Origin of the sequence: Pseudomonas abietaniphila (assembly GCF_900100795.1) — a bacterium.
Lineage (GTDB): Bacteria > Pseudomonadota > Gammaproteobacteria > Pseudomonadales > Pseudomonadaceae > Aquipseudomonas > Aquipseudomonas abietaniphila.
Genome location: NZ_FNCO01000022.1, coordinates 1 through 56,640 on the forward strand (window position 1 = coordinate 1; position 56,640 = coordinate 56,640).

The window sequence follows — 56,640 nt, forward strand, 5'->3', positions numbered from 1 at the left end:
GTTGAGCAATTAGAAGCCGGGCTCGACGAGTACATCCATTACTACAACCACGAGCGGATCAGCATGAAGCTCAACGGCCTCAGTCCGGTACAATTTCGAAGCCAGATAATGAGTCTGTAGTTTGTCCAACTTTCGGGGGTCAGTTCAACCCTTGGTTACTTGGGGTCTTTTCAAGTAACCCGCCGAAGGCGGAACGTTTCTGCCGTTAGGCAGAACCAAACGTATAAGCGTCACCCCAAAAACGGATAAGACCCCAATCCCATCCCAATCCCATCCCAATCCCAATCCCAATCCCAATCCCGCATGCGGACCTCTGGCCAACCCGCTCAGGTCTGACCGATAAACGGCCCCCAAAAACCCTGAACACCCACCCCCGATTATTTTCAAACCCTTCATGACCCGCCCCAAAACCGCAGACAACCCCAAGGTGCGCCATGAAAAAGAACCTGATGGACCAACCCGGCTTACAGAACCCACTCTCCCAAAACCCCGGCACCGACTACGACGAACTCCTCGATCCTGTCTTCACCGACGGTGGAAAAGTCCTTGAAGGTGACGATGTCCGCACGCCAGGGGCCGATCCCAGCCGACCTGAAACATTGCCCAATGGACCCGACGTCATCGACGACACCCACCCCGACCCGAAAAAACGGGCATCTGACGCCGCAGCGACAAAAACCAGGGAACCTGCCTGTTTCCCAAGCTTCTTATCTCTTGTTCAAGGCAGTCGCGACACCGGTCGTGGCCCAGAGCACAGAGAGCACTTGCATGAGCGATATTCGTATCGGCATCTCGGGCTGGCGCTACGTGCCGTGGCGCGGTGATTTCTACCCGGAAGGTCTGGTTCAGAAAAACGAACTCAAATTCGCCTCCAGAGCGGTGAACAGCATTGAAATCAATGGCTCGTTCTACTCTCTGCAGTCGCCGGACCTCTATGCCCGCTGGTACGCCGACACGCCCAAAGGCTTTGTCTTCAGCCTGAAGGGGCCGCGCTATATCACCCACGTCAGACGCCTGAACGACATCGCTGAGCCCATCGCCAATTTCTTCGCCTCGGGCATCTTTCAGCTCCGGGAGAAACTGGGCCCGATCCTCTGGCAGTTTCCGCCCAGTTTCAAATTTGATGCCGAAAAATTCGAAGCGTTTTTGCTGTCGTTGCCGTTCGACGGCAAAGCCGCCAAGGCCTGCGCCAGGCAGTGCGCCGCACGCATGGAAAAGCCGGGTTATCTGGAGATCCCCGCGAAAGCCAAACTGCGCCACGCCGTGGAAATTCGTCATGAGAGTTTTGCCGTTCCGGCGTTCATCACCCTGCTGCGCAAGTACAACGTCGCGTTGGTGATCGCTGACACGGCGGGCAAGTGGCCGTATCTGGAAGACCTGACCAGCGACTTCGTCTACCTGCGCTTGCACGGCGACAAAGCGCTGTACGCCAGCGGTTACACGCCCAAGGCGCTCAAGCGCTGGGGCGATCGCATCGATTCGTGGCAGCAGGGCTCGCAGCCGAAGGACGCCCATCTCACTGCCCCTAAGTCACCTCGCGTGCGCAAGTCGCGGGACGTTTATTGCTATTTCGACAACGACATCAAGGTCAGGGCGCCTTATGACGCCCGCGCGTTGCTGGAGCGTTTTGACCTGACCGCCGACCTGGAAGTCGCCCCCGGCGATCTGCAAGGAGTGAAGTTTTGACCAGTGCCCTGACCCCCGAAGGCATCGCCAGCCGCCGACAGAACGCGTCCACCGACGTCACGCTCAACGTGCTGACGATGAACATGCACATGGGCTTCGGCTTCCTCAATCGACGTTTCATCCTGCCGGAGCTTCGCGATGCCGTACGCAGCGTGTCGGCGGACGTCGTGTTTCTGCAAGAGGTCCACGGTGAACAGCAAAATCACGCCCAGACGGTTAAGAACTGGCCGACCACCTCGCAGTATGAGTTTCTCGCCGACAGCATGTGGAACGACTTCGCCTACGGTCGCAATGCGGTGTACCCCCACGGCCATCACGGCAATGCGTTGCTGTCGAAATACCCGATCGTGCGGCACGAAAACCTCGACATCTCGATTCTCGGTACTGAAGAGCGAGGCTTGTTGCACTGCGTGTTGCAGGTCCCGGGTTTCGGTGAAGTCCACGCCATTTGCGTGCACCTTGGCCTCAAGGAGGTGCACCGTCAGCAGCAGCTGTCGTTGATGGCGGAACTGGTGTCGCGCTTGCCGCCAGAAGCGCCGGTGATCATTGCCGGAGACTTCAACGACTGGCGACAGAAGGCCGACGCGGCGTTGACGCCGACCGGCTTGCGCGAGGTATTCGTCGAATCATTCGGCGCCCCGGCCAAGAGTTTTCCGGCGCGCTTCCCGTTGCTGCGGCTGGACCGAATTTATGTTCGCAATGCCCGTCCCCGGGCGCCCAGGGTGTTGTCGAACCGACCCTGGTCGCATCTTTCCGATCATGCGCCATTGGCGGTAGAGGTCACACTATGAAGGCGTTCAATGATCAATGTGGCATCTGGCAAGACGGCAATTCCGTCGAGCTGCTGATCAATGGCGAGGATTTTTTCAGCAACGTTTTTGAACACATTCGCACGGCGCGGCGGGAGGTGTTGATCGAGACGTTCATCATTTTTGAAGATCGCATTGGTGAAGGCCTGCAGCAGGCGGTGATCGAGGCGGCCAGCCGTGGCGTGCGCGTGGTGATTACGGTGGATGACTACGGCACCAGCGACCTGAGTACGTCGTTCGTGCAGGAAATGGTCAGCGCCGGCGTGCAGATTCAATTGTTTGACCCGCGCCCGAAATTCATGGGCATGCGCACCAACCTGTTTCGTCGGCTGCACCGCAAGGTGGTGGTGATCGATGCCGAACTGGCGTTCATGGGTGGCATCAATTACAGCGTTGACCACATGTCCGACACGGGCGTGACCGCCAAACAGGACTACGCAGTGCTGGTGCGCGGCCCTATCGTGGCCGACATCTACCGGTCCACGCTGGGCATGCTCGGACCGGCGTTGCGCGGGTCCTTCGCGCCGCTCAAGGCGATGACACGCCAGGCAGGCAGCGCACGCATGCTGCTGGCCGAGCGAGACAATCGTCAGCACACCACCGACATCGAAGAGCAGTACCTGCTGGCGATGCGCGGCGCTACCCAGCGCATCACCATCGCCAACGCGTATTTTTTCCCGAGCTACCGGTTCTTGCGCGAGCTGCGCAATGCGGCCCGCCGCGGCGTGAAGGTCACGCTGATTCTGCAGGGTCAGCCAGACATGCCGTTCGTGCGCATGTGCTCACGCCTGACGTACACCTGGCTGCTGCGTGAGGGCGTGGTGATCCATGAATACAAACAGCGCGCGTTGCACGGCAAAGTCGCGCTGATCGACCATGAATGGTCGACGGTGGGCTCCAGCAACCTCGACCCCCTGAGTCTGGCGTTGAACCTGGAAGCCAACCTGTTCATCCGCGATCACGCGCTGAATCAACACCTGCATGAGCATCTCACGGAACTGGCCGCTGCCCACAGCAAACAGGCCAGCCTGAAAGGTCTGGCGAAAGGGCAGTGGTGGAGGGCGCCGATGATTTTCCTGAGCTTCCACTTCCTGCGGCATTTTCCAGCAATTGCCGGGTTGTTTCCGGTGCACGGGCCGCGTTTGAAGCCGGTGCGCTCGCCGGACGTGATTGCGCAAGCGAGCGAACTCAAGCGCGAGCTTTCGCCTGATCAGGAGAAGTCGCTATGAACGGGGTGTCGCAGGCGTCCACCGGGCAGGACAAATCCTCTGCCCCGGGCAAACACAAGGCTTGGCTGACCTGGGCCAAACGCGGTTTCACCGTATTTTTCTTCATCGCCGTCCCGGTCTTGCTGTTTATGCTGGTAAAGAACCTCGACTGGAACGAGGTGGTGCATGCGCTGGAGTCGTACAAGGCAAGCACGCTGGCGCTCGGTTTTCTCGTTGCGGTCGGCAGCTACCTGACCTACTGCGGATTCGACGTGCTGGCGCGGCGTTACACCGAACACAAACTGTCGGTGAAGCAGATCGTGCCGGTGACCTTCGTCTGCTACGCCTTCAATCTGAACCTGAGTTCGTGGGTCGGCGGCATCGCATTGCGGTATCGGTTGTATTCGCGCCTCGGTCTCGACGTGCCAACCATCACCCGGATTCTCAGCCTGAGCCTGATCACCAACTGGCTGGGTTACATGTTGCTGGCGGGGTTCGTGTTTGCCGGCGGTTTCATCGACCTGCCCGAGGGCTGGAAGATCGGCGACACCACCCTGCAACTGATCGGCTTCGTGTTGCTCGCCGTGTGCTTCGGGTATTTCCTGGCGTGTCGGTTTTCCAAACGCAGGACCTGGACCATTCGCAAGCAAAAACTGGTACTGCCGTCGCTCAATCAAGCACTGCGTCAGGCGTTTTTGGGGGCGCTGAACTGGGGCCTGATGGCGCTGTTGATCTTCATACTGCTCCCGGAAAAAGCGTTCTACCCGGCCGTCCTGGGGATTCTGCTCATCAGCAGCATCGCAGGCGTCATCGCGCACATTCCGGCGGGGTTGGGTGTGCTGGAAACGGTCTTCATCACCCTGATGCAGCATCAATTCAGCAAGGGCCAGTTGCTCGCGGCGCTGATTGGCTACCGCGTTATCTACTTCCTGATTCCGCTGATGTTGGCGGTGGTGGTGTACCTGGTGCTGGAGAAGCGCGCCAAATCCATGCGCAGTAAGAATGAAGCGCGCAATGCAGGCTGATCCCTTGCCGGCACCGGCTGCTGGCGAAAACTCCTTGTAGGAGCCAGCAAGCCGACCCCTAGAGGAGTGGAAGCCTCAATCCCTCCCGGCAAACATCCGCACCGCATCCACGGCCTCATTTGTGCCATTACTGATTTGCACAATCGCTGAGCCCGCCTGATCGGCGAGGTCCACGCCTTTGGCCGCGTTGTTGCGGGTGTTGTCCATGCTGAGGATCGCCTGACGGGTTTCGGTCTGGATCAACTGGATCATCTCGGAAATTTCCTGCGTCGAACGGCTGGTGCGGCCTGCCAGTTGCCGCACTTCATCCGCCACCACAGCAAACCCTCGGCCCTGATCACCGGCGCGCGCCGCTTCGATGGCTGCGTTAAGCGCCAGGAGGTTGGTCTGATCGGCGATGCCATGGATGGTGTTGACGATGGTGGTGATCTGTTCTGACCGCTCACCCAACTGACCAATGATGCGCGACGAATCGTCAATGTTGCGTGAGATCTGGCGCATTTCGCTGGCCGCTTGCTGAATCACCTGAGTGCCTTGCTCGGCGACTTTCTGCGTTTGCACGGAAATGTGATACGCCTGCGCGGCGCTGTGAGAATCCTGTTCGTGCTTCTCGATGCGCGCGGTCACGTCGGAGGCAAATTTGACCACCTTGAGCAGCTTGCCGCAGGCGCCGTACACCGGGTTATAAGACGCTTCGAGCCACAGCGTTTGGCCGTGCTTGCCGATGCGTTTGAACTGGCCGCTGAAAAACTCGCCTTTGTTGAGCTGGCGCCAGAAGTCCTGGTATTCCGGGCTGCTGGCGACTTCTGCCGGGCACAGCAGCTTGTGGTGCTTGCCCAGCAACTCCTGGCGGTTGTAACCGAGCAGGCGCAGAAAGTTGTCGTTGGCGGCGATGATGCGGCCGTCCAGATCGAACTCGATCACGGCCATGGCGCGGTCGATCGCCTGCAACTTGTTGCGGGTTTCGCTTTCGGATTGAAGCTTCTGGGTGACGTCCATCGCGAATTTGACGACTTTCACCACCTTGCCGTCGATATCCCTGATGGGGTTATAGCTCGCCTCCAGCCATACCGTGCTGCCGTCGCCCGCCACGCGCTGGAAGGTGGCCGAGACGAACTCGCCATTGCGCAGCCGAGACCACAACTGTGAGTACTCGGCGGTGCGGGCGTACTCAGCGGTGCAGAACATCCGGTGCTCCTTGCCGATCACCTGTTCCGGGCGGTAGCGCAGCGTTTTGAAGAAATTGTCGTTGGCACTGAGCACGACGCCATTGAGATCGAACTCAATGCTGGCCATCGAACGGTTGATGGCTTCCAGCAGGCTTGCCTGGTGAGCGACGGTCAGTTGCAGGTCTTGGATGGTTTTGTTCTTGGACGAGTTGAAAAACATGATGGCGGCTCAGGCAAGTGGAACGGCAGGGTTTTCCGTTCCATGGCCTGAAGAGCGAATGTCAATACTCAGCTGCGATTTCCGTCTGCAGTGCAAAGATCATCACAAAAGTGATATCAAAAAGCTACAAAATAGTTGTACAGCTCGTCGGTTTTTGTACAAGTTATTGGCCGAGGGTGGATGAATTCTCGCGCACGTCGACGTTCATGGCGTCGGCGATGTTTTCTTCGATTCTGGTGGTAGGCCGTAGCAACTGTCCTCCTCACGCTACGTGTACAGCCGCTTCTGGAGGCTTTGATTCTGCCCGCAGGGCGTAGGAGCGCGCTTGCTCTGGGCCGCAGTCGGACGATCTGGCGCGCAGCGGTAGTGAATCCTGCAAACAAGATCAGCCTGGCACACCGCGCTGGATGATTTCAGGACCGCTGCGCGCTCCATCGCGTCCGTCGTAACCTCCGAATGCTCCCACGCCCTCCGGGCAGAAGCGGGATTGCGGTCTGCCCCACGCCCTCCGGCCAGAAGCGGGATTGCGGTCTGCCCCACGCCCTCCGGGCAGAAGCGGGATTGCGGTCTGCCCCACGCCCTCCGGGCAGAAGCGGGATTGCGGTCTGCCTGCACGCCTTCTGGGCGGTAGCAACGTCGCAATAGGCGTGACGGTATGCGATTGGTTTTTTATTCTCGCCGCAGTCCGGAGCGCGTCAACAAAAGCGCTCAGTCTTCAAACCCGACCTGCTCCGACATCTCGTCCACCTTCAATTCCAGCCGGTACGCCACGGCGATGAACAGCGCCTGGCACAGGCACAGTGTGGCGCTGAGGGAACGGAAGGCGAACGAGCTGCCTTCATTGACCAACAACACCGAGTTGGCGCGCTTGGCCAGTGGCGAGAGGTTGCTGTCGGTAATGATCAACGTCTTGGCCTGATGGTGCTGAGCGATGCGCAGGCAATGTTGGGTTTCCTTGCCGTATGGGGTGAAGCTGATGGCGATGACCAGATCGTTGGCGCGCACGCTGCGCATCTGCTCGCGATAACTGCCGCCCAGGCCCGAGATCAGGTGGATGCGTTTGTTGGTGTGTTGCAGGTTGTAGACCAGGTAATCCGCCACGGCGAATGAGCGACGCACCCCGACCACGTAGATGTTGTCGGCATTGACCACCAGGTCCACGGCTTTCTCGAATGCTTCATCGTCCAGTTCCAGCGCCAGGCGTTCCAGCCCGGAAAGCGTGGCGTTCACGCATTCGCGGGCCAGATCGCCGCCGCTGGCTTTCTGCGACTTGTTGGCGATCATGCTGCGGATACGCTGCTGGTAGTTCTGCACCGGCGTGGCTTTGTGGGTGTAGGCCTCGCGGAACAGCGCCTGCATTTCACTGAAACCGCTGAAGCCGAAGCGCTGGGAAAAACGCACGATGGCAGAAGGGTGGACTTCACATTCGCGGGCGATGTCGCTGATGCGGTCGACCATGATGCGGTCGCTCTGCTGGCTCATGTAGCTGGCAATGCGTTTGAGCTGGCGCGGCAGGCTTTCGTATTCCGTGGTGATCAGCTTGAGCAGAGACTCCGCGGTTTCCGGCGCGGTGACCTGGGAGGACGCCGCGTCGGCGCCGGTATCGGACAAGGAGGGCTGATCGGTGCTGGACATACGGTTGAATTCCTCAAGCTTTCTTATGACGCGAAGTTTACAGCGCTTCGCGTTTGTATCCTGCCTGTTTAGCACGAACTGCCAGCCTTTGCGCAAAGTGGAAAAAATATTCCACATGAAAAAAATATAGAAAAAATCATTGATCCTTGCCCTTGAGCGTTCTAGTCTGCATCCACGAACAGCGCTTCGAGCAGACGCTGCTGAAGCCAGGCTTATAAAAATAACAGGAGCCAGCATGGGCCAGACTCGTTTTGCCAGTGGACGTCAGTTAGACGTTGTGTGCCTCGGACGTCTGGGCGTCGATCTCTACGCGCAACAGATCGGCGCGCGCCTGGAGGACGTCAGCAGTTTCGCCAAATACCTCGGTGGGTCCTCTGCCAACATCGCCTTCGGTACCGCCCGGTTGGGTGTGAAATCCGCCATGCTGACCCGCGTCGGTGACGATCACATGGGGCGGTTCCTGACCGAATCCCTGGCGCGCGAGGGCTGCGATGTCAGTGGGATCAAGGTCGATGCTGAACGCCTCACCGCCATGGTTCTGCTGGGCATCAAGGACCGTGAAACCTTCCCCCTGGTGTTCTACCGCGAAAACTGTGCCGACATGGCCCTGAACGCCGAAGACATCGACGAAGCGCAGATTGCCTCCAGCAAGGCGTTGTTGATCACCGGCACACATTTCTCCACCGATCAGGTGTTCAAGGCCAGCAGCCAGGCGCTGGACTATGCCGAGAAGCACAACGTCAAACGCGTGCTCGATATTGATTACCGGCCGGTGCTCTGGGGCCTGACTGGCAAGGCCGACGGCGAAACCCGCTTCGTCGCCAACCAGAACGTCAGCCAGCATGTACAGCGCATTCTGCCGCGCTTCGACCTGATCGTCGGCACCGAAGAAGAATTCCTGATTGCAGGCGGCGCCACCAACCTGATCGCCGCATTGCGCAACGTGCGTCAGCTGACCGCCGCCACGCTGGTGGTCAAACTGGGCCCGCAAGGTTGCACGGTTATCCACGGGGCAATTCCTGCCCGCCTGGAAGACGGTGCGATTTACCCGGGCGTGCGGGTTGAAGTGCTTAACGTGCTGGGCGCCGGCGACGCGTTCATGTCGGGTTTCCTCAAAGGTTGGCTGAACGACGAGAGCGATGAACGCTGCTGCCAACTGGCCAATGCCTGCGGTGGTCTGGTGGTGTCGCGGCATGCCTGCGCACCGGCCATGCCGACGCCGGTCGAACTTGAGTACCTGTTCAACAGCCCGGTGCCGATCACCCGGCCTGATCAGGATCTTATGCTGCAGCGCCTGCATCAGGTCAGTGTGCCGCGCAAAGAATGGAAGCAGCTGTTCATCTTTGCCTTCGACCATCGTGGCCAGCTGGTGGAGCTGGCGCAAAAAGCCGGTCGCGATCTGGCGTGCATAGGGCAGCTCAAGCAGTTGTTCATTCAGGCCGTGGAGCGGGTTGAGGCGGACCTCAAGAAGCGCGGGATCGAAGCGGACGTCGGCCTGCTGGCCGATCAACGCTTCGGGCAGGATTCGTTGAACACCGCCACCGGTCGTGACTGGTGGGTGGCTCGGCCGGTGGAAGTGCAGGGTTCGCGCCCGTTGGCGTTCGAACACGGCCGTTCCGTTGGCAGCAATCTGCTGGCCTGGCCGAAAGAGCAGATCATCAAGTGCCTGGTGCAATACCACCCCGATGACGAGCCGATGCTGCGCCTTGAGCAGGAGGCGCAGGTGATGGGCCTGTATCAAGCCTCCCAGGCCAGCGGTCATGAATTGTTGCTGGAAGTCATCCCGCCGAAGGATCATCCCTCGACGCACCCCGACGTGATTTACCGTTCGCTGAAGCGCCTCTACAACCTGGGCATTTTCCCGGCGTGGTGGAAGATTGAAACGCAACCCGCTGAGGTCTGGGAAAAACTCGACGCGCTGATTCAGGAACGCGATCCGTACTGCCGTGGCGTGGTCCTGCTCGGTCTTAATGCCCCGGCCGAAGCCTTGGCCGCAGGCTTTCGGGAAGCCAGCAACAGCACCTCATGCCGAGGCTTTGCCGTGGGCCGGACGATTTTCCATGAGCCGAGCCGTGCATGGCTGGAAGGTGAGATCGACGATGCGGGATTGATCAGCCGGGTGCAGAGCACCTTTGGTTTCCTGATCGAGTCCTGGCGCGACGCCCGAGCGTGAGCCTGCAAATCGAATCAGCCGTATGAACCCGTTAAAGCGAAGAAAACAATAAAGGTGCAGCCATGCCCGCTTCCGCAATCCGAATTGGCATCAACCCGATTTCCTGGAGCAACGACGACCTGCCGGCCCTGGGCGGCGAAACGCCGCTGAGTACCGCGCTCAGTGAAGGCAAGGAAATCGGTTATGAAGGGTTTGAGCTCAACGGGAAATTTCCCAAGGACGCCAAAGGCGTCGCCGATGTCTTGAAGCCTTACGAACTGGCGCTGGTGTCGGGTTGGTATTCCAGCCGTCTGGCCAGCCGTTCGGTGGCGGAAGAGATCGAGGCCATCGCCGGGCACGTCGACCTGCTCAAACACAACGGCGCCAACGTGCTGGTGTACGGCGAGGTCGCCGACTCGATTCAAGGCCAGCGTATTCGTTTGGTCGAGCGCCCGCGTTTTCACAGCGACAGCACCTGGCAGGCGTACGCTGACAAACTCACGGAGCTTGCGCGCTTCACCCTGTCGCAGGGTGTGCGGCTGGCGTACCACCATCACATGGGCGCTTACGTCGAATCCCCTGAAGACATCGACCAGTTGATGGCGCGAACCGGCAGTGAAGTCGGTCTGCTGTTCGATTCGGGCCATTGCTACATGGGCGGCGGCGAACCGTTGCAGGTACTGCGCAAACACATTGCTCGCGTGTGTCACGTCCATTTCAAGGACGTGCGCAAACCGGTGGTGCAATTGGCGCGTAACAACCTGTGGAGTTTCCCGGACTGCATCGTCAACGGCACGTTCACCGTGCCGGGCGATGGCGACATCGATTTCGCGGCCTTGCTGGACGTCTTGATCGAGGCCCGTTACGAAGGTTGGCTGGTGGTCGAGGCCGAGCAGGACCCGGCGGTTGCGCCCAGCTACGTCTACGCGAAGAAAGGCTATGAAACGCTGCGCAATCTGCTGGCAGCCGCTCAAGAAAACCACTTGGGTTTACATCAGCCTGCACAAAGGAGCCTGTGAGCATGAACCTCCTGGTCAAGAGCAAAGCCGAGGGCCGCGATGTGGTTGCGCTCGGTGAAGGCGTGCTGGAATACGTCGGTTTCGCTGCCCATCGTCTGACCGTCGGCGAACGTCTGCCGGTCACCGCAGGTGACAAGGAATTGTGCCTGGTGCTGCTCAGCGGTCGCGTCAGTGTCAGCGGCGAAGCGCCGGGGCAGGGCGCGTTCAATTGGGAAAACATCGGCGACCGGCAATCGGTGTTCGAAGACAAATCCCCGTTCGCGGTGTACCTGCCGCCCAACAGCCAGGCGCAGGTCACGGCGTTGAGCGCGGTACAGATCGCCGTGTGTGCCGCGCCGGGCGACCCGAGCAAGGACTTGCCCGCGCGGCTGATCACGCCTGACGCGATGAAGCGGAGCGTGCGCGGCAAGGCCGCCAACACCCGTTACGTGTGCGACATCCTGCCCGATTCCGAGCCCGCGCATTCGTTGCTGGTGGTCGAGGTGCGCACGCCGTCCGGTCATTCCTCCAGCTACCCGCCGCACAAGCACGACAAGGATGATCTGCCGCACGAGAGCTTCCTCGAGGAGACCTATTACCATCAGGTCAATCCGCCCCAGGGTTTTGTGTTCCAGCGTGTCTATACCGATGACCGCAGCATCGACCAGGCCATGGCCGTGGAAAACAACGATCTGGTCACCGTGCCCAAGGGCTATCACCCGGTCAGCGTGCCGTATGGCTACGAATCCTATTACCTGAACGTGATGGCCGGGCCGAAACGCGCCTGGCAATTCCACAACGATCCCAAGCATCAGTGGTTGCTGGATCTTTGAGTTCACCCCTGTTTTGAAGGAGCCCGCAATGAGCAATGCCCCGATTATCGGCCACTACATCAATGGCCAGATGCACGACGCGAGCGAGCGTTTCAGCGATGTATTCAACCCGGCGACCGGCGCCGTGCAGGCCCGTGTGGCCCTGGCCGAACTGAAGACCGTCGACGAGGCCGTCGCCGCTGCCCAAGCGGCGTTTCCCGCGTGGGCCGATCAGTCATCCTTGCGCCGCGCGCGGGTGATGTTCAAGTTCAAGGAATTGCTCGACCAGCACCATGACGAACTGGCGGAAATCATCTGCCGCGAACACGGCAAGGTGTTCTCCGATGCCAAGGGCGAAGTGGTGCGCGGCATCGAAATCGTCGAGTTTGCCTGTGGCGCGCCGACGCTGCTGAAAAGCGATTACAGCGACAACATCGGCGGCGGCATCGACAACTGGAACCTGCGCCAGCCACTGGGCGTATGCGCCGGTGTCACCCCGTTCAACTTCCCGGTGATGGTGCCGCTGTGGATGATTCCCATGGCACTGGTCACGGGTAATTGCTTCATCCTCAAGCCTTCCGAGCGTGACCCGTCCGCCAGCCTGTTGATGGCGCGACTGTTGAAGCAGGCCGGCCTGCCGGACGGCGTGTTCAACGTGGTGCAGGGCGACAAAGTAGCCGTGGATGCGTTGCTGCAACACAAGGGCATCGAGGCGATTTCTTTTGTTGGCTCGACGCCGATTGCCGAGTACATCCATCAGCAGGGCACCGCGCACGGCAAGCGCGTTCAAGCGTTGGGCGGTGCGAAGAACCACATGATCGTGATGCCCGATGCCGATCTGGATCAGGCCGCCGACGCGCTGATCGGCGCCGCGTACGGCTCGGCGGGTGAGCGCTGCATGGCGATTTCCGTGGCCGTGGTGGTGGGCGATGTCGGCCAGAAACTGATCGACAAACTGTTGCCGCGCATTGACGCACTCAAGGTCGGCAACGGCATGAACGCCGACTCCGACATGGGGCCGCTGGTGACGGCAGTGCACAAGGCCAAGGTCGAGGGCTACATCGATCAAGGCGTGAAAGAGGGCGCGAAACTGATCGTCGACGGGCGCAATTTCAAGGTGCCTGGCGCTGAAAACGGGTTTTTCGTCGGCGCTACGTTGTTCGATGACGTGACCCCGGAGATGACCATTTATAAGGAAGAGATTTTCGGGCCGGTGCTGGGCATCGTTCATGTGCCGGACTTCGCCGCAGCGGTCGAGTTGATCAACGCTCACGAGTTCGGCAATGGCGTGTCGTGCTTCACCAGCGACGGCGGCATTGCCCGTGCCTTTGCGCGAAACATCAAGGTGGGCATGGTCGGCATCAACGTGCCGATTCCGGTGCCGATGGCCTGGCACTCGTTCGGCGGCTGGAAGCGCTCGTTGTTCGGCGACCACCATGCCTACGGCGAAGAAGGCCTGCGATTTTACAGCCGCTACAAGAGCGTCATGCAGCGCTGGCCGGACAGCATCGCCAAAGGGGCGGAGTTCAGCATGCCGACGGCGAAATGATCGAGGTCTCCATTTGAAATGCGATTCTTTGTGGGAGCGAATTCATTCGCGAGAGGCCGGGAAATTCGACACAAAAATGGGTTGGCTGTCAGATCGCATCGCGAATGAATTCGCTCCCACAGAAGACCTCATCGCCCCGAACACCGCCTCCAATAACAACAAGGTGCAAGCATGACCACGACACGGTTGACCATGGCTCAGGCCCTGGTGAAATTTCTCGATAATCAGTACGTCGAAGTGGACGGCGTGCAGAGCAAGTTCGTTGCCGGGGTGTTCACGATATTCGGTCACGGCAATGTGCTGGGCCTGGGTCAGGCGCTGGAGCAGGACAGCGGCGAGCTGATCGTGCATCAAGGGCGCAACGAACAAGGTATGTGCCACGCGGCAATGGGTTTTGCCAAGCAGCACCTGCGGCGCAAGATCTATGCGTGCACCTCGTCGGTCGGACCGGGTGCGGCGAACATGATCACCGCGGCGGCGACTGCGTCGGCCAACCGCATTCCGCTGCTGTTGCTGCCGGGTGACGTCTACGCCAGTCGTCAGCCCGATCCGGTGTTGCAACAAATAGAACACTTCCACGACCTCAGCATCAGCACCAACGATGCGTTCAAGGCCGTCAGCAAATATTGGGACCGGATCAACCGGCCCGAGCAATTGATGAGCGCCGCGCTCAACGCCATGCGCGTACTGACAGACCCTGCCGACACCGGCGCCGTGACCCTCGCCTTGCCGCAAGACGTGCAGGGCGAGGCGTACGACTACCCCGACACCTTCCTGCAAAAGCGCGTGCACCGTATTGATCGTCGTCCGCCGACCCAGGCGATGCTTAAGGATGCGTTGGTGCTGCTCACGGGCAAGCGCAAGCCGTTGCTGATTTGCGGCGGCGGGGTGCGTTATTCCGGCGCGGCAGCCGAACTTCAGGCGTTTGCCGAGCGGTTCGACATTCCGTTCACAGAAACCCAGGCGGGTAAGAGCGCGATTGTCTCGGCTCACCCGCTGAACATGGGCGGCATCGGCGAAACCGGGTCGCTGGCAGCCAACACGCTGGCACGCGAGGCGGACCTGATCATCGGCGTCGGAACGCGTTACAGCGACTTCACCACCGGCTCGAAATCGCTGTTTCAGAACCCGGACGTGCAGTTTCTCAACCTCAACGTCGGTGCATTCGATGTTCAGAAACTTGACGGTGTGCAAGTGCTGGCCGACGCGCAATTGGCACTGCAATCGTTGAGCGATGCGCTGGGTGACTACACCGCCGGTTGGGGGGATGCGCCGAAGCAGGCCAGGGCGGCGCTGGATGCCGAGGTGGATCGGCTGTACGCCGTGGAGTATCAGACTCAGGACTTCGAACCCGAAGTTAGCGGGCACCTCGATCCCCAGGTGCTGCGCGATTTCATCGAAATGACCGGCTCATGCCTGACCCAGAGCCGTGTGCTCGGGATACTCAATCAGCAGTTGCCTGCCGATGCGGTGATCGTGGCGGCAGCGGGCAGTCTGCCAGGCGATCTGCAACGGGCCTGGCGCAGCACCAGTGTCGACAGTTACCACGTCGAATACGGGTATTCCTGCATGGGCTACGAAGTGAATGCAGCCCTCGGCGCGAAGATGGCTGCGCCCGAACGCGAGGTTTATGCACTGGTCGGCGATGGCTCCTACATGATGCTGCACTCGGAGCTGGCGACCTCGATTCAGGAGCGGCGCAAGATCAACGTGGTGCTGCTGGACAACATGGCGTTCGGTTGCATCAACAACCTGCAGATGGGCAATGGCATGGGCAGCTTCGGCACCGAGTTCCGCTTCCGCAATCCCGAAAGCGGGTTGCTCGATGGCGAGTTCGTGCCGGTGGATTTCGCCATGAGCGCCGCCGCGTATGGCTGCAAGACCTACACGGTGAAAACCGTCGAGGCGCTTGAGGCCGCCTTGATCGACGCGCGCAAACAAACCGTGTCGACGCTGATCGACATCAAGGTCCTGCCCAAGACCATGATCCATGGCTACCTGTCGTGGTGGCGGGTGGGCGTGGCCGAAGTGTCGACGACGGGCACCACCGCAGAGGCCTATGAACGGCAGAAAGCGATGCTGGCCAAGGCCCGTCAATATTGAATTAAGTAACCCCTGTAGGAGCGTGGCTTGTCCCGCGATCTGCCCGGGTTTGCGTCCGGCGCATCGGCAGTAAATCCATCGAGCGCGGTGTGTCAGGTTTATTCGGGTTGCAGGTTTCACGACCGGTTCCCGGCCGATCGCGGGACAAGCCACGCTCCTACAGGAAACGGAGAACACATTATGAAAATCGGACTCATCGGCTACGGCAAGGGCGGGCGCTTCTTTCATGCGCCGCTGCTGGCCAGCATGCCCGGCGCAACCTTTGCCGGTGTGGTGACGCGCTCACCTGAACGACGCCAGGCACTGAGCCAGGATTACCCCAAGGTCCCGGCCTTCGACAGCCTGGCCGACATGGTTGCGGCAGGCGTCGATGCCGTGGTGATCTCCACACCCTTGGCCTCACGGCGTGCGTTGATCCTGGAGGCAATCGAACTCGGTGTGCCCGTGGTCAGCGACAAACCTTTTGCGCCCGACGCCAAACAGGCGCAGGAACTGGTGGATGCCGCCGAACGCCGGGGCGTGTTGCTGGGCGTGTACCAGAACCGTCGTTGGGATTCGGATTACCTCACGGTGCGCAAGTTGATCGATCAAGGCGTACTGGGTGATGTCAGCCGCTTTGAGTCCCGCGTGGAGCGCTATTCACCTTCATCGGTGGGCAAGGAAAGCGGCGGCGGGATTCTGCGCGATCTGGGCAGTCACCTGGTGGATCAGGCGTTGCAACTGTTCGGGCCCGTTAAACGGGTGTACGCCGAACTCGAATTCGCAACGCCGGAACAAAAAGTCGATCACGGCTTCTTCGTTTCACTCATTCATGCCAGCGGCGTGACCTCGCATCTATGGGGCAACTGCCTGCAAAACGCTCAAGGCCCACGCTTTCGGGTCAATGGTTCGCAAGGCTGCTATACCGTTGATGGCCTCGACGGACAGGAGGCGGCGGCGCTGGCGGGCCTGTCCCCCAAATCCGAGGGCGAACGCTGGGGCGTCGAGGAGCATCGCCGCTGGGGCTGGTTCGAGCAGGGCGAACACCGCGAGCGCGTGCCTTCCGAGCGCGGCAGCTGGCCAGAGTTCTACCGGCAGTTGCAGGACGCCGTGATGAATCAAGGGCGTAACCCGGTGGACGCTCGGGATGCCGTCGCATCGGCGAAAGTGCTGGATGCCGCCAGGGTCAGCGCGCTGGAAGGGCGGGTGGTGGCGCTGTAACGGTTGCCAAAGGGTCAAAGGGTGGGACGAATTCATTCGCGAAGCACTGTGTCAGGCGATAGGGACGTGTGGAATGTGCCTGTCTCTCGCGAATGAATTCGCCACAGTAGGTGTGCATCAGCCGTCTTTCCGCAAGGTTGCATGCAGTGAAAATCAAAATAGAAATAAATTCTAAAACAGGTTGAAACAGAAATTATTTTCCAATAGAGTCATTTCCAGGTTGCCGACTATCGACGTCCGAACCTGCTGTCGGATGCTTGCGACGCCAGGCTGGACGAACGAACCAAAACAAGAAAGCCAAAAAGACAGGTACCGTCGATGAACATTTTCAAACATGCCGCCAGGGCTTGCCGATCAGTATCCCGCGCGCTTCTCGTTGCTCCCCGCGTCGTCCTGCACGCGAAACCCTTTGTGACCCCTGCCATTGAACGCGTCCTGGAAACCGTTGCCCGCGTGCTGTGCGTGGAGAGCCACGGCGTGATGGTGTGCGGCACCTCGGCGGCGTCGGTCGCGCACTTCACCAATCCGCACTTCTCGCATCAAAGCACCGTTCTCAATAAACCAGCAGTCCTCTGAACACCCAGCAGTCGTTAGCCAATTCACTACAACAACAAGAATTTGGAGAAAGACCGTTCATGATTACCAAAGCCCGTTTTACCTCTCTTGCACTGGCCCTGATGCTCAGCAGCGGTGCCGTCATGGCCGCCGACCTGAAGATTGGTGTCGCCATGTCGCAGTTCGACGACACGTACCTGACCTACATGCGCGAAGACATGGGCAAGAAAGCCAAGGAAATGGGCGGTGTCGACCTGCAGTTCGTCGACGGTCGCAACGACGTGAACAAGCAGCTTGACCAGGTGCAGGAGCTGATCGGCAAGAAGGTCGATGCGCTGATCGTCAACCCGGTGGATACCGCCGCCACCGGGCGCATCACCAAAGCCGCTACTGAAGCCAAGATCCCGCTGGTTTACGTCAACCGTCGTCCAGATGATCCCAAGTTGCCCGCAGGCGTCGCCTCCGTGACCTCTGACGACAAAGAGGCGGGTCGGATGCAGATGCAATACATCGCCGACAAACTCAACGGCAAAGGCAACGTGGTGATCCTGCTGGGCGAGTTGTCGAACAACTCCACCCGCGATCGCACCGAAGGCGTCAAAGAAGTCCTGAAAGAATACCCTGGCATCAAGATTACTGAAGAACAGGAAGGCGCTTGGGGACGCCAGAAAGGCATGGACATCACCAACAACTGGCTGACCCAGGGTCGTGATTTCCGTGCGGTGCTTTCCAACAACGATGAAATGGCCATTGGCGCGTCGATGGCCCTGAACCAGGCGGGGAAAAAGCAGGGCGATGTACTCGTGGCCGGTGTCGACGGCACGCCTGACGGTCTGGCGGCGGTCAAGAAAGGTCAATTGACCATCTCGGTGTTCCAGGACGCCAAAGGCCAGGGCGAAGGCTCCATCGACGCGGCCGTGAAGCTGGCGAAGAAGGAGGCCTTGCCGCAACAGGCCATCGTGATTCCGTTCAAGCTGATCACGCCGGAAAACGTCAGCACCTTCAAATAACGTTCACAACACAACAACTGACAGGACGCAGAGGTCGGCAGTGCCGCACCTCTGTCACCGATGTCACTTGAGGAGCCTGTGACCATGTTCGCTTCCGCTACTGCTTCGACCGCGGCCCCGACCGATGCAACGAGCGATGTCGCTGCAACCACCGCCGAGCATCCCTACCTGCTGGAAATCACCAACATCAGCAAGGGGTTTCCTGGCGTGGTGGCGCTGGACAACGTCGAACTGCGCGTGCGTCCGGGCAGTGTGCTGGCCTTGATGGGGGAAAACGGCGCGGGCAAGTCCACCCTGATGAAAATCATCGCCGGCATTTACCAGCCCGACACCGGTGAGATCCTGCTGCGGGGCAAGCCGGTGGTGTTTGAAACGCCGCTGGCAGCGCTGCAATCGGGCATCGCGATGATTCACCAGGAACTCAACCTGATGCCGCACATGAGCATCGCCGAGAACATCTGGATCGGCCGCGAGCAGCTCAACGGCCTGCACATGGTCGATCATCGCGCCATGCACCGCTGCACCGCCGAATTATTGGGGCGCTTGCGCATCAATCTTGATCCCGAGGAGCAGGTGGGCAACCTGAGCATCGCCGAGCGGCAGATGGTCGAGATTGCCAAGGCCGTGTCCTACGACTCTGATGTGTTGATCATGGACGAGCCCACTTCGGCCATCACCGAAACGGAAGTGGCGCACCTGTTTTCGATCATTGCCGACCTGCGTGCCCAGGGTAAGGGCATCATCTACATCACCCACAAAATGAACGAAGTATTCGCCATTGCCGACGAAGTCGCGGTGTTTCGCGACGGCGCTTACGTCGGCTTGCAACGCGCCGACAGCATGGACGGCGACAGCCTGATCTCCATGATGGTGGGCCGGGAATTGACGCAGTTGTTCCCTGAGCGGGACCAGCCCATCGGCAAGCTCATGCTGTCGGTGCGCGATTTGTCGCTTGAGGGCGTCTTCGAAGGTGTGTCGTTCGATCTGCATGCGGGCGAAGTCTTGGGTATCGCCGGGTTGATGGGGTCAGGGCGCACCAACGTGGCGGAAACCATTTTTGGCATCACACCCTGCACCCGTGGAGAAATCCACCTGGACGGTGCGCCCATCAAAGTCACCGATCCTCATTTCGCCATCGAGAAAGGCTTTGCGCTGCTCACCGAGGACCGCAAGCTCACTGGCCTGTTTCCCTGCCTGTCGGTACTGGAAAACATGGAGATGGCGGTCCTGCCACATTTCGTTGGCAACGGTTTTGTGCACCAGAAAGCCTTGCGAGCCCTGTGCGAAGACATGTGCAAGAAGCTGCGGGTGAAGACGCCGTCGCTGGAGCAGTGCATCGATACCCTGTCCGGTGGTAATCAACAGAAAGCCTTGCTCGCGCGCTGGCTGATGACCAATCCACGAGTGCTGATTCTCGACGAGCCCACGCGCGGTATCGACGTGGGCGCCAAGGCCGAAATCTATCGCCTGATCTCGCTGCTCGCCAGTGAAGGCATGGCTGTGATCATGATTTCCTCCGAGCTGCCGGAAGTCCTGGGCATGAGCGATCGGGTGATGGTCATGCACGAAGGCGAAATGATGGGCACCCTCGACCGCGCCGACGCGACTCAGGAGCGGGTCATGCATCTGGCGTCGGGCAATTCGATCCATTGACGGCCCGTTTGCCAACGACCCGTTGCGGGTCTGAACAAGAATAAGAGGCACGTATGAAGATGAACGCGATACTGGAAAACAAACCTGCTCTGGCACCAACCAAGCACAAGCGCCGCCTGCCCACTGAATTGAGCATCTTTCTGGTGCTGATCGGCATCGCCCTGATCTTCGAAGTGTTCGGCTGGGTCGTGCGCGATCAGAGCTTCCTGATGAATTCCCAGCGGCTGGTGCTGATGATTCTACAGGTGTCGATCATCGGCATGATCGCGATCGGGGTGACTCAGGTGATCATCACCACCGGGATCGACCTGTCCTCGGGCTCGGTGCTGGCGCTGACGGCCATGATCGCGGCCAGCCTCGCTCAGTCCTCGGACTACACCCGAGCGGTCTTTCCTTCACTGACGGATTTGCCGGTGTGGATACCTGTTGTGGCCGGACTCGGGGTCGGTCTGCTGGCGGGTGCGATCAATGGCAGCATCATTGCCATCACCGGAATCCCGCCCTTCATCGCCACGCTGGGCATGATGGTGTCGGCCCGCGGCCTGGCGCGTTTCTACACCGGCGGTCAGCCTGTGAGCATGCTCAACGACTCCTACACCGCCATTGGTCAGGGCGCGATGCCGGTGATCATCTTCCTGGTGGTCGCGGTGATCTTCCATATCGCCCTGCGCTACACCAAATACGGCAAGTACACCTACGCCATCGGCGGCAACATGCAAGCGGCGCGGACTTCCGGCATCAACGTCAAGCGCCATCTGGTGATCGTCTACAGCATCGCGGGGCTGCTGGCGGGACTGGCGGGTGTCGTGGCGTCGGCGCGTGCCGCGACCGGTCAGGCGGGGATGGGCGTTTCCTATGAGCTGGACGCCATCGCCGCAGCGGTGATCGGCGGCACGAGCCTGTCGGGCGGCGTCGGCCGGATCACCGGCACCGTCATCGGCGCGCTGATTCTTGGGGTCATGGCCAGCGGATTTACCTTTGTGGGCGTCGATGCCTATGTACAAGACATCATCAAAGGGTTGATCATCGTCGTCGCGGTGGTCATCGACCAATACCGCAACAAACGCAAGCTCAAGCGCTGAGTGGTTGAGAAACGTTGAAAAAGGGCCTGGTTCAGGCCCTTTTTGTTTTTAGCGAGTTTGAACGCGGACGCGCGTGACGGGTCAGACACCGTCGGCACTGTACCTGGGACGATCGGCGTGAGGGCTCGCACAAACCCGGTTTCGCCCAGCACTGGCGGGGATTTGAGGGCTTGTTGAGCGAATCTTGTTCAATTATGTTGCCGAGTACGAAACCCGGCCTTAGACTGCCGCCCCTCGTAAATTGAGTGCCCGATGGCGCTTGGAGACTACGGCGCTTTTCAAACACGGGCCAAGGCGCTCCCTTGATTCGCCTTAATGCACGTTTTTTTATAGAGAAATCAATGACCAAGGAAAAGTTGCTGGCGATGCCGGCCGATGACTACATGAACGCGGAGCAACACGCTTTCTTCGTCAAGCTGTTGCAAGACATGAAAGTGGAAATCCACGAGCGCATCGAGCAGAGCCGTATCGCTATCGAAAGCCTGGACACCCCGGCTGATCCTGCTGACGCTGCTTCCGTCGAAGAAGAGCGTCACTGGCTGGTCAACGTGATCGACCGCGATCAGCGCATGCTTCCGCAGCTGGAAATGGCCCTGACCCGTATCGCCGAAGACACCTTTGGCTGGTGCGATGACAGTGGTGAGCCTATCGGCCTGAAGCGTTTGCTGATCAGCCCGACCACCAAGTACTGCATCGAAGCCCAGGAACGCCACGAACAGATCGACCGCCACCAGCGTCAGGCCTGATCCAGCCGACGTGAAGGCCAAGGCCCGACTGCCTGTATGCAGGCAGTCGGGCTTTTTGTCGTCCGCAGTTTGCTGAGTTGCCCCAGACTCACCTTCATTTGTAAATCCGACCGACTACCACCATCGGCTCATGGCGCATGGCCGCTATGTGGCGTTTAATGCTTGCAAAATAATAAGCAGGTGGGTCACGGATATGGCTGCGAATGGACGTTACACAGGGACGCTTTCCCCACAACTGCAATCGGCCGTTGCACACCCCCCCGCACCGTCCTGGCGCTGGGTGGGGATCTCGATGCAGAGCGTCGCGCTGTGCGGGCTGTTCGCGGCCATGGCGTGGGGCGATGTGTCGGTGTATGCCTGCCTGCCATTGGGTCTGTTGACGCTGTGGTTGCCGCGTCTGCTGACGCCGCGTGCGGTGGCCGCGCCGCGCGCCGTCGAGGAAGACGCCATCGGCAAGCTGACCCGCGACCTTTCCCGCAGCACCAGCCACAATGCGCTGTCTGCGGCAGCGGTGGCGTTTTCGGTCAAGCAACTGGCGGGCAAGCTGCAGTCTCAGGTCGATGCGGCCGAGCAGATCGTCAGCAGCGCCGACGTGATGATCGCCACCGAACGCGCGACGTCCTCCCTCAGTCAGCAAGCCCTGAGCGCCGCCAGCGAGGCGCGGCAAAGCAGCGATGCGGGACTGACCGTCCTCAACGAATCCATCGCCCTGATGCATCAGCTCAGCGAACGCGCCGACAACAGCCGGCACTTGATCGAAGCCCTCAGCCAGCGCAGTGAGGACATCCAGCGGGTGACGGCCGTGATTCAGTCCATCGCCAGCCAGACCAACCTGCTGGCGCTCAACGCCGCTATTGAAGCCGCCCGGGCCGGTGAGCATGGTCGCGGCTTTGCCGTAGTCGCCGATGAGGTACGCGGGCTGGCGGGGCGTACCGCCACGGCCACCGGCGAAGTCGGGGACATGGTGGCCGACATTCAGCGACGCACCGCGCAGGTGGTTGAACAGATCCGCCAGTTGTCCGGCGACCTGAGCGGCGGTGTCGCGCACGTGGAAATGACCGGTCAGCAGCTCGCCAGCATTGCGCGACTGGCGGCGGGTGTAGAGGGGCAGGTCAATGAGATTGCCTTGGGCGCGCAGACCAATCAGGCGCAACTGAGCAGCCTTTTCGTGGCCGTGGAACAGATGCGCAGCGACCTGGCCATCAGCGACGACCAGACGCGCCAACTCGCCAAGTCGGCGGTGCAGATGGAAGGGCAGGCGGAGACGATCAGTGAACGCCTGGCGGAGGTCGGGCTGGACGATTATCACCAGCGTGTTTATGACCTCGCGCGTGAAGGCGCCAGCCAGATTGCGCAACAGTTCGAACGGGACCTCGATCAGCGGCGGGTGAGCCTGGAAGACTTGTTCGACCGGTCTTATCAGGCCATTGCCAACACGTTCCCGACCAAATACCAGACCCGTTTCGACCGTTACACCGATCAAGTGTTGCCGGTCATTCAGGAGCCGTTGCTGTCGCGTCATGAGGGCCTTGTGTTTGCGATCGCCTGCACCCAGCAGGGGTATGTGCCGACCCACAATCAGGCGTTCAGCAAACCGTTGACAGGCGATGGCGCGGTCGACGCCGTGAGCAACAGGACCAAGCGCAAATTCGATGACCGGACGGGCATTCGCTGCGGCAGCCACCAGCAACCTGTGCTGCTGCAGACCTACACCCGGGACACCGGTGAGCTGATGCACGATCTGTCGGTGCCCATCATGGTGAAGGGCAGGCATTGGGGAGGTCTGCGCCTGGGGTACAAGCCGGAAAGTGGAACCAGCAAGATCGGTTGAGGGTGCGATAAGCGGGGGCTGACCGACAGCGGGGTCGGATGAGAGGGGTCATTAAAGAGCAGGCGGTTGTATCTAAGGGTTGTTTAAACGGGATTTGTTTGTTTAGTTTTGCAACGGGCGCTCGGAGATAATTGCCGGATAAGTGGGATAAATGAGGTTGACGGTTTTAATGGTCTGATAAACAAGTGGGACGTTTCTGAAGTTCAATTCTCCCCGTTGACGCTGTCAGGGGTGTGAGCATTCTGTGAGTGATAGGTCCGGTTACAAGAAGTCCGGATTAACGTCAACCTTCACAGGTGATTAACTTATGACAGCACTACTTGCACAAACAGGTTCAGGCTCCGCGGCGAGCGCGTTGAGCGCTACCGTGCGCATCGGCGTGTTCTTTGACGGGACGGGCAACAACCGTGTCAATAGCCAGATCGGCGCCGATTGCCAGGCAATGGCTGAAATTTATAACAATGCGCATATCAAGGAATGCGGTGGTCGACATTCCGATCCCTCCAGCAGTTACAGCAATGACCTCACTAACATTGCTCGACTGGCCGAGTTATATCGGCGTCAACCGAAAGCCATGAACGCCGGTGACGGATTGCGGGTGTATCACGCGGTGTATGTTGAAGGCGTGGGTACAACGTCTGGCGGGCGAGATTCCAGAGTGTCCGGCCAGGGATTTGGCCGAGGTAATACGGGCGTCGTTGCGAAAGTCTATCGAGGCGTCAAAAAGATTGGCGATGTACTCGATACCTTTGAAACTGACAATCCAGGGTGCGTGATTGCAGCACTCGAACTGGATCTGTTCGGCTTCAGCCGCGGTGCGGCATCTGCCCGCCATTTCGCCAATGAAGTGCTCAAAGGGCCGCGTGGTGCCCTTGTGTCGATCCTCAATCCTCGCAAGCTGCCGCTGGCTGCAGAATTCTCCTGGGACAGCGGCTGCATACGTCTGAAAGTGATCGGGCTGTTCGACACTGTGGCGGCAGTGGGTGGCATTTCCGACCTGGGTAACGTCCGCGATGGGGTCAACACCCGGGTCAATCTGTTTCTGCCTCCGGGGTGTGCGCAGCAGGTTCTGCACCTAGTGGCCGCCGACGAGCACCGACGCAATTTCTCCTTGAACAGCGTGGCGCCTGACTGGCCCCGGGAAATCGTCGTGCCGGGGAGTCATTCCGATGTTGGCGGCGGATATCACCCTCAGTCGGTAGAGAAGATTGCACTGACCCGACCGCGTCGCAGCCAGGTCAAGGCAGACACCCCATTCGATAGCACGGATGCCTGGCTGGAAACCCACGCCGAGATGGTTCGCGTGGATGCGCAGCGCTGGATCGACCCGCTGGACGACACGGCATCGATGGGGGTGGAGTGCATCGAGCGAATGATGCAGCGCGGGTCAGGGACGAAGAGCGTGGTGGCGACCGTGATGCTGGAGCGCCGGGTGTTCGGTCATCTGTCCAGAGTCTACCTGCGCGTCATGCACGCGTTGGCGTGCGACGAAGGCGTGCCGTTTCAACCTGTTCCCGAGTCGCCGGACCTGAGCCTGCCACCGGAGTTGCGGGAGGTCGCGGTTAAGCTGATTACTCATGCGCGCGGGCAGGGAGGGTCATTGAGCGAAAGCGATCTTCAGATGCTGTACCGACGCTACATTCATTGCTCGGCGCATTGGAACAGCACGCTGGGGCGACGTGGGACGCTGGTGGACAGCTTGTTTGTGCATGCCCCCGCCCGTGGCGGACGACTGCGGTTTCCGAATGAGAGTCAGTCGGGGTATCCGCATTAGTCCGGCCCTGTGGTTGAGACGGGTATTTTGTTACCGATCATGCAAGAAACCTATTCCGCAGATAGCTTTTTCCCCAGCTGGTCGGTGATTAAGATGCAGCTATCAGACAATGCTCCTGAGATCCCCGGAGGATGCGATGCAGAGCAAGATCGATGTCGCCGTGATGATTGGCCTGGGCGTACCCCAATCGTTTCGAGACAGGGGCCAGCGTGTTTGCTGGGTCGTGTTAATCAACGGCGAACAACGTGGAACGGCTTTTTCAAGCCGGGCCGAAGCCGAAGAATGCCGCAGCGCGTGGATGCGGCAACTGACAATGGCGGCCTGAAGGGCCGCCATTGCTTTCAGGGCCGTCGCTCAGTCGGCTTTAGTCGAATGGAGCAGTTCGTTGAGCTCGTCCACGACGGGCGCCCATTCGGCGTCTACGTGTAACTCCTCTTTCAGAAAGCGTGCCTGTTGCGGTGTCCAGAAGTCCGCGTCAATCAGCTTCACGTCATCGGGCAACGAATGGGCGCTGACAAACGCGTCAATGCTCGCCTGATCGGAGTCAAGGCCCAGCTGTTCGAACAGCGTCGCAAGTGTCGGTGGAGTAAGTTCCATGGTGTCTCCCTGGCGGGTCAAAGACCCGGGTTGGCGTGGGCGTGAATGAAGCGTGTGCTGCATGTGAGTCCTTTGAGGGGGCAAGAGTTCTCAGTGTTCGCCTTAACGATTCAGCGGCCGCCGTTCGGGTTGTCCAGAGGATTGGACACAGCACTGTCGGGACGTTCGTGCACAAAAATGGCCACATAACGGACGAAAGGCATATATCCCGTATAGACTCTGAGCCGGTAGAATCCACAGCCATGCCAGTCCCCGGCAACCGGGGCGTACCGTTTTTCTCGTGTTTTCCTTGCCTGGCCCCTTGGCCGGGCGAGTTCATATCAGGTTGGGAGTTTGTACATTGGCAGTAAGTAATCTGGATACCCATGCGTTATTCGTACTCGGCGATTTGCGCGCGAAGTTGGTAAAGCAGTTCCAGGCACGTTTCGTTTACGTCATCGAGCAGTCCCCTGAAGGCATCTACATGTCTGAAATCGACACCGAAACCGCATTGGTGGTCGATGACAAACCGCGTCTGGAGTTGAAAGTAGGCGACCACTTTCGCGCCGCCGTACTGCCCAGTCGCGAAGGCGGCAAGTTCGAGATCAAGTTTCGCGATATCAAGATGACCATCTACGGTCTGGGCGAGTACGCGTTTGTCGATGTGCCGGAAGGCCACGGTATTGTCTTCAAGGAATCGCACTGCGTTTTCATGGTGTTCGCTGCCCATGAGCAGATTCAATTGGGGTTGAGCAAAGTGCTCAAGGCCGCAACCGCCAAGGCCGCTAAATGGCGCAAGGGCGAACTGGTGTTCAAGGCCAGCGAGTGATCCGCTGGCGTGAATCGTGATGACGGTTTAGAAGCGCGTTTGTACGGCGAGTTACTTGAAAACCGGAACGCGGGACCATCCCCAAGTCAACAGGGGATTGTCCTGGTTCTGCCTAACGGCAGAAGCGTTCCGCCTTCGGCGGGTTACTTGAAAGGACCCCTCTCTTTGTTTCAAGAGGCAGCCAAGTGTCCTGGCTCCTGGTTGGGCTTCTCCTTCGTCGGGGTACCCGCACTCCGACGACACTCCGTGGGCCCGCGCTGAACGGACATCCATGTCCTGGCAGTGCTCTCGCGGCATCCATGCCGCTCGGCCCACTGCGCGTCGTCTGCGTTTGGCCTGCACCCAAGTCGCGATATGTGGTGCCTGGACTATCGCGCTAGAAAAGCAAAATCAAAAGCATCGGATCATGTGAATCCTGTAGGAGCGTGGCTTGTGTCTGGGCCGCATCCGGACGATCTACCGCGCAGCGGTAGCAAAATCAGACGACTCGGTTGTACCTGATACACCGCATGCACAGGTCTTGCTGCCGGTTCGGAACATCAGGTTGACGCAGTCCTTGTAGGAGCGCGCTTGCTCTGGGCTGCACTCGGACGATCTACCGCGCAGCGGTAGCAAATTCAGGCGACTCCGTTTTACCTGACACACCGCATGCACCGGATTTGCTGCCGGTTCCCGGCAGATCGTCCGAGTGCGGCCCAGAGCAAGCGCGCTCCTACAGGGGGGGCGGCAGGTTTAGGATCGTTCCCACGTCGCTGCGTTACCACGCGGAGCGTGGGAAAGAGCGCGAACGACGGATGCACGCATCAAGAATGCGATGAGCGTTAGCTCTAGCCCGGTTGCTCTTGTGCGCGTTAGTCCAGACGCCACCAAACGCGACTTGGGTGCAGGCTGAACGCAGGCGGCGTGCCCACGGAGCGTCGCCGGGGTACTTCGACGAAGGAGAAGCCAAACCTATACCCCGACCCCAACCCCCGCATCACTTCCCCTCACGGCCTCCCTCGGAAACCTCAGGCGGTACATCTCCATCCCCCGCCATACGCTTGCGAAACAACCCCGTCCGGGCCAACAGCAAGGTCGTCACCGGCACCGTGATCGCCAACAGAATCGGGATCAGCCAGGCATGCAGCACCGGTGCTTCCTTCATCGCCGAGAAATACACGATCGAGGCCAGCGCCACACACCACGCACCCAGGGTCGAGGCCAGAGCAGGCGGGTGCATGCGCTGAAAAAAATCCTTCATTCCCAGCAGCCCCACCGCACCGACCAGCGCGAACAGACTGCTCAACACCAGCAGTACCGCCGTCAGCACCTCCACCCAGAAGGGCAACACGTACAACGAATTCATTCGATCACCTCGCCGCGCAGCAGGAACTTCGCCAGGGCGAATGAGCCCACGAAACCAAACAACGCAATCAACAGCGCCGCTTCGAAATACGTGTCGCTGGCGTAGCGAATCCCCAGCACCAGCATCATCAGCATGGCGAGGATGTACAGATAATCCAGCGCCAGTACCCGGTCCTGCGCAGAGGGGCCTTTGAACAGCCGAATCAGGGTCAGCACCATCGCGACCGTGAACACGGACAAGCTGAGCAGGATGGCGTGGGCGAGCAGCGGGCTCATTGGAAAATCTCCATCAGCGGACGTTCGTACGTGGTCTTGAAGTGCTCGATAAACTGCGCTTCGTTGTCCAGGTCGAACACATGCAGCAGCAATACGCTGCGGTCCAGCGCCAGTTCCGACCACACCGTGCCGGGCACCACCGTGCAAATCATCGACAGCGCCGCCAGACCGTGAGCATCGTGCAAATCCAGCGGCACCTTGATGAACGCAGAGCGCGGCGGTTTCTGGCGAGCACGCAAAACGCCCCACGCCACCTGCAGGTTTGACGTGATCACATCACGCCCGACCACCCAGAACAATGTGAAGGCCACACCCGGCTTGCGAATGCGTGCAGGCAAAGGACGAAGGGGGGCGAACATGATCGGGGCGAGAAAACCCAGCAGTGCGCCGAGCAGCAGATTGCCGACACTCAGCGAGAGGTTGAGCAACAACCACAGCGCCCACAGCGCCAGTGACAACAGCGGCGCAGGCAACAGACGCTTCATGGCTGCACCCCCGTCGTGGCGGTGGTCGGGCCGGGTATCGGTTTGGCGGCCATGACCGACAGCACGTACTGCTGAGGATCGTGCAACGCCTGCGCCGTGTCCTGGGTGTAACGCAACAGCGCCTGGGCCTTGAACGTGAGCACGATGCACGCGCAGAGGAGCAAGGCAATGGGGATGCACTCGTTACGTCGCAATGCAGGCGAAGGCCGATCCTGCGCGGTCCAGAAACGCTTGATGCCCACGCGCACGAAGGCGAACAGCGACGCGAGTCCCGACACGATCAGCAAGGCCACCAGCGTCCAGCTGTCCGCGCGAATGGCCTCGTCTTTGGCCACGTCCAGACCTAACGGGTTCAGCAGGGCGCTGATCAAGGTGAGTTTGCCGAGGAAGCCCGACAGCGGCGGCATGCCGATGATCAGCAGCGCGCAGACGATGAAGCTCAGTCCCAGGAACGCCATGGTCCATGGAATCACCTGGCCGACCACCGCTTTCTGTTCGTCATCCAGGTTGGTGCCCGGCACCGGGTGCAGCGATTCCATGGTCTTGGGCAATTGGTCGGCGTCGTCTTCCAGCGGGATTTCATTGGCCGAGCGCGAACGTTCGATCAGTTCTGCCAGCAGGAACAACGCACTCAGCGCCAGCGTCGAGCTGACCAGATAGAACAGTGCACCAGAGGTCAGGCTCGGCTGACCGAAGCCAATGGCCGACAGCAGAATACCGGCCGACACCAGGATGCTCAGGCTCGCCATGCGCTCGAGGCGCTGGGCAGCGACCACGGAAATCGCCGCCACGGCCAGCGTGGCCATGCCGCCCCAGATCAACCAGTCACCGCCGAAGAAGGCCGAGTCACCGGCTTGCCCTGAGAACAGCAGCGTCCACAGGCGCAGCAGCGTATAGGCACCGACCTTGGTCATCAGCGCGAACAACGCTGCGACCGGCGCGCTCGCGGCGGAGTAAGCGGGGACGAGCCAGAAATTCAGGGGCCACATGCCGGCCTTGGCCAGAAACGCCACGGCCAGAATCGCGGCGCCTGCGTGCAGAAGCCCGATATCGGCCTGTGAAACCTGCGGGATCTTCACGGCCAGATCGGCCAGGTTCAGCGTGCCGGTAACCCCGTAGATCAATGCCGCGCCGATCAGGAACAACGACGAGGCCAGCAAATTGATCGTGATGTAATGCAGACCCGCCGACACCCGCGCGCGTCCCGAACCGTGCAGCATCAGACCGTAGGAGGCCGCCAGCAACACCTCGAAGAACACGAACAGGTTGAACAGGTCGGCGGTCAGAAAGGCGCCGTACAATCCCATGAGTTGAATCTGGAACAGCGCATGGAAACTCGCACCCGCCCGGTCCCAGCGCGCTAGCGCGAACAACAGGGCACAGAAGGCGACGATACCTGTCAGCACCATCATCAGCGCCGACAGGTGATCGACCACCAGCACGATGCCAAAAGGCGACTCCCAGTTGCCCGGCAGGTACACGCCAATCGAGCCGGTGGTGCCTGTCTTCTGCACCCACATCATCAGCGTGATCGAGATCGCCAGGCCGAGGGCCGTCGACAGCAGGTTGATACGGGCTTTCAACGGCCGGTGTTTTTCACCGAGCCAGAGCATCAGCGCGGCGGTCAGCACCGGCAGCAGGATCGGTGCGACGATCAGTTGGTTCATCAGACTCATTCACTGCTCTCCCGACCGTCGACGTGGTCGTTGCCGGTCAAGCCACGGGACGCCAGCAGCACTACCAGAAACAGCGCGGTCATGGCGAAGCTGATCACGATAGCGGTCAGCACCAGCGCCTGGGGCAGGGGATCGGTGTAATTGAGCAGGTCATGGGGCACGCCGTCCTTGATGATCGGTTCCTTGCCGATGAACAGGCTGCCCATGCTGAAGATGAACAGGTTGACGCCGTAGGACAGCAGGCACAGGCCCATGACCACCTGAAAGGTCCGTGGGCGCAGGATCAGCCAGACGCCGGAGGCGGCGAGCACGCCAATGGCAATGGCAATGACTTCTTCCATCAGATGGCTCCTTGTGTCGGGGTTGGCGCTGCAGGTTCGATCGGCTGCGGCAACGAGGTCGGCCGATGGCTGCGCACCGACTGGTGCGCCAGCGCCGTCAGAATCAACAGCGTGGAGCCGACCACCACGGCGTACACGCCGATGTCGAAAAACAGCGCGCTGGCGACGTGGACATCACCCAGCAATGGCAGGTGCAGGTGTGCGGTATGCGTGGTCATGAACGGGTAGCCCAGCGCCATCGAACCGAGTCCGGTGATGAGCGCGAAGAACAGCCCGGTGCCCATCCAGCGCAGCGGTCGCAGGCTCATGTTGGCCTCGACCCACTGCGTGCCAGCGACCATGTACTGAAGAATGAACGCGACCGACATCACCAGGCCAGCGACGAAGCCGCCCCCCGGCTGGTTGTGGCCGCGCATGAACAAGTACATCGACACCACGAAGGCCACCGGCAGCAGCAGGCGCACCAGCACCGCCGGGACCATCATGAAGCCCAGCGCCGTGTCCTTCGCGTGGCGCGGGTTGATCAGATCGGTGACCACATCGCGGGCCAGCAGACGTTGCTGCGCAGGCAGTGCGATGCTTTCTTTCGGCGGGCGGAAGCGTCGCAGCAGGGCGAACACGGTCAGGGCGACCACTGCCAGCACGGTGATTTCGCCAAACGTGTCGAAGCCACGGAAGTCCACCAGCATCACGTTGACGGCATTGGTGCCGCCGCCTTGGGTCAGTGCCCGACTGAGGTAAAACTCTGAAATCGTGTTCGGGGTCGGGCGCGTCAGCATCGCGTAGGACAACAGCGCCATGCCGCCACCGACCCCCACAGCGAGAATGAAGTCGCGTACCCGCCGCACCCGTGCGCGGTGGCGTGAGCGAGTCGTTGGGGCAACGTTCTCGTTACGCCGTGGCAGCCAGCGCAGGCCCAGCAGGATCAGCACGGTGGTCACCACCTCGACCGCCAGTTGCGTCAGCGCCAGGTCAGGCGCGGAGAACCAGACGAAGGTCACGCAGGTCATCAGCCCGCAGACACCGACCATGGTCACGGCGGCAAGCCGGTGATATTTGGCCTGCCAGGCCGCACCCACGGCGCAGGCAATGGCGATCAACCAGAGCATGACGAACACGCCGGAACCCGGAATCTTCGGGCGATCGCCCCAGCTCAGGCCGTTTTCGTACATCGGCACAAAGCCTGCGATCAGTGCGACAGCCACCATCAGGAACAATTGTGCCTGCAGGCGTCGGGTGGTCAGTAAGCCTTCCAGTGTGCGTGCGACACGCAGTTTGAGGATCAGCACGCGCTCGAACAGTCGCTTGCCATTCAGGCGCCAGATGATCGGCGGCCCGACGATACGCTCGCGCCTGAGCGGTTTGCGCAGCAGCAGATACAGCAAGATGCCAGCGCCCATGGCAATCAGGCTCATGATCATCGGGGCGTTCAAGCCGTGCCAGATAGCCAGGCTGTATTCGGGCAAGGTGCCGCCCACGACAGGCTGCGCGGCGGCGGCCAGCAATGGGCCTACTGAATGGGCCGGGAAAATCCCCACGATCAGGCAGGCGAGCACCAGCAGTTCGACCGGCACGCGCATCCAGCGCGGCGGCTCGTGCGGGGTGTGCGGCAAGTTGTTGGCTTTCGGGCCGAAGAACACATCGACCGTGAAGCGCAGGGAATAGGCGACGCTGAAGGTCCCCGCCACCGTGGCAATCACCGGGAGCGCGGCCTCCACCCAGGCCGTCGAGGTGATGAATACGGTTTCGGCGAAGAACATCTCTTTGGACAGAAACCCGTTGAGCAGCGGCACGCCGGCCATCGACGCGCTCGCGACCATCGCCAGTGTCGCGGTGTATGGCATCAGCTTGATCAGGCCGCTGAGTTTGCGGATGTCACGGGTGCCGCTTTCGTGGTCGATGATGCCGGCGGCCATGAACAGCGACGCCTTGAAGGTCGCGTGGTTGAGGATGTGGAACACCGCCGCGACGGCGGCCAGCGGGCTGTTCAGCCCCAGAAGCAGGGTGATCAGACCTAAGTGGCTGAGGGTGGAATAGGCGAGCAAGCCCTTGAGGTCGGTCTGAAAGATGGCCGCGTAAGCGCCGATCACCAATGTACAGGCCCCCGCGCCGCTGACGATCCAGAACCATTGCTCGCTGCCGGACAAAGCCGGCCAGAGCCGCGCGAGCAAGAACACCCCGGCCTTGACCATGGTCGCGGAGTGCAGATACGCCGACACCGGCGTCGGCGCGGCCATGGCGTGTGGCAACCAGAAATGGAAGGGGAACTGCGCGCTCTTGCTCAGCGCGCCGATCAGGATCAGCGTCAGCAAGACCGGGTACAACGCGTGGGCACGAATCGCATCGCCCGAGGCCAGCACTCGGTCCAGGTCGTAACTGCCGACCACGTGTCCGAGCAGCATGACGCCGACCAACAGCGCCAGTCCGCCAGCGCCCGTGACCATCAACGCTATATAGGCGCCACGGCGCGCGTCGGCGCGGTGGTGCCAATATCCAATCAAAAGGAATGAGAAGACGCTGGTCAGTTCCCAAAAAAACACGATCTGGATCAGGTTGCCGGACATGACCAGGCCCAGCATGGCGCCCATGAACGCCAGGAAAAACGAGAAGAATCGCGGTACCGGATCGTCCGGCGACATGTAGTAACGCGCGTAGAGCGACACCAGCGTGCCGATGCCCAGTACCAGCATCGAGAACAACCAGGCGAACCCGTCCAGGCGCAGCACGAAGTTCAGGCCCAGGCTGGGCACCCAGAAAAACTCTTCGCGAATGACGCCGCCGTGGGCGATCTGCGGGTACCAGAGCGCAACCTGAACGGCACCGATCAAGGCGATCACGCCTGCCAGGATGGATTCACTGTTGCGTGCGTTGTGCGGCAAAAGCGCCGCCAGACAGCTGCCAATGAACGGCAGAAGCAGTAGAACTATCAGGGACATAGGCTTCTAATCTGCGGGAAAAATGTCAAGGATCATACGTGCCGGGTCATGCATCACCAACCGTCAAGATGTCGCAGAATCCTACAAACTCTGTAGGCAGCAGCGTAGTAGAGCGGTGTGAACCCCGAAGGGTAAGGCCCAAATACAATGCCCCTGTGGGCGTTCCAAGGTTTCAAGCCTGTGGTGTCAGTCCGCTTCTTGAGAGTTGCAAAGCCTGACAGCATTCGCCACATCCCTGATGACGCAGAGCGTCATTGGATGTGTTACCACGCGGAGCGTGGGAACAATCAGCAATCTAAAGAGCGCAAAGCCCGCTCTGGCTTTTGATCTTCATACCGCAGCAGCCCAGACACCACAAAACGCGACTTGGGTGCAGGCCAAACGCAGACGACGCGGAGTGGGCCGAGCGGCATGGATGCCGCGAGAGCGCTGCCAGGACATGGATGTCCGTTCAGCGCGTGCCCACGGAGCGTCGTCGGAGTGCGGGTACCCGACGAAGTCGGGCCCAACCAGGAGCATAGGACACTTGGTTACTTGGTGTCTTTTCAAGTAACCCGCCGAAGGCGGAACAGTTTGGCCGTTAGGACAAACCCAACCATCAGCGTCACTCCAAATAGTGGAACTGCACACGATACACGTTCAGCTTGCTAACCAGCGCGGCGTACCAGTCAATGACGTGTTGACTGGCCTGACGCCTTCGTCGGAATGCCGCCCAGACCAAGCTCACTCCTACAGGTTTGTGTCCCCAAAGGCATGGCAACCTATCAGGCGGATTTGGCGCCTCGCCACATTTAGGCGACAATGCCCGCCAGTTTTTGGAGCGCCCCATGTCTGATTCCATCGAAAGCCTCGCCGTCGACGCCGTCCTCGACGCGACCGGTCTCAATTGCCCGGAACCTGTAATGATGCTGCACCAGAAGGTACGCGACCTGCCGGCGGGCGGTTTGCTGAAGGTCATCGCCACCGACCCTTCGACCGAGCGGGACATTCCCAAGTTCTGTGTTTTTCTGGACCATGAACTGGTTGATAAGCAGGCCGCCGATGGCGTGTACCTGTACTGGATTCGCAAAAAACAGGGCTGAGTCTTCCCGCTCCTGGCTGCGGCGTTGCACCGCGCTGGCCCGCCCGCGTGCGAGCGCCTACACTGCCGCGACTCCAGGGAGCCCATCATGCGCATAGTTGCTGACGAAAACATTCCACTGCTCGACGCCTTCTTTTCCGGCATAGGCGAGATTCGCCGATACCCCGGACGTACCCTCGACCGGGCAGCCGTGGCCGACGCCGATATCCTGCTCGTGCGGTCGGTGACCAAGGTTACCCGCGAGCTGCTGGAGGGCACACCGGTCCGTTTCGTCGGCACCTGCACCATCGGCACCGATCATCTCGATCTGGACTATTTCAACGACGCGGGTATTCAGTGGTCCAGCGCACCGGGTTGCAACGCCCGAGGCGTGGTGGACTATGTGCTCGGCAGTCTGTTGACCCTCGCGGAAATCGAAGGCGCTGACCTCACTCAACGCACCTATGGCGTTGTCGGGGCGGGGCAGGTCGGCGGCCGCCTGATCAAGGTGTTGCGCGGGCTGGGCTGGAATGTGCTGGTCTGTGACCCGCCACGACAGGCGCAGGAGGGCGGCGATTACGTCAGCCTCGACGAGATCGTCGCTCGCTGCGACGTCATCAGCCTGCACACGCCGCTGAACAAAACGGGCGACCTGCCGACCTGGCATCTGTTCGACCGCGCCCGTCTGCTGGATCTCAAGCAGGGTGCCTGGCTGATCAACGCGGCCCGTGGGCCCATCGTGGATAACTCGGCGTTGCGTGACGTGCTGCTCGAGCGCGAAGACCTGCAGGCGGTGCTGGATGTCTGGGAGCAGGAGCCGTTGGTGGACGTCGAGCTGGCCGAGTTGTGTGTCATCGGCACCCCGCACATCGCCGGTTACAGCCTTGACGGCCGCCAGCGCGGCACTGCCCAGATTTATCAGGCGTTGTGCGCGCACCTGGGGCAGTCGCCGAGTATCAGTCTCGACGATTTGCTGCCCAAGCCCTGGCTTGCTCACGTGACACTCGATGCCGCCACCGATCCCGCATGGGCTCTGAACATGCTTTGCCGGGGAGTCTACGATCCCCGCCGCGACGATGCGGACTTGCGTCGCAGCCTGGTCGGTGATTCCGCCAGCCAGCGGCTGGCCTTCGATGCGCTGCGCAAACACTACCCGCCGCGTCGGGAAATCGACAGTTTGAACGTAAGCATCAACGGCCAATCCGACGTCTTGCGCAGGATGGTGGCGGCGCTGGGTGCCGTGTGCGTCAGTGACTGATCACTCCGTGTATTGTTTGATGTAGGACCACAAGGTCTCGGCGAGGCGAGGAGGCGTCTGCTGCCAGAACGTTCTCATGCGGGCCAAGGCCGCGTACGCTTCCTGCCAGGCCTCTTGGCGATCCTGCTCGCCGGTGATCGGCGCGTGGACTAATGCGGTGAAGCTGGCGAAGCTGCAAGGCACAGGGTATTGCTCGCTGCGCACGATACGGTGAGTCTGTTCCTGCACGGAGACGACCGTTCCTTCGTCGTCGGTAAATGCGTGTGGCGTCAGGGTGGTGATTTGGTCGCATCGGCTGCTGCACAGCATTTTGCGGTTTCTCAGCTCGCCAAAGCCTCGTTCGTACATGCTGATCGTTGAGCCGCTGACCCTCATGCACGCTGTTTCAAAGGCATTCAGGATCACCTCCGCGTTATCGATGCTGGTTTCGATGGTCGCAATGTCGACAAAACGCTCGAGCGTACCTTTCTCCAGCGCATCGAGCGCTCGCTTGATGGTGGACAGATGCACGAAGTCCTTCTTGCAGCCGATCAGGTGAACATCAAACTGGTAATCGGCCAGTTCGTCGCCTGAAATGACGTTGGCGAAGGCGCGGGTATCCAGCGCCGTTTCCATGATGATGTTGAACTTGTTCTTGTGCGCGTGGCTGAAGATACGACTGCACAGCTCCCAGATGAAGGTTTCGGTGTGCTTGTAACGGCTGGTCACGTCCTGGTCGGCGAACTCGGCATAACGCGGGTGCAGCTCACGAAAGCTCTCCAGGTAAAGGCGCACATAGTTGCTGTAACGCGGGTCCTTGAGCAGGGTGTTGTTCAGCATGTAGGTTTTGCCGGAGCCCTGAACGCCTGCCACGACGAGGATTTTTGGGGACGGCAGACCGTCCTCTCCAATGTCTCGTTTAACGCCGAACAAGGTGGTTTCCAGCGTGCGGTAAACGGAGTCGAGTTCTGCGCAGGTGTAGCTGTAATGAGTAGCGGACATCGTGATGTTTCCTGGATTGTCTGGATTTGAAGGGCCGGACGTAATCGCAGGAAGTGAATGACCGCAATGGGGAGTCGGTGGGGCATGTGTTGCGGAATGTTTTTTCTCCCGCATAAAAAACCCGGCATCGAGGCCGGGTTTGAATTCAGTAGGCTCATCAGTCTTGTTTTTCAGGCTTGACCCAGTACTTTTCGCATTCCTGACATGCGGCCTGAACCATCTCTTCAGTAATCAGGATTTCCTGCCCGTTTTCGTCGAAGATCGCACCGCCCAGTTGTGCCTGGGGTTGGGGGCGAACGACGGGTTCGTGATTGCTGCTGTTCTGCAAGCTCATGGCCTGTCTCCTTCATCAGGTTGTGCGCTTCAATTTACCCACGCTCGATGACTGCGCCATGACATCCCTGGGCGCTTCAAACGTTCAATCAGTCCACCAGATGACGGCGAAAACCGCCACTCTCTCGTTAGACCGATCCGCTCTAAACCCCCGCGCTTGTGTTCATAACGCAGCCCCACACCGCGTGGATACCTTTACCCAGACTGGCGTCTGTCGGTTCAGTTCAGCAAAAGTCGACGAGCGTACATCGGGGTGCCGGTGTAGGCTCTGCGCTTGAATCGTCTATCAGGTGCATCCCATGGCTTCAGTGTTTTCCGGGCGTCAGCGCCATGCCATTCGTCTGGCTTGGCGGATGATCGCGCCGTACCGCAAGCAGGCCATCGGTGCACTGGCGGCACTGATCGTGACCGCAGGGATTACCCTGTCGATGGGGCAAGGCATTCGCCTCATGGTCGATCAGGGGTTCATGACGCGCTCGCCGACCCTGCTCAACGAGACCATTGCCCTGTTCATGGTGCTGGTGCTGGCGCTGGCGGTCGGTACGTTCACCCGGTTTTATCTGGTGTCATGGATCGGGGAGCGTGTGGTGGCCGATCTGCGCAAGCAGGTGTTCGACCACTTGGTGAGCCTGCATCCCGGATTTTACGAGAACAACCGCAGCTCGGAAATCCAGTCCCGTCTCACCGCGGACACCACTCTGCTGCAATCGGTGATCGGATCGTCGCTGTCGATGTTTCTGCGCAATGCGCTGATGGTGATCGGCGGGGTCATTCTGCTGTTTTTCACCAACCCCAAGCTGACCAGCATCGTGGTCATCGCGCTGCCGCTGGTGATCGCGCCGATCCTTATATTCGGGCGGCGCGTGCGCAGTCTGTCCCGTGAGAGTCAGGACCGGGTGGCGGATGTCGGCAGTTATGTTTCCGAAGCGCTTGGTCAGATCAAAACCGTGCAGGCGTACAACCATCAGGAACAGGATCGCCAGCGCTTCGCACAAACCGCCGAGGACGCATTCGACACCGCTCGCAAGCGTATCTTGCAGCGCTCCTGGTTGATTACCCTGGTGATCGTGCTGGTGCTCGGCGCCGTGGGTGTGATGCTGTGGGTCGGCGGGATGGATGTCATTGCCGGGCGAATTTCTGGCGGCGAGCTGGCGGCGTTCGTGTTCTACAGCCTGATCGTCGGCAGCGCATTCGGCACGCTCAGCGAGGTGATTGGCGAGATGCAACGGGCGGCGGGTGCGGCTGAACGCATCACCGAGTTGTTGCAGGCGCGCAGTGAAATCACGCCACCGGCCAAACATCTGCTGACGTTACCGGAACGGGTCAGCGGCCGATTGGCCCTGGAACGTATCAGCTTCGCGTACCCGTCACGGCCCGAACGCAATGCGGTCGAGGGCTTGAGCCTGACGGTCGAGGCAGGGGAGACGCTGGCGCTGGTGGGGCCATCGGGTGCGGGCAAGTCAACGCTGTTCGATCTGCTGCTGCGCTTCTACGATCCGCAGCAGGGGCAAATCCTCATCGAAGGTTTGCCTGCTGAGCGCCTCGACCCTCTGGACCTGCGTCGCTGCTTTGCCTGGGTATCGCAAACCCCGGCGCTGTTCTTCGGCAGCGTCGAAGACAATATTCGCTACGGCAACCCCGTCGCCAGCGTCGAGCAGGTCGAAGCCGCTGCACGCATCGCTCACGCCCACGAGTTCATTCAATTGCTCCCTCAGGGGTATCAAACGCATTTGGGCGACGGCGGGATGGGACTGTCGGGCGGCCAGCGTCAGCGTCTGGCGATCGCTCGCGCCTTGCTGGCCGATGCGCCGATTCTGTTGCTCGACGAAGCCACCAGCGCGCTGGATGCGCAGAGTGAACATCTGATCCAGCAGGCATTACCGACGCTGATGAAGGGCCGAACCACGCTGGTGATCGCCCACCGGTTGGCGACGGTGCAGAATGCTGACCGGATCGCCGTCATGGATCAGGGGAAACTGGTGGCGGTGGGCACGCATCGTGAGCTGATCGCCAGCAATCCGCTGTACGCGCGACTGGCGGCGTTGCAATTCAACACGGGAACGCAGGAGGTGGCGGTAGAGATGAAAACGGCGCCTTGAGCGCCGTTTTGTGAATCATCAGTCTTTGCGGTATTCGCAGAGGTAAGCGGTCTCTTCCAGGACCTGCAGCTTGAATTTGCTGTTGGCCGGGACGCGGAACTGATCGTTGGTCTTGAAGTGTTCCCAGTCGTTGCTGTTGGGCAACAGGACTTTCAGCGAACCAGAGACGACGTGCATGATTTCGCGATCAGCAGTGCCGAACTCGTATTCGCCTTTTGACATGACGCCGATAGTGGCCGCGCCCTCGGTTTGCTGGAAGGCGATGGACTTGACGGTGCCGTTGAAATACTCGTTGACCTTGAGCATGGCTGATCTCCTTGGAAAGGGGCTGGAAAAGGTTGGACAGTATGCCCAACGTACAAAAGGCCGTCATCCGCTTTGAGAAATGCGTCACGGTCAGCCGGGAATGACCAATGGAAGCAGCCGGGCGGTGTTGCGCGCGTCGGTCAGGGCACGGTGCTGCTGCCCGTTAAAATGCATGCCTGCCAGTTGCAACGCGGTGTTGAGGCCACAGGGTTTCTGCAGTTGGCGTGCCTGGGCGAAGCGCTGCTTCAGGTTGATGTGGGCCAGACCGCTAAGCTCGCTGGTGAGCTGGTGCTGCTGCCATTGCACTTCAAATTGCTGGCGGTCGTAGTCACCCCAACTGACCCAGCCGAGCAGGCGGGTGCGGTGATGGCTCAGCCAGCGCTCGAACTGCGGCCAGACAGCGGTGAACAGTGGCGCGCTGTCGATCTGCGCCTGTTGTATGTGCGTCAGCTCACGACAGAACGAGGTGAGCATCGGTCTGCGCGCGGGCCTGACAAAGCGCTCGAAGTGGTCCACTTCGCGTCCGTCCGAGTTGACCACGCAGGCGCCGATCTCAATGATTTCCATCTCTGCCACCGGCCATCCACCCTCTTCGGTGGTGGCCTCCAGATCTATCACCAACCAATGTGGCATCTCGAACTCCAGTTTCTTAACCTGTGGCACCGTCATGGAGCGTAGTCATATTCGGTTGATCGCGTCCAACGGCTGAACACGCCCCTGACTGATGCATGGGACTCGAATGAGGGACGATGGTTTGCCGCAGCGCTGCTTTTTATCGTGCAGGCTGAGCGGAGCCTCGGAGAAGCGCTTGCCTGGCTGACGGGCTCGGCATAAATTGCGGCGCGACAATGACTCAAAGATTCGGGTTGTGAATAAAGCGGTTCTGACGTCGTTTGACCGTTGTCTAATTGTTCGCAAGCGCATAGCTTACGTACTCCGATTCGCCAGAGGTGCTTTGTCTTGATGTCTACGCCAGTGCGGATGGTTGTTAAAACGCTGCTGTTGGCAACCACGACGCTGTGGGCCTGGCAAGCGGGTGCGGCACAGGTGGTGCGCATTGGCGCGGCGCACTTTCCGCCGTACACGATTCGCCCTGAGCGCGGTGAAGACACAGGCTTGCTGCCACAGATGATCAGTGCGCTGAATGCCATGCAGAGCGACTACCGGTTTGAAATGGTCCCGACCTCGATTCCCCGTCGTTTCCGGGATTTCCAGCAGGCTCGCTTTGACATGGCAATCTTCGAGAACCCCGCTTGGGGCTGGAAGGACATTCCTCACCAGGATGTCGACATGGGGCTGGAGGACGCCGAAATTTTCGTCGCCCATCGCGCCCAGGGTCGCTCGCAACATTATTTCGATGACCTGCATGGCAAGCGCCTGGCGCTGTTCAGCGGGTATCACTATGCCTTCGCCCATTTCAATGCCGACCCCAGGTTCCTGGCAGAGAATTACAACGCCACCTTGACCTACTCCCACGACAGCAACTTGCTCATGGTGCTACGGGACCGGGCAGACATTGCGTTGGTCACCCGTTCCTATCTGAGTACGTTTCTGTCCAGCAATCCCGCCGACGCCGATCAGTTTCTGGTGTCGGACCGAGTGGACCAGGTCTACCGGCACTTCGCGCTGTTGAGGCCCAACGCGCCGATTACCGGGGAGAAGTTCGGTGAATTGCTGAAGCAACTGCGTGAGAGCGGGCAGATGTTCAAGATCTTCCAGCCCTTTCGGATTGCCGTGACGCCGCAGCCAAGCCATCGAGCCATTGCGCTGGATGAAAGTGACAGTCGGGATTGAAAGCGCAAGGCGGGCGGTGAGTGTCCACCGCCCCATGGTGTCAGCGGTCGCGTGCTTCCTTGGCATCCATTTCAGCATTGCGCTCGTGGACGCGCTTGAGTTGTTCTTCGGTCAGGGGCAGTTTTTTCGCTGAGTCCTTGAGCATCAGCAAACCACCGACGATCGAGCCGATTGCAATAACCAGAATTAACCAGGCGTACCAGGGCATGAGGCTCTCTCCTTCTTGTGATACCGCTTTGAGCAACGGCGCTGCCCAGTGGTTCAATTGTAGGAGACGCCCGGTCTGAGCGGATAGGCCAAGGCACCTTTGCAGGCGCCGGGTTGCCGACGCCTGCACGGTGTCATGGGTGCGTCAGACCCCGGTCAGCATCGAGTCGGCCGGCGCCGCTGAGCGTGCGTTTGCGGTCAGGCCGAAATAGATGAAGCCCACCGCCATGAACGCCAGAAAGATCAGGCCGATCAGGGCATTGAACCAGGCCATGGCAATCAGGCAGACCACCGCGAGCACCAATGCGATGCCGGGCACGATCGGATAACCCGGAGCGCGGAAGGTGCGCTCCAGCAGAGGTTCGGTCTTGCGCAGCTTGAACAGGCTCAACATGCTCATGATGTACATGACGATGGCGCCGAACACCGCCATGGTGATCATCGCGGCGGTGAGGGTCATGCCGCTGAGGTTGATCAGGCCGTCGCTGTAGATCGCTGCGATGCCGATCAGCCCGCCCGCGATGATCGCGCGGTGCGGGGTCTGGAAACGCGACAGTTTGGCCAGCGATGCAGGGAGGTAGCCGGCGCGGGCGAGGGCGAAGAACTGCCGCGAATAGCCCAGGATGATGCCGTGGAAACTGGCCACCAGCCCGAAGAGGCCGATCCACACCAGCATGTGCAGCCAGCCCGAGCTTTCGCCGACGACGGCTTTCATCGCTTGAGGCAATGGGTCGTTGATGTTCGACAGGGCTTTCCAGTCACCGACGCCGCCTGCGAAGAACATCACGCCCATCGCCAGCAATACCAGGGTGATGATGCCGCTGATGTAGGCCTTGGGAATCGTGCGCTTGGGGTCCTTGGCTTCTTCGGCCGCCATGGCCGCACCTTCGATGGCGAGGAAGAACCATATGGCGAACGGGATCGCGGCGAACATCCCGGCAATTGCGGGCGCGCCGAAGGTGTCTGAGCCGGCCCAGCCGTTGAGTGCGAAGTGACTGAAGCTGAACGCCGGGGCAACCACACCCATGAACACCAGCAGTTCCAGCACCGCGAGGACGCAGACCACCAACTCGAAGGTTGCGGCCAGCTTCACCCCCAGAATGTTAAGGGTCATGAACACGATGTACGCGCCCACGGCCGCATGTTTCGGGTCCAGCGCCGGGAACTGCACGTTGAGGTAAGCGCCGATCGCCAAGGCAATGGCGGGCGGGGCGAAGACGAATTCGATCAGTGTGGCGAGCCCTGCGATGAGTCCGCCTTTCTCGCCGAACGCCCGGCGACTGTAAGCGAATGGACCGCCTGCATGAGGGATCGCGGTGGTCAGCTCGGTGAAGCTGAAGATAAAACAGGTGTACATCGCCGCGACCATCAGTGACGTCAGCAAGAAGCCCAGCGTTCCGGCCACTCCCCAGCCGTAACTCCAGCCGAAATATTCACCGGAAATCACCAGACCGACGGCGATCCCCCACAAATGCAGTGTGCCCAGCGTGGGCTTCAGTTGCGTATTCATGCGTCACTCCCTGGATTGATTGGATCATCGGGACAGAGCGCGCTGCAGTGGTCGTGCCAGCGGTTGGCAGGTAGGTCGTAATGTTTCGAATAGGGTCGTATACAGGATGCTTGTTCGGCGATTCAGAGCCGATCGTGCCTGATTGGTGCGCAGTGGCAGGTGCCGGGAGACAGAATGTGGCACGGCGCAGGCGAGCGTCCCTGTGGGAGCGCGTTCATTGGCGAACGATTTTCCAGACGACGAGTTCATGGCGACCGAATTGGCCCATCGCGACTGAATTCGCTCCCACAGGTGTAATCCGTGCTCTGCCCGAGCACCATTTACCGATCGCCGGGTCCCGTCCCGCGGGATGATCAGCTACAATGCGCGCCGATTTCGACTTGCCAGAGAACCCGCTCATGTCCGCCTGCCAGACCCCTATCATCGTCGCCCTGGATTTTCCGACCCGCGAAGCCGCGTTGAAACTGGCTGATCAGCTCGACCCCAAGCTGTGTCGGGTCAAAGTGGGCAAGGAGCTGTTCACCAGCAGTGCGTCGGGCATTGTCGAAACCTTGAACAGCAAGGGCTTCGAGGTGTTTCTGGACCTCAAATTCCATGACATCCCCAACACCACGGCGATGGCGGTCAAGGCCGCTGCCGAGATGGGCGTGTGGATGGTCAACGTGCACTGCTCCGGCGGCCTGCGCATGATGGCCGCCTGTCGTGATGTGCTCGATCAGCGCAGCGGGCCGAAACCGTTGCTGATCGGTGTGACCGTGCTGACCAGCATGGAACGTGAAGACCTGGCGGCGATCGGTCTGGACATCGAGCCGCAAGAGCAGGTGTTACGTCTGGCGGCGCTGGCCGAGAAAGCAGGCATGGACGGGCTGGTGTGCTCGGCGCTGGAAGCCCAGGCCTTGAAAACCGCGCACCCGTCGTTGCAACTGGTGACGCCGGGCATTCGTCCCGCTGGCAGCGCGCAGGATGACCAGCGCCGCATTCTGACGCCGCGTCAGGCCCTGGATGCCGGTTCTGATTACCTGGTCATCGGCCGCCCGATCAGCCAGGCGGCCGATCCGGCGAAAGCGCTGGCGGCCGTGGTTGCAGAGCTGGCGTAAACGCTCCACTTGCGTCCTGTAGGAGCCGGCTTGCTGGCGAACGCCGCGGGCCAACCACCACTGATGTATGGTTTCTGACGCATTCGCCAGCAAGCCGGCTCCTACAGGTTTTTTGTTTAGCCAGTAAAAAGTGCCATAGACCTGAATAGCGTAATGCGCACTTCGCTTTGTTGATCGTTCCCACGCTCCGCGTGGTAACGCAGCGACTGACGCTCTGCGTCAACGTGGGCGCGGAGCGTCTTGGCAGGCATTCCCACGCAGAGCGTTGGAACGATCCCACAGGTTTTGTGTTCAGCCAGTGACACGTTTGTGAGATGCCTAGTACCCGATCCGCTTCAAGATTGAATCCATGCTTTCTTTCGACGGCCGTCCGTAGAACTTCAACAGTTCCGACGCCCGGTTGGTGAAGAAACCATCGACACCGCGCTGGCTGATGGCCTTGAAGTCCACCGCGTCATCCACGGTGTACGGATGAATGATCAGGCCACGATCGTGGGCCATCTTGTTCATCCACGGTTGCACCAGATCCATGTAGCTCTGGTCGCCACCGTTTTTCAAAGCGGACGCAGGGCCGGTGCCGATCGCGCCGTGTGCTTTTGCCCAGTCCATCCACGCCGCGAATTCTTCCTTGGACTTCACTTGCTGAGTCGCATAGAAGCTGGCTTTGTCTTTGGCGCCGGAGTCTTTGAAGGTCTTGTCGGATGCCGCCTGGATAGAGCCGTCGCCCAGCCACAGCAACAGGATTTTCGGCGTGTTCGGCATGGCCTTCTGCAGCAGCTCCAGGCTCGGTTTTTCGAACGTTTGCAAAATCACCCGGCCGGGCATGTGCGCCACGTTCACATGGCCTTTTTCCGCCGCGGGGCGCTGACTCAGCCAGCCGCGTTGTTCCAGTTTCTTCTTCAGGTCTTCTTCGATGCCGGGAAACTGCGCCGGCACTTTGGTTTCGATGTACAGGCCGGGTTTGTTCTTGCCGCCTTCGGCAATGTCGATCACCTCGTCCAGCGTCAGAATTTTCAGCCCTGCGTAGCTTGCGCGTGCGCGGTCAGGGTGTGCCTTGTTGAACCAAGAGCCTGCATCCAGGCGCTTGATCTCCTCCAGGGTGAAGGTGCTCAAGGGGTCTTTTACCCGATTCGGATAGACCTCTGCGATATTAGTGGTGCGCTCAAGGGTGTCGTCGTGCAGGGCGATCAGCACGCCGTCCTTGGTGCGCTGGATGTCCATTTCCAGGTAATCGGCACCCAGTTCACGGGCGAGGGTGTAGGACGGGATTGTCTCTTCCGGCGCATTGAACGAAGCACCGCGATGCGCAATGACCGCAGGCCAGGGTACGCCGATCTTGGCGGCAAGCGCCTTGCCGGGCTCGTTAGCGGCCATGGCAAACCCTGACGACAACATGACACCGGCCAGCGCGGCGGTGCCCAACGTTCTGGAAATTCCTTTGAGCATGGTGATGACGTTCCTTTTGTGCATGATTCATTCATGAAGCGGTGCAAACCACCGCAGCGCGTACCGGCGTATTTGCCGCTACTGTTATCCAGGCGCATCACTCAGACCTTAAACAGCAATGTCGGGTGCCGGCAACCGGCGTGTCGCTGCTGGAAACGAGCGGTCGTTGTGAGGTTATGCTCACTCGGCACATAGCCGAACGCAGGGCGTTTGGGCACTATGGCGACGAGTTTCAGGATTTTTCATGACGCTAAATCGTCAGGCGCATGACCGTTTGACTCTGCAGGTGGCTTTTCTCGCATGGAAACAAACACATACGCCGCATTGACTGGATTTGTCGACCTGCTGTTGGACGCCATCTGTGTGGTGGACGTACAAGGTCGGTTCGTCTACGTCAGCGCCGCCTCGGAGCAGATTTTCGGTTACCTTCCGCACGAGCTGATCGGCCTCAAGATGATCGAAATGGTCCATCCCGAGGACCGTGAGCGCACGCTCGCCGCCGCCGGTGAGATCATGTCGGGGCAGCCTAACGTGGGTTTCGAGAACCGCTACGTGCGTAAAGACGGCCGGGTGGTGCACATCATGTGGTCGGCACGCTGGTCGGAGGTCGACCAACTGCGTATCGCCGTCGCCCGGGACATCACTGAACGCAAACGCTCGGAGTCCATGCGAACGGCGCTGTTCCGCATTTCCGAAGCGGCTCATGTGGCCAGTGATCTGCCTGCGCTGTTCAAGGAGATTCACCGCGTCATCGGTGATTTGCTGCCCGCCCGCAATTTTTTTGTCGCGCTGCTCGATAAATACAGCGGATTGCTGAATTTCCCCTACCGCGTCGACGAGCTTGATCCGACCCAAGCGCATCCCATGGCCGATGCACTGGCGACTGAAATCGTCGGAACGGGGCGCACGATGCTGGTGGCCCCTGCCTGCGATCTACGTGGCACCGGCCATGCGGTCCCTGACTACCTGAGGCGGATGCAGGGCAACGATGGCCTGTCCTGGCTCGCGGCGCCGCTGGAGACGCAACACGGCATCATTGGCGCGCTGCTGGTCAAGAGTCACCCTGACTGTCCGCAGTACGGCGAGCGTGACAAGGAACTGCTGCAATTCGTGTCGACCCAGGTCGCGGCCGCCATTGAACGCAAGCAGTTGTACGACCGACTCAAGAGCATGGCCCAGTACGATCAGTTGACTCAACTGCCCAACCGTATGTTGCTGCAAGAGCGCCTGCTTCAATCACTGGAGCGGGCGAAAAACAGTAAAGGGCGTCTGGCTTTGCTCTATCTGGATCTGGACAAATTCAAACAGGTCAACGACACCCTTGGTCACGCCGCAGGTGATCTGCTGCTGCAGGAAGTGGCTCATCGCTTGAAACAGTGCGTGCGCGAAACCGATACCGTGGCGCGCATCGGCGGGGATGAATTCGTGATACTGCTCGACCGGGTCAACAGCGCCGAGGACTCCGGCAAGGTTGCGGAAAAAATCTGCAAGACCCTCAACGTGCCCATGGTCCTCAAAGGCCATGACTGGCAGATCCTGCCCAGCATCGGCATCGCCAACTACCCGGAAAACGCCACTGACCTTGCGCAACTCTTCCGCCATGCCGATGAGGCGATGTATACCGCGAAGAAGTCTGGTGGGAATCGGTTTCAGGGGTGAAAACCGCTCTAACTCGCGCTACTGTCTGTCCCATCGAATTTTCCGGGGCGCAGTGATGATGACGAAGACGGTGCTGGTGTTGGTTGAAAGCGTGAACGAGTACTTGCCGATTCTGGAGGAGAGCGGTTTTCGTTTGATTCTGGCGCCGACGCCTGCGACGCGGGCGGAGGCGGTCGCGACCCGCGGGGATGAAATCGATGCGGTGTTGACGCGCGGACCGTTGGGTTTCAAGGCTGATGAGATCGCGGCGCTGCCCAAGCTGGGCATCATTTGTGTGATCGGGGCGGGTTACGAACAGGTCGATCTGCTGGCCGCCGAAGCGCGCGGCATTACGGTGACCAATGGCGCCGGGGTGAACGCGCCGAGCGTGGCTGATCATGCGATGGCGTTGCTGCTGTCGGTGGTACGCGATATTCCTCAAGCCGATGCATCGGTACGCCGCAGCGAGTGGCGCAAGGTCACGCGGCCGTCGTTTGCGAACAAACGCCTCGGTATTTTGGGCCTGGGTGCAGTGGGGATGGCGATTGCCAAACGGGCGCTGGGCTTTGACATGCAGATCAATTACCACAGCCGTTCGCCGCGCGCGGACGTCGATTTTCACTACTGCGCCACGCCGCTGGCACTGGCCGCCGAGTCCGATTTTCTGATGGTGGCCACGCCGGGCGGCGCCGGAACGCGGCATTTGATCGACAAGGCCGCGATTGAAGCGCTGGGTGCGGACGGTTTTCTGCTGAACATCGCGCGGGCCAGTGTGGTGGACACCGAGGCGTTGATCGACGCCCTGCAGCACGGCCGTCTGGCCGGTGCGGCGCTGGACGTGTTCGACGACGAACCCCAGGTGCCGGATGCGCTGAAAACCCTGAACAACGTCGTGCTGACCCCGCATGTCGCCGGCCTGTCGCCGGAAGCCTCGCGGGGCACGGTGCAGTTAGTTGCCGATAACCTGCTGGCGTTTTATGCCGGCAAACCGGTGCTGACCCCGGTGCATAGCTGAGGCAGCAAGCCCACCGGATTGATTGCGGTTACAACCGATCCCCTCTAACAAAAAAGGAAACCCACATGTCTTCATCGTCTGCCCTGAAAGTCGCGCTGGTCACCGGCGCTGGAAGTGGTATAGGTCGCGCCGTCGCGCTCCAGTTGCTCAAGGACGGCTATGCCGTAGTCCTCGCGGGGCGTCGTCTGGAGCCGTTGGTCGAGCTGGCCGAGCAAGCGAAAGCCTCAGGGCAGCAAGCCTTGGCGGTGTCGACCGACGTGCGTGATGCGGCCAGTGTCGAGGCGTTGTTCGCGCAGATTGAAAGCACGTTCGGTCGCCTGGACGTGTCCTTCAACAACGCCGGCATTGGTGCGCCTGCGGTGCCGATGGACGAGTTGACGGTCGAGCAGTGGAAAAACGTGATCGATACCAACGTTACCGGCATGTTTCTATGTGTGCGTGCAGCGTTCGGTCTGATGCGCCGGCAGGTGCCGCAAGGCGGGCGAATCATCAACAACGGCTCGATCTCGGCGCACACGCCGAGGTTGTTCAGCTCGCCGTATACCTCCAGCAAACACGCAGTGCTGGGCCTGACCAAGAGCACCTCGCTGGACGGTCGTCAGTACAACATCGCCTGCGGACAGATCGACATCGGCAACGCCTTGACTGAAATGACCGATCGCATGACCAAAGGCGTGTTGCAGGCCGATGGCGAGCTGCAGGTGGAACCCACGATGAACGTGCAGCACGTGGCGGACGCGGTCAGCTACATGGCGAGTCTGCCGTTGTCGGCGAACGTGCTGAACATGACCGTGATGGCCAGCAGCATGCCGTTCGTTGGGCGCGGCTGACCAGTTGACGCGAATCTGTAGGCGCGCGCTTGCCCGCGATCTGCCGGGAGCCGGCGGTCAACTCAGGCGCCTTGGTCGGCGGGCAAGTGCGCCTGCAGAAAGACAGCGCTGATACGAGATGCGTTGTTTCGTCCAAAACCCCGTGGGATCTGTCCAACCCGGCCCGTGGTTGTTAGCACACACTGTGGTCATGTCGATCAACCTTCCATCAAGGACATGACCATGAGTGAATTCGTCATTGCACCGGTCGCTACGCCATCGCTGGCCGTGGCGGGCACTTCCAGCCGCTTTCCGATCCGCCGCGTCTTTTGCGTCGGCCGCAACTACTCCGAACATGCCCGCGAAATGGGCCATGACCCTGACCGCGAACCGCCGTTTTTCTTCATGAAGCCTGCGGACGCGGTCGTGCCGGCTGAGGGCAACATTGCTTACCCGCCGCTGACCCAGGACCTGCACCACGAGATCGAACTGGTGGTTGCGATTGGCAAGGACGGCGTGGACATCTCTGCGCAAGACGCCTTGAGTCACGTCTGGGGTTACGGCGTCGGGCTGGACCTGACCCGTCGCGACCTTCAGGCGCAGGCAAAGAAAATGGGGCGTCCGTGGGAATGGGCCAAGGCGTTCGACGCCTCGGCACCCGCCACTGCGCTGCTGCCGGTCAGCAAGATCGGCCACCCGGACACCGGTTCCATCTGGCTGGACGTGAACGGTGAAAGCCGTCAGCGCGGCGATCTGGCCGATCAGATCTGGGCAGTCAGGGACGTGATTGCGTACCTCTCGCAATCGGTGGGCGTCAAAGCCGGTGACTTGATCTACACCGGCACGCCGGCAGGCGTCGGTGCGCTGCAGCGCGGCGATGTGGTGACGGCGGGGATCGAAGGCATTGCCGAGCTGACCGTGACCCTCGTTTGATCCCGACATCGATCATCGTCCGCAGGCACTGAACGCCCTGATAATCCCTTGGTTCGACGGCTGCTGTTGGCCTAACATGCGGCAGATCGAACCAAGTGATTTCAGGTGTTTCCGCGATGGCCAACCCGTCCCGCATCCAGACCTATGGCATGCAACAGCGCAGCGACCGGATGGATTTCTACATCCGTGACAAGTCTGCTCGTCCTGCCCTGACATCACCCCATCGTCACGAATATTTCCAGATCCAGATCAATCTCGGCGGCGACACCGTGCAGCATATCGGCGGCGCTATCCGGCCGTTTCCGCGCAACACCCTCGCGTTCATCCTGCCGCATCGGCTGCATGTGATTCCGCACCCTGAAGACGGCAACTTCGTGCTGATCAATTTCTCTCAGGAATTTTTGCTGCATCACCTGCAATGCGATCCGATGGACCTTGAAGATGTCTCCCTCAACGAGGCACCGGAGCTGGCGCCTTTTCGCTTCCAGGAGCATCTGGATTTCATCCTGCAGGACGCTGATTTCGCGCAAGTGACCGCATTGCTGGAGCAGATGCGCGAAGCGGACCTGTCGCGGCAGCTGGGGTCAGGCTCGATTCTGCGCGGTTACCTGCTGCAACTGATCGGCAAGGTCTGCAACCTGTTCGAGCCTCAGTTGCTCGGGTTGTCGGCCAACAAGGCCGAGCGAAGAGGGCGGCGCGATGCGATGGGCCGGGTGATGGCGTACATCCGCGCGCACATGGCCGATCCGGCCATGAGCCTGACTGACGCTGCAGCCGCAGCCTTCTTGTCGCCGAATTACCTGACCCACCTGCTGCGCAAAGAGACGGGCAGTACGTTCTCGGAACTGGTGCTGGAGCGGCGCATGCGCCTTGCGCGCACGCACCTGATGAACAGCGACAAACCCTTGAGCCATATCGCCCAGATCTGTGGATTCGCCGATGAAGCGTACTTTTCCCGGCGTTTCCGCAAGGCCCACGGCGTCCCGCCGGGGCAGTTCCGGCGGGAGCAGGCGGCCAGGCGTTAAACCAGGCCGGTCGTGTAATACACGCCAATCACGAAGAACGCCGCCAGCACCTTGAAGATCGTCATGCCGAAAATGTCCGTGTAGGCCTCGCGGTGGGTCAGGCCGGTGACGGCCAGCAACGTGATCACGGCGCCGTTGTGCGGCAGGGTGTCCATGCCACCCGCTGCCATCGACGCGACCCGGTGCATCACTTCCATCGGGATGTGCGCGGCATTCGCAGCGGCAATAAAGGTGTCGGACATCGCCGCCAGCGCGATGCTCATCCCGCCCGAGGACGAACCGGTGATCCCCGCCAGGATGTTGATCGTGATCGCCTGATTGATCAGGGGGTTGGGAATCGCCTTCAGGCCGTCGACCACCACCAGAAACCCCGGCAACGCTGCGATCACCGCGCCGAACCCGTATTCCGAGGCGGTGTTCAGCGTTGCCAGCATCGCCCCGCCCACGGCCGTCTTGCTGCCATCGGCCAGTTTGCTGGCGACGGTGCGGAAGGAGAACACCAGCACCGTGATGATGCCCACCAGCAGCGCGGCCTGTACCGCCCAGATGGCGGTCAGCTTGGCCACGTCCGTCTGAATCGGCGCCTTCAGCCCTGGCAGGTGAATGCCGTAGGAGCCGCCGTACCAGCCCGGAATCCATTTCGTGAACAGCAGGTTCATCACCCCGACCAGCACCAGCGGCAACAGGGCGATCAACGGGTTTGGCAAGGCTATCTCTTCAGGCGTTTCCGGCTCGTTGCGCAGGTTGGTGCCGTAGCCTTCGCCTGCGCGCGCGGCTTTGCGGCGCTGATGCTCCAGGTACAGCATGCCGCACACCAAAACGAACAGCGAACCCAGCAGGCCGAGCCACGGCGCGGCCCAGGAATTAGTGCCGAAGAAGGTGGTCGGGATGATGTTCTGGATCTGCGGCGTGCCCGGCATCGCGTCCATGGTGAAGGTAAACGCGCCCAGCGCGATGGTCGCAGGCATTAGCCGTTTTGGGATATTGCCCTGACGGAACATTTCGGCGGCAAACGGGTAGACCGCGAACACCACCACAAACAGCGAGACCCCGCCGTAGGTCAGCAACGCGCAGACCAGCACGATCACCAGAATCACCTGACTGCTCCCCAGCAGGCCGATGACCGATTTGACGATGGCACGGGAAAACCCCGACAGCTCGATCAACTTGCCGAACACCGCGCCCAGCAGGAACACTGGAAAGTACAGCTTGATGAAGCCGACCATCTTGTCCATGAACAGGTCGCTGAACACCGGCGCCACGGCGGTGGGGTCGGTCAGCAATACGGCGCCCAGGGCAGCCAGTGGCGCAAAAATGATGACGCTGTAACCCCGATATGCAGCCAGCATCAGAACGCACAACGCCAGAACGGCGATGACAACACTCATGAGGACATCCTTTCGAAGCGGTACGGCGAGCCCTCCCCGGACCCGTATAGGGTTCGGCGAGGGCTCGCAGTCGGTTGATTGTTTTTATTGTCGGACGCGCGTTTTACCGCTCGCCCTGTCCCGCAAAGAACGCGATTTTTTACTGGGCGGCGCCGGCGTACGGCACGTCCTTGTGGCCGTAGCGACGCACGCGGATGTTGGCTTGCTCGCCATGCCCGGCGAAGCCTTCCAGGGCGCACAGGCGCGAACAGTACTCACCGATCATCGAGGAGGCTTCGTCGGTGGTGACCTTCTGGTAGGTGCAGGTCTTGATGAATTTGCCGACCCACAGACCCCCGGTGTACCGCGCCGCTTTTTTGGTCGGCAGGGTGTGGTTGGTGCCGATCACCTTGTCGCCGAACGAAACGTTGGTGCGTGGACCAAGGAACAGCGCGCCGAAGTTGCGCATGTGCTTCAGGAAATAGTCCGGGTCTTCGGTCATCACCTGCACGTGCTCGAAGGCCAGGTCGTTGGCGATGGCCAGCATCTCCTCATCGTCCTCGGCGACGATCACTTCACCGAAGCTTTCCCAGGCGCGGCGCGCGATGTCGGCGGTCGGCAGGATCTGCAGCAGGCGCTCGATTTCGGCCATGGTTTCGCGGGCCAGTTTTTCCGACGTGGTCAGGAGAATGGCCGGAGAGTCCGGGCCGTGTTCGGCCTGGCCCAACAGGTCGGTGGCGCACAGCTCGCCGTCAACGCTTTCATCGGCGATCACCAGTGTCTCGGTCGGCCCGGCAAACAGGTCGATGCCCACACGGCCGAACAACTGGCGCTTGGCTTCGGCGACAAAGGCGTTGCCCGGACCAACCAGCATGTCCACCTGAGCGATGGATTTAGTGCCCAGCGCCATGGCGCCGATCGCCTGAATGCCGCCCAGACAATAGATTTCGTTGGCGCCCGCCATGTGCTGCGCGGCGACAATCGCCGGTGCCGGTTTGCCCAGGAACGGCGGGGCGCAGGTAATGATGCGTGGAACGCCCGCGACCTTGGCGGTGATCACCGACATGTGCGCCGAGGCCAGCAGCGGGTATTTGCCACCAGGGACGTAGCAGCCCGCAGCGTTCACCGGGATGTGCTTGTGGCCCAGGATCACGCCCGGGAGGGTTTCCACCTCGACGTCGACCATGGAGTTGCGTTGATGCTGGGCGAAGTTGCGCACTTGGGTTTGCGCGAATTCGATGTCCTTGAGGTCGCGGTCGCTGAGTTGATTCATGCAGGCCTGGATCTCGGCGTCGCTGAGGCGGTAGTCCTCACGGTCCATCTTGTCGAAGCGAATCGCCAGCTCACGAACGGCAACATCGCCACGGGCCTCGATGTCGGCCAACAGGTTTTCGACGGTGTCGCGCACTTCACGGGCAGCGGTTTTGATGACTTCTGCTTCGGCGCCTTGTTTGAGCCACTTAGCCACGGTGTTCTCCTGCGAGGTTGTTTTTATTGAGTGAGGAAGGTTTGCATACGTATGCAATTTAACCGATGGTAATGGATGATGGGCAGATTGCAAACCCCCTCGGCGCAAGTGGGGCGAATTTCATGTGCGGGCTGTGGGAGAACTGATTGGCAGGTATGATCATTTTTTTTCGGCGGTTAAGGCGATATGTCAGAGAACATGGAGCGAGGGCGGCGCCCGGTCACGGCCCACGATGTGGCCCGGCTGGCGGGGGTTTCCCAGTCAGCGGTCTCACGCACGTTTACCAAAGGCGCCAGCGTTTCCCCCGACACCCGGCGCAAGGTGGAGGAGGCTGCGGCCAGCCTGGGTTACCGACCCAATCTGGTGGCGCGCTCGCTGATCACGCGGCGCTCCAACTTGATTGGCGTGGCCATTCCTGGCATGGCCAACCCGTTTTACGCGCGAGTGCTGGAATCGCTGTCGGCGGCGTTCGAGCAACTTGGCTACCGCATCCTGCTGTTCTCCATGGCCAACAACGAAGACTCCGACCCGGTGCTGGAAGAAATCCTGCGGTATCAGGTGGACGGTCTGGTGCTGGTGTCCGCCAGCCTGTCTTCACGTTTCGCCGAAGAATGCCGAACCATCGGCTTGCCGGTGGTGTTGTTCAACCGCACCAACGGCAGCACCTCGGTGTCCAGCGTGACCAGCGACAACATCACCGGCAGCCGCACCATCGCGCGCTTCCTGCTGGCAGGCGGGCATGAGCGGCTGGCGTTCGTTGCCGGCAAGCAAAGCTCGTCCACCAACCGTGACCGCGAAGCGGGTTTCAACGCGTACCTGCAAGAGCAGGGCAGGCCGCTGCCACTGCGCGAAGTCGGCGATTACACCTTCGACGGCGCCATCACCGCGACCCGACGCTTGCTGGCACAGGATGCGCCGCCAGACGCCATCTTTTGCGCCAACGACCTGATGGCGTTGGCCGCGATCAACGTCTGCCACGAGCTGCGCATGCAGCCGGGCAGGGACGTGTCCATCGTCGGCTTCGATGACTTGCCGCAAGGGCAATGGCCCATCTTCGGTCTGACGACGTTCGAGCAGCCTTTGGCTGAAATGATCGGTCGCGCGGTGAATATCATTTGTGCCCAACTGGCGGATCCCGGTACATCGGCTATCCAGGAAATCGTGCCGGGCAGAATGATCGTGCGCCAGACCGCAAGGCTGCCCGCGAGCGGGATTGTCGAGGTCGATGGCGAGCGTATCTGGCAGCCTTGATTCGAGGTATCGATCCCGCGCCTGCCTTGTCGCTCAGTCGGTTGAGGCCAGCGCGAGGTTTCGGCTCAATTCGCTGAACAGCGCCGACACCGAGCGCAACGCACGGCAATCCGGACGCGTGAGCAGCCACAGGGCCGTGTCGTAGCCTGCGAGCGGCTCGCCCAGTTGCCGGAGTTCGCCTTCACGCAGCATGAAGTCAGGCAGCGCCGCGACCCCCATCCCGGCGCGTACCAGTTGTGCCACCGCCAGCATCGAACTGCAGCGATACGCCAGGTTCACCCGAGGCCATTGCTGGCGCCGCCAGGTGACGGTGGGGTGGTCCGGTAGAAAATCGTCCGGTGCAATCCAGTGCAGGTCTTCAAGCGGGACAGAGCCCGCGCGCTGCAGGTATTCCTCGCTGGCGCAGACGTGGTACGCCACGGTGCCCAGGCGCGTGCCGACCAGATGCTCCGGCGGCGTGTTGGTCAGACGCAGAGCGATGTCGGCGTCGCGACGGCTCAGGTTGGCGAAGGTGCTGGAGGTGTTCAGTTCCAGTTTCAGGCCCGGATAGGCCGGCATGAAACGGCGTAACGCGGGCAGCAGCAGGCTTTGCATCACCGCTTCGGTACACGTCAGGCGCACCGTTCCGCTGACGATCTGCTGGCCCTGCTCAAGACTGATCTGCGCCAGAGCCAGCGCTTGTTCCGCGCTTTCCGCCTGTTGAGAAAGGGCGAGCGCTGCACTGGTGGGTTGATACCCGGCACGGCTTTTTTCAAACAGCGCGGTGCCGACCGACGCCTCCAGCCGACGCACCGAGCGAAACACCGTCGACACATCTACGTTGAGCTGTTCGGCAGCGCGCGCCAGGGTCCTGCCGCGCACCAGCGCGAGGATCAGGGCGAGGTCGGCGTGGTTGATTCGGTATTGCACGGCTGCATTGATCACTTGCCTGAGCGCCCATGTTGATTGCACGGCGACAAGCTTATAGTCCCGCCCGGACCTATCGCAAAGCGTTTTGATATCAGGGAGCAGGTATGAAGCAGAAGCACGACATCCGCATTGCCTTGGTGGGTGACTATGACGAGAGCGTACCGGCGCATCAGGCGATTCCCGTGGCGCTGGACCGAGTGGCAGGCGAGACCGGCATCGTCGTCGAGTTTCACTGGCTGCCAACGCCCGAGGTGGGTGAGGGTGCCGGGCTTCAAGCGTTTGACGGGATCTGGTGCGTCCCGGCCAGCCCCTATCGCGACATGAAGGGTGCACTCACGGCCATACGTTACGCCCGCGAAAAACAGGTGCCGTTTCTGGGCACGTGTGGCGGTTTCCAGCACGCGTTGCTGGAGTACGCGCGCAATTACCTCGGCTGGTCGGACGCCGAGCACGC

52 protein-coding genes and 1 pseudogene (1 of these 53 only partly in view) are annotated in these 56,640 nt (G+C 60.5%); 33 read left to right on the forward strand and 20 right to left on the reverse strand.

Annotated features, from left to right (window positions below; genetic code table 11):
* The 6 genes from BLS87_RS29550 to BLS87_RS29570 all read left to right on the forward strand — a co-directional run.
* Positions 1 to 120 (forward strand): IS3 family transposase (locus BLS87_RS29550; protein WP_143024435.1); only part of this gene is annotated, 120 nt, incomplete at its 5' end.
* A 314-nt stretch (positions 121 to 434) separates the two neighbouring features.
* Positions 435 to 824, forward strand: a complete 390-nt coding sequence (locus BLS87_RS33930) for a hypothetical protein (RefSeq protein WP_143024511.1) — start codon at positions 435 to 437, stop codon at positions 822 to 824.
* A complete protein-coding gene (locus tag BLS87_RS29555; protein WP_074758377.1) occupies positions 769 to 1,686 on the forward strand; it encodes a DUF72 domain-containing protein in 918 nt (305 codons plus the stop codon). The genes BLS87_RS33930 and BLS87_RS29555 overlap by 56 nt, the downstream gene beginning before the upstream one ends.
* Complete coding sequence (locus BLS87_RS29560; protein ID WP_074758379.1) at positions 1,683 to 2,477, forward strand: endonuclease/exonuclease/phosphatase family protein; 795 nt, start codon at positions 1,683 to 1,685, stop codon at positions 2,475 to 2,477. Before BLS87_RS29555 ends, BLS87_RS29560 begins: the two co-directional genes overlap by 4 nt.
* Positions 2,474 to 3,724, forward strand: coding sequence for a cardiolipin synthase ClsB (gene clsB / locus BLS87_RS29565; protein WP_074758381.1), 1,251 nt, complete (start codon positions 2,474 to 2,476; stop codon positions 3,722 to 3,724). The genes BLS87_RS29560 and clsB overlap by 4 nt, the downstream gene beginning before the upstream one ends.
* Positions 3,721 to 4,728 (forward strand): lysylphosphatidylglycerol synthase domain-containing protein, encoded by a 1,008-nt coding sequence (locus BLS87_RS29570; protein ID WP_074758383.1) that lies wholly within the window; start codon positions 3,721 to 3,723, stop codon positions 4,726 to 4,728. The genes clsB and BLS87_RS29570 overlap by 4 nt, the downstream gene beginning before the upstream one ends.
* A gap of 75 nt (positions 4,729 to 4,803) precedes the next feature.
* Here the strand turns inward: BLS87_RS29570 and BLS87_RS35410 are convergent, their stop codons facing one another.
* The 3 genes and pseudogenes from BLS87_RS35410 to BLS87_RS29585 all read right to left on the reverse strand — a co-directional run bounded on the left by BLS87_RS35410 (position 4,804) and on the right by BLS87_RS29585 (position 7,752).
* On the reverse strand, positions 4,804 to 5,355 hold the full coding sequence (locus BLS87_RS35410) for a methyl-accepting chemotaxis protein (RefSeq protein WP_425262257.1): 552 nt from the start codon (positions 5,353 to 5,355) through the stop codon (positions 4,804 to 4,806).
* A pseudogene (locus BLS87_RS35415) lies at positions 5,341 to 6,117 on the reverse strand (PAS domain-containing protein); the annotation flags it as partial. The pseudogene BLS87_RS35415 and the gene BLS87_RS35410, both read right to left, overlap by 15 nt.
* Positions 6,118 to 6,825: 708 nt before the next feature.
* Positions 6,826 to 7,752 (reverse strand): MurR/RpiR family transcriptional regulator, encoded by a 927-nt coding sequence (locus tag BLS87_RS29585; protein ID WP_074758389.1) that lies wholly within the window; start codon positions 7,750 to 7,752, stop codon positions 6,826 to 6,828.
* A 235-nt stretch (positions 7,753 to 7,987) separates the two neighbouring features.
* Between BLS87_RS29585 and BLS87_RS29590 the strand changes: the two genes are divergently transcribed.
* The 14 genes from BLS87_RS29590 (at position 7,988) to BLS87_RS29655 (ending at position 25,542) form a co-directional block, all read left to right on the forward strand.
* The gene (locus BLS87_RS29590; RefSeq protein ID WP_074758391.1) at positions 7,988 to 9,925 is read left to right on the forward strand and encodes a bifunctional 5-dehydro-2-deoxygluconokinase/5-dehydro-2-deoxyphosphogluconate aldolase; all 1,938 of its coding nucleotides are present in this window, start codon (positions 7,988 to 7,990) and stop codon (positions 9,923 to 9,925) included.
* Positions 9,926 to 9,987: 62 nt separating this feature from the next.
* Positions 9,988 to 10,923 carry a myo-inosose-2 dehydratase gene (gene iolE / locus BLS87_RS29595; protein WP_074758393.1) on the forward strand — a complete coding sequence of 312 codons (936 nt, stop codon included), beginning with the start codon at positions 9,988 to 9,990 and terminating at the stop codon, positions 10,921 to 10,923.
* A gap of 2 nt (positions 10,924 to 10,925) precedes the next feature.
* The gene (gene iolB / locus BLS87_RS29600; RefSeq protein WP_074758395.1) at positions 10,926 to 11,735 is read left to right on the forward strand and encodes a 5-deoxy-glucuronate isomerase; all 810 of its coding nucleotides are present in this window, start codon (positions 10,926 to 10,928) and stop codon (positions 11,733 to 11,735) included.
* A 28-nt stretch (positions 11,736 to 11,763) separates the two neighbouring features.
* On the forward strand, positions 11,764 to 13,263 hold the full coding sequence (locus BLS87_RS29605; protein WP_074758397.1) for a CoA-acylating methylmalonate-semialdehyde dehydrogenase: 1,500 nt from the start codon (positions 11,764 to 11,766) through the stop codon (positions 13,261 to 13,263).
* Positions 13,264 to 13,434: 171 nt separating this feature from the next.
* Positions 13,435 to 15,366, forward strand: coding sequence for a 3D-(3,5/4)-trihydroxycyclohexane-1,2-dione acylhydrolase (decyclizing) (gene iolD, locus BLS87_RS29610; protein WP_074758399.1), 1,932 nt, complete (start codon positions 13,435 to 13,437; stop codon positions 15,364 to 15,366).
* A 180-nt stretch (positions 15,367 to 15,546) separates the two neighbouring features.
* Positions 15,547 to 16,566 carry a Gfo/Idh/MocA family protein gene (locus tag BLS87_RS29615; protein ID WP_074758401.1) on the forward strand — a complete coding sequence of 340 codons (1,020 nt, stop codon included), beginning with the start codon at positions 15,547 to 15,549 and terminating at the stop codon, positions 16,564 to 16,566.
* Positions 16,567 to 16,884: 318 nt separating this feature from the next.
* Positions 16,885 to 17,142, forward strand: a complete 258-nt coding sequence (locus BLS87_RS29620; RefSeq protein ID WP_074758403.1) for a hypothetical protein — start codon at positions 16,885 to 16,887, stop codon at positions 17,140 to 17,142.
* Between the two features lie 59 nt (positions 17,143 to 17,201).
* Positions 17,202 to 18,131 (forward strand): sugar ABC transporter substrate-binding protein, encoded by a 930-nt coding sequence (locus tag BLS87_RS29625; protein WP_074758405.1) that lies wholly within the window; start codon positions 17,202 to 17,204, stop codon positions 18,129 to 18,131.
* 84 nt (positions 18,132 to 18,215) lie between these two features.
* The gene (locus tag BLS87_RS29630) at positions 18,216 to 19,784 is read left to right on the forward strand and encodes a sugar ABC transporter ATP-binding protein (protein ID WP_074758406.1); all 1,569 of its coding nucleotides are present in this window, start codon (positions 18,216 to 18,218) and stop codon (positions 19,782 to 19,784) included.
* A gap of 59 nt (positions 19,785 to 19,843) precedes the next feature.
* A complete protein-coding gene (locus BLS87_RS29635; protein WP_074758532.1) occupies positions 19,844 to 20,866 on the forward strand; it encodes an ABC transporter permease in 1,023 nt (340 codons plus the stop codon).
* A 341-nt stretch (positions 20,867 to 21,207) separates the two neighbouring features.
* Complete coding sequence (locus BLS87_RS29640; RefSeq protein WP_062390457.1) at positions 21,208 to 21,612, forward strand: TraR/DksA family transcriptional regulator; 405 nt, start codon at positions 21,208 to 21,210, stop codon at positions 21,610 to 21,612.
* Positions 21,613 to 22,207: 595 nt separating this feature from the next.
* A complete protein-coding gene (locus BLS87_RS29645) occupies positions 22,208 to 23,443 on the forward strand; it encodes a methyl-accepting chemotaxis protein (protein ID WP_425262258.1) in 1,236 nt (411 codons plus the stop codon).
* A gap of 307 nt (positions 23,444 to 23,750) precedes the next feature.
* Complete coding sequence (locus BLS87_RS29650; RefSeq protein WP_074758410.1) at positions 23,751 to 25,217, forward strand: T6SS phospholipase effector Tle1-like catalytic domain-containing protein; 1,467 nt, start codon at positions 23,751 to 23,753, stop codon at positions 25,215 to 25,217.
* 136 nt (positions 25,218 to 25,353) lie between these two features.
* Positions 25,354 to 25,542, forward strand: coding sequence for a hypothetical protein (locus BLS87_RS29655; protein WP_074758412.1), 189 nt, complete (start codon positions 25,354 to 25,356; stop codon positions 25,540 to 25,542).
* A gap of 29 nt (positions 25,543 to 25,571) precedes the next feature.
* On the opposite strand, the gene BLS87_RS29660 is transcribed toward BLS87_RS29655, so the two are convergent.
* A complete protein-coding gene (locus BLS87_RS29660; RefSeq protein WP_074758414.1) occupies positions 25,572 to 25,814 on the reverse strand; it encodes a DUF2789 domain-containing protein in 243 nt (80 codons plus the stop codon).
* Between the two features lie 340 nt (positions 25,815 to 26,154).
* Between BLS87_RS29660 and BLS87_RS29665 the strand changes: the two genes are divergently transcribed.
* Entirely contained in the window at positions 26,155 to 26,622 is a 468-nt protein-coding gene (locus tag BLS87_RS29665) for a hypothetical protein (protein WP_074758416.1), read from the forward strand.
* Positions 26,623 to 27,598: 976 nt separating this feature from the next.
* On the opposite strand, the gene BLS87_RS29670 is transcribed toward BLS87_RS29665, so the two are convergent.
* From BLS87_RS29670 to BLS87_RS29695, 6 genes are read right to left on the reverse strand one after another with little or no spacing between them, the layout of a single operon-like run.
* Positions 27,599 to 27,967, reverse strand: a complete 369-nt coding sequence (locus BLS87_RS29670; protein ID WP_074758417.1) for a Na+/H+ antiporter subunit G — start codon at positions 27,965 to 27,967, stop codon at positions 27,599 to 27,601.
* Positions 27,964 to 28,242 (reverse strand): K+/H+ antiporter subunit F, encoded by a 279-nt coding sequence (locus BLS87_RS29675; protein ID WP_074758419.1) that lies wholly within the window; start codon positions 28,240 to 28,242, stop codon positions 27,964 to 27,966. The genes BLS87_RS29670 and BLS87_RS29675 overlap by 4 nt, the downstream gene beginning before the upstream one ends.
* On the reverse strand, positions 28,239 to 28,727 hold the full coding sequence (locus tag BLS87_RS29680; protein WP_074758421.1) for a Na+/H+ antiporter subunit E: 489 nt from the start codon (positions 28,725 to 28,727) through the stop codon (positions 28,239 to 28,241). Before BLS87_RS29680 ends, BLS87_RS29675 begins: the two co-directional genes overlap by 4 nt.
* On the reverse strand, positions 28,724 to 30,403 hold the full coding sequence (locus tag BLS87_RS29685) for a monovalent cation/H+ antiporter subunit D (protein WP_074758423.1): 1,680 nt from the start codon (positions 30,401 to 30,403) through the stop codon (positions 28,724 to 28,726). Before BLS87_RS29685 ends, BLS87_RS29680 begins: the two co-directional genes overlap by 4 nt.
* Positions 30,400 to 30,744, reverse strand: a complete 345-nt coding sequence (locus BLS87_RS29690) for a Na+/H+ antiporter subunit C (RefSeq protein ID WP_062390475.1) — start codon at positions 30,742 to 30,744, stop codon at positions 30,400 to 30,402. The genes BLS87_RS29685 and BLS87_RS29690 overlap by 4 nt, the downstream gene beginning before the upstream one ends.
* A complete protein-coding gene (locus tag BLS87_RS29695; RefSeq protein WP_074758425.1) occupies positions 30,744 to 33,680 on the reverse strand; it encodes a monovalent cation/H+ antiporter subunit A in 2,937 nt (978 codons plus the stop codon). Before BLS87_RS29695 ends, BLS87_RS29690 begins: the two co-directional genes overlap by 1 nt.
* Positions 33,681 to 34,507: 827 nt before the next feature.
* Here BLS87_RS29695 and tusA point away from each other — a divergent pair.
* Together tusA and pdxB are read left to right on the forward strand one after the other, a co-directional pair.
* Positions 34,508 to 34,762 (forward strand): sulfurtransferase TusA, encoded by a 255-nt coding sequence (tusA, locus tag BLS87_RS29700; protein WP_074758427.1) that lies wholly within the window; start codon positions 34,508 to 34,510, stop codon positions 34,760 to 34,762.
* Between the two features lie 87 nt (positions 34,763 to 34,849).
* The gene (pdxB, locus tag BLS87_RS29705) at positions 34,850 to 35,998 is read left to right on the forward strand and encodes a 4-phosphoerythronate dehydrogenase PdxB (protein WP_074758429.1); all 1,149 of its coding nucleotides are present in this window, start codon (positions 34,850 to 34,852) and stop codon (positions 35,996 to 35,998) included.
* Here the strand turns inward: pdxB and BLS87_RS29710 are convergent, their stop codons facing one another.
* Positions 35,999 to 36,979 carry a zeta toxin family protein gene (locus tag BLS87_RS29710; RefSeq protein ID WP_074758431.1) on the reverse strand — a complete coding sequence of 327 codons (981 nt, stop codon included), beginning with the start codon at positions 36,977 to 36,979 and terminating at the stop codon, positions 35,999 to 36,001.
* A 157-nt stretch (positions 36,980 to 37,136) separates the two neighbouring features.
* Positions 37,137 to 37,313 carry a PA1571 family protein gene (locus tag BLS87_RS34315; protein ID WP_167362122.1) on the reverse strand — a complete coding sequence of 59 codons (177 nt, stop codon included), beginning with the start codon at positions 37,311 to 37,313 and terminating at the stop codon, positions 37,137 to 37,139.
* A 298-nt stretch (positions 37,314 to 37,611) separates the two neighbouring features.
* Here BLS87_RS34315 and BLS87_RS29715 point away from each other — a divergent pair, with 298 nt between their 5' ends.
* Positions 37,612 to 39,411, forward strand: a complete 1,800-nt coding sequence (locus tag BLS87_RS29715; RefSeq protein ID WP_074758433.1) for an ABC transporter transmembrane domain-containing protein — start codon at positions 37,612 to 37,614, stop codon at positions 39,409 to 39,411.
* A gap of 18 nt (positions 39,412 to 39,429) precedes the next feature.
* Here the strand turns inward: BLS87_RS29715 and ppnP are convergent, their stop codons facing one another.
* Positions 39,430 to 39,717 carry a pyrimidine/purine nucleoside phosphorylase gene (gene ppnP, locus BLS87_RS29720; RefSeq protein WP_074758435.1) on the reverse strand — a complete coding sequence of 96 codons (288 nt, stop codon included), beginning with the start codon at positions 39,715 to 39,717 and terminating at the stop codon, positions 39,430 to 39,432.
* Positions 39,718 to 39,807: 90 nt separating this feature from the next.
* Positions 39,808 to 40,350, reverse strand: coding sequence for a 3'-5' exonuclease (locus BLS87_RS29725; RefSeq protein ID WP_074758534.1), 543 nt, complete (start codon positions 40,348 to 40,350; stop codon positions 39,808 to 39,810).
* A gap of 330 nt (positions 40,351 to 40,680) precedes the next feature.
* On the opposite strand from BLS87_RS29725, the gene BLS87_RS29730 reads away from it, so the two are divergent.
* Complete coding sequence (locus BLS87_RS29730; RefSeq protein WP_074758437.1) at positions 40,681 to 41,511, forward strand: substrate-binding periplasmic protein; 831 nt, start codon at positions 40,681 to 40,683, stop codon at positions 41,509 to 41,511.
* A gap of 40 nt (positions 41,512 to 41,551) precedes the next feature.
* Here the strand turns inward: BLS87_RS29730 and BLS87_RS29735 are convergent, their stop codons facing one another.
* Together BLS87_RS29735 and eat are read right to left on the reverse strand one after the other, a co-directional pair.
* Positions 41,552 to 41,719: a DUF2897 family protein gene (locus tag BLS87_RS29735; RefSeq protein ID WP_074758439.1), complete on the reverse strand. Its 168-nt coding sequence runs from the start codon at positions 41,717 to 41,719 to the stop codon at positions 41,552 to 41,554.
* 144 nt (positions 41,720 to 41,863) lie between these two features.
* Positions 41,864 to 43,228 (reverse strand): ethanolamine permease, encoded by a 1,365-nt coding sequence (eat, locus tag BLS87_RS29740; protein ID WP_074758441.1) that lies wholly within the window; start codon positions 43,226 to 43,228, stop codon positions 41,864 to 41,866.
* Between the two features lie 398 nt (positions 43,229 to 43,626).
* On the opposite strand from eat, the gene pyrF reads away from it, so the two are divergent.
* Positions 43,627 to 44,325: an orotidine-5'-phosphate decarboxylase gene (gene pyrF, locus BLS87_RS29745; RefSeq protein WP_167362124.1), complete on the forward strand. Its 699-nt coding sequence runs from the start codon at positions 43,627 to 43,629 to the stop codon at positions 44,323 to 44,325.
* A 318-nt stretch (positions 44,326 to 44,643) separates the two neighbouring features.
* On the opposite strand, the gene BLS87_RS29750 is transcribed toward pyrF, so the two are convergent.
* Entirely contained in the window at positions 44,644 to 45,771 is a 1,128-nt protein-coding gene (locus BLS87_RS29750) for a glycerophosphodiester phosphodiesterase (RefSeq protein ID WP_143024515.1), read from the reverse strand.
* A 300-nt stretch (positions 45,772 to 46,071) separates the two neighbouring features.
* On the opposite strand from BLS87_RS29750, the gene BLS87_RS29755 reads away from it, so the two are divergent.
* The 5 genes from BLS87_RS29755 (at position 46,072) to BLS87_RS29775 (ending at position 51,191) form a co-directional block, all read left to right on the forward strand.
* On the forward strand, positions 46,072 to 47,430 hold the full coding sequence (locus tag BLS87_RS29755) for a GGDEF domain-containing protein (protein ID WP_074758447.1): 1,359 nt from the start codon (positions 46,072 to 46,074) through the stop codon (positions 47,428 to 47,430).
* 58 nt (positions 47,431 to 47,488) lie between these two features.
* Positions 47,489 to 48,424: a 2-hydroxyacid dehydrogenase gene (locus BLS87_RS29760; protein WP_074758536.1), complete on the forward strand. Its 936-nt coding sequence runs from the start codon at positions 47,489 to 47,491 to the stop codon at positions 48,422 to 48,424.
* Between the two features lie 65 nt (positions 48,425 to 48,489).
* Positions 48,490 to 49,254 carry an SDR family oxidoreductase gene (locus BLS87_RS29765; protein ID WP_074758449.1) on the forward strand — a complete coding sequence of 255 codons (765 nt, stop codon included), beginning with the start codon at positions 48,490 to 48,492 and terminating at the stop codon, positions 49,252 to 49,254.
* Positions 49,255 to 49,476: 222 nt separating this feature from the next.
* Positions 49,477 to 50,166, forward strand: a complete 690-nt coding sequence (locus BLS87_RS29770) for a fumarylacetoacetate hydrolase family protein (protein ID WP_074758451.1) — start codon at positions 49,477 to 49,479, stop codon at positions 50,164 to 50,166.
* A 116-nt stretch (positions 50,167 to 50,282) separates the two neighbouring features.
* A complete protein-coding gene (locus BLS87_RS29775; protein ID WP_074758454.1) occupies positions 50,283 to 51,191 on the forward strand; it encodes a helix-turn-helix transcriptional regulator in 909 nt (302 codons plus the stop codon).
* Here the strand turns inward: BLS87_RS29775 and BLS87_RS29780 are convergent.
* Positions 51,188 to 52,579, reverse strand: a complete 1,392-nt coding sequence (locus tag BLS87_RS29780; RefSeq protein WP_074758456.1) for a GntP family permease — start codon at positions 52,577 to 52,579, stop codon at positions 51,188 to 51,190. The two genes, BLS87_RS29775 and BLS87_RS29780, sit on opposite strands and share 4 nt — an antisense overlap.
* Before the next feature lie 139 nt (positions 52,580 to 52,718).
* Positions 52,719 to 54,026 (reverse strand): histidinol dehydrogenase, encoded by a 1,308-nt coding sequence (gene hisD / locus BLS87_RS29785; RefSeq protein ID WP_074758458.1) that lies wholly within the window; start codon positions 54,024 to 54,026, stop codon positions 52,719 to 52,721.
* 186 nt (positions 54,027 to 54,212) lie between these two features.
* Between hisD and BLS87_RS29790 the strand changes: the two genes are divergently transcribed.
* Complete coding sequence (locus BLS87_RS29790; protein WP_083370793.1) at positions 54,213 to 55,277, forward strand: LacI family DNA-binding transcriptional regulator; 1,065 nt, start codon at positions 54,213 to 54,215, stop codon at positions 55,275 to 55,277.
* A gap of 33 nt (positions 55,278 to 55,310) precedes the next feature.
* Here BLS87_RS29790 and BLS87_RS29795 read toward each other — a convergent pair whose 3' ends face one another.
* Positions 55,311 to 56,201 carry a LysR family transcriptional regulator gene (locus BLS87_RS29795; RefSeq protein WP_341845442.1) on the reverse strand — a complete coding sequence of 297 codons (891 nt, stop codon included), beginning with the start codon at positions 56,199 to 56,201 and terminating at the stop codon, positions 55,311 to 55,313.
* A gap of 89 nt (positions 56,202 to 56,290) precedes the next feature.
* Here BLS87_RS29795 and BLS87_RS29800 point away from each other — a divergent pair, with 89 nt between their 5' ends.
* A protein-coding gene (locus BLS87_RS29800; protein ID WP_074758464.1) for a CTP synthase C-terminal region-related (seleno)protein crosses the window boundary here: on the forward strand, positions 56,291 to 56,640 show its 5' portion. It continues 370 nt past the right edge of the window; only the first 350 of its 720 coding nucleotides appear in the window; the start codon lies at positions 56,291 to 56,293; its stop codon lies off the right edge, out of view.

Bases quoted from the DNA above. Each gene is read 5' to 3' on its own strand.
- BLS87_RS33930 (WP_143024511.1), top strand. From the start codon at position 435: ATGAAAAAGAACCTGATGGACCAACCCGGCTTACAGAACCCACTCTCC.
- BLS87_RS29555 (WP_074758377.1), top strand. From the start codon at position 769: ATGAGCGATATTCGTATCGGCATCTCGGGCTGGCGCTACGTGCCGTGG.
- clsB (WP_074758381.1), top strand. From the start codon at position 2,474: ATGAAGGCGTTCAATGATCAATGTGGCATCTGGCAAGACGGCAATTCC.
- BLS87_RS29570 (WP_074758383.1), top strand. From the start codon at position 3,721: ATGAACGGGGTGTCGCAGGCGTCCACCGGGCAGGACAAATCCTCTGCC.
- BLS87_RS29585 (WP_074758389.1), bottom strand. From the start codon at position 7,752: ATGTCCAGCACCGATCAGCCCTCCTTGTCCGATACCGGCGCCGACGCG.
- BLS87_RS29590 (WP_074758391.1), top strand. From the start codon at position 7,988: ATGGGCCAGACTCGTTTTGCCAGTGGACGTCAGTTAGACGTTGTGTGC.
- iolE (WP_074758393.1), top strand. From the start codon at position 9,988: ATGCCCGCTTCCGCAATCCGAATTGGCATCAACCCGATTTCCTGGAGC.
- iolB (WP_074758395.1), top strand. From the start codon at position 10,926: ATGAACCTCCTGGTCAAGAGCAAAGCCGAGGGCCGCGATGTGGTTGCG.
- BLS87_RS29605 (WP_074758397.1), top strand. From the start codon at position 11,764: ATGAGCAATGCCCCGATTATCGGCCACTACATCAATGGCCAGATGCAC.
- iolD (WP_074758399.1), top strand. From the start codon at position 13,435: ATGACCACGACACGGTTGACCATGGCTCAGGCCCTGGTGAAATTTCTC.
- BLS87_RS29615 (WP_074758401.1), top strand. From the start codon at position 15,547: ATGAAAATCGGACTCATCGGCTACGGCAAGGGCGGGCGCTTCTTTCAT.
- BLS87_RS29620 (WP_074758403.1), top strand. From the start codon at position 16,885: ATGAACATTTTCAAACATGCCGCCAGGGCTTGCCGATCAGTATCCCGC.
- BLS87_RS29625 (WP_074758405.1), top strand. From the start codon at position 17,202: ATGATTACCAAAGCCCGTTTTACCTCTCTTGCACTGGCCCTGATGCTC.
- BLS87_RS29630 (WP_074758406.1), top strand. From the start codon at position 18,216: ATGTTCGCTTCCGCTACTGCTTCGACCGCGGCCCCGACCGATGCAACG.
- BLS87_RS29635 (WP_074758532.1), top strand. From the start codon at position 19,844: ATGAACGCGATACTGGAAAACAAACCTGCTCTGGCACCAACCAAGCAC.
- BLS87_RS29640 (WP_062390457.1), top strand. From the start codon at position 21,208: ATGACCAAGGAAAAGTTGCTGGCGATGCCGGCCGATGACTACATGAAC.
- BLS87_RS29645 (WP_425262258.1), top strand. From the start codon at position 22,208: ATGATCGCCACCGAACGCGCGACGTCCTCCCTCAGTCAGCAAGCCCTG.
- BLS87_RS29650 (WP_074758410.1), top strand. From the start codon at position 23,751: ATGACAGCACTACTTGCACAAACAGGTTCAGGCTCCGCGGCGAGCGCG.
- BLS87_RS29655 (WP_074758412.1), top strand. From the start codon at position 25,354: ATGCAGAGCAAGATCGATGTCGCCGTGATGATTGGCCTGGGCGTACCC.
- BLS87_RS29660 (WP_074758414.1), bottom strand. From the start codon at position 25,814: ATGGAACTTACTCCACCGACACTTGCGACGCTGTTCGAACAGCTGGGC.
- BLS87_RS29670 (WP_074758417.1), bottom strand. From the start codon at position 27,967: ATGAATTCGTTGTACGTGTTGCCCTTCTGGGTGGAGGTGCTGACGGCG.
- BLS87_RS29675 (WP_074758419.1), bottom strand. From the start codon at position 28,242: ATGAGCCCGCTGCTCGCCCACGCCATCCTGCTCAGCTTGTCCGTGTTC.
- BLS87_RS29680 (WP_074758421.1), bottom strand. From the start codon at position 28,727: ATGAAGCGTCTGTTGCCTGCGCCGCTGTTGTCACTGGCGCTGTGGGCG.
- BLS87_RS29685 (WP_074758423.1), bottom strand. From the start codon at position 30,403: ATGAGTCTGATGAACCAACTGATCGTCGCACCGATCCTGCTGCCGGTG.
- BLS87_RS29690 (WP_062390475.1), bottom strand. From the start codon at position 30,744: ATGGAAGAAGTCATTGCCATTGCCATTGGCGTGCTCGCCGCCTCCGGC.
- BLS87_RS29695 (WP_074758425.1), bottom strand. From the start codon at position 33,680: ATGTCCCTGATAGTTCTACTGCTTCTGCCGTTCATTGGCAGCTGTCTG.
- tusA (WP_074758427.1), top strand. From the start codon at position 34,508: ATGTCTGATTCCATCGAAAGCCTCGCCGTCGACGCCGTCCTCGACGCG.
- pdxB (WP_074758429.1), top strand. From the start codon at position 34,850: ATGCGCATAGTTGCTGACGAAAACATTCCACTGCTCGACGCCTTCTTT.
- BLS87_RS29710 (WP_074758431.1), bottom strand. From the start codon at position 36,979: ATGTCCGCTACTCATTACAGCTACACCTGCGCAGAACTCGACTCCGTT.
- BLS87_RS34315 (WP_167362122.1), bottom strand. From the start codon at position 37,313: ATGAGCTTGCAGAACAGCAGCAATCACGAACCCGTCGTTCGCCCCCAA.
- BLS87_RS29715 (WP_074758433.1), top strand. From the start codon at position 37,612: ATGGCTTCAGTGTTTTCCGGGCGTCAGCGCCATGCCATTCGTCTGGCT.
- ppnP (WP_074758435.1), bottom strand. From the start codon at position 39,717: ATGCTCAAGGTCAACGAGTATTTCAACGGCACCGTCAAGTCCATCGCC.
- BLS87_RS29725 (WP_074758534.1), bottom strand. From the start codon at position 40,350: ATGCCACATTGGTTGGTGATAGATCTGGAGGCCACCACCGAAGAGGGT.
- BLS87_RS29730 (WP_074758437.1), top strand. From the start codon at position 40,681: ATGTCTACGCCAGTGCGGATGGTTGTTAAAACGCTGCTGTTGGCAACC.
- BLS87_RS29735 (WP_074758439.1), bottom strand. From the start codon at position 41,719: ATGCCCTGGTACGCCTGGTTAATTCTGGTTATTGCAATCGGCTCGATC.
- eat (WP_074758441.1), bottom strand. From the start codon at position 43,228: ATGAATACGCAACTGAAGCCCACGCTGGGCACACTGCATTTGTGGGGG.
- pyrF (WP_167362124.1), top strand. From the start codon at position 43,627: ATGTCCGCCTGCCAGACCCCTATCATCGTCGCCCTGGATTTTCCGACC.
- BLS87_RS29750 (WP_143024515.1), bottom strand. From the start codon at position 45,771: ATGCTCAAAGGAATTTCCAGAACGTTGGGCACCGCCGCGCTGGCCGGT.
- BLS87_RS29755 (WP_074758447.1), top strand. From the start codon at position 46,072: ATGGAAACAAACACATACGCCGCATTGACTGGATTTGTCGACCTGCTG.
- BLS87_RS29760 (WP_074758536.1), top strand. From the start codon at position 47,489: ATGACGAAGACGGTGCTGGTGTTGGTTGAAAGCGTGAACGAGTACTTG.
- BLS87_RS29765 (WP_074758449.1), top strand. From the start codon at position 48,490: ATGTCTTCATCGTCTGCCCTGAAAGTCGCGCTGGTCACCGGCGCTGGA.
- BLS87_RS29770 (WP_074758451.1), top strand. From the start codon at position 49,477: ATGAGTGAATTCGTCATTGCACCGGTCGCTACGCCATCGCTGGCCGTG.
- BLS87_RS29775 (WP_074758454.1), top strand. From the start codon at position 50,283: ATGGCCAACCCGTCCCGCATCCAGACCTATGGCATGCAACAGCGCAGC.
- BLS87_RS29780 (WP_074758456.1), bottom strand. From the start codon at position 52,579: ATGAGTGTTGTCATCGCCGTTCTGGCGTTGTGCGTTCTGATGCTGGCT.
- BLS87_RS29790 (WP_083370793.1), top strand. From the start codon at position 54,213: ATGTCAGAGAACATGGAGCGAGGGCGGCGCCCGGTCACGGCCCACGAT.